Raw genomic sequence first — 57,357 nt, 5'->3', positions numbered from 1 at the left:
ATAAAGCTTTACAATCCAAAGGACTACCGTCCTAAAAATTTTTTAAGTGCTAAACTTCTGATTAAATTATGATTTATAATAGATGAATTTTTAATTATCCCATAAAAAAGACTTAAATCTCAATAAAATTGAAATTTAAGTCTTTTTCTAATTATACAAACAACTTAATGATTTAGAAATTTTAATACACCTTATTTAATAACTTTAGCATTAATATTAATTTTCTATTTAAATACTTTAACCCTATTTTCCAAAGATTCAAACTGTTTATCATCAGGTTGTGCTGTTGGTTTTCCAAATGGCATTTGTCCGATAAGTTTCCAATTATTTTGTATAGACCATTCTTTTTTAATATCTTCTTCAATTAGCTCATTATAGTGTTGTAATGATACACCAAATCCTTCAATTTCTAATGAAGTCCATATAATATACTGATTTATACCACTTGATTGTTGTGACCAAATGGGAAAATTATTTTTATAAGCAGGAAACTTCTCCTGAAGCCCTTCAATTACACTATTGTCTTCAAAAAATAAAACTGTACCATATCCACTTTGAAATGAATTTATTTTATTCTCGGTAGAACTAAATTTATCAGCTGGAACTATCCTTCTTAAAGCTTCCTTTGTAATATCCCATAATCTATCGTGGTGTTTTCCAAGTAACAAGACTACTCTTGCACTTTGAGAATTAAATGCTGATGGAGCATGTTTTACGGCATATTCAATAATTTCTTTAATTCTTTCGTCAGAAGTTACAGCTTCTTTACTAATTCCATAAAATGTACGTCTGTCTGCTACAGCAGAATAAAAATTTTTTTCCATATTATCATTCCTCTCCAAAAAATTTAAATATTTTTCACATTAATTATTTTTACCATTTATTGATTAATTATTTTTAGCTTACATAATTGTTTAATTATTATATATTGTTATATTTATTATCTAGTTTAAATTTATTATTATATAAAAATAATAATTAGTCAATAACTTTTTTAATAAATATTCAAAAATACTCCCCTTTCCACTAACAGATTTTATTTCTAAATCTGCTTATCTTAAGGGGAGTATAACATTAATTTTGTGATTTTATAACTTTTGATCTTAATATTAAATAAGAATCATATATATTCTATCAAGTGATTCTTAAACTCAGATGGAGCTTACTTATTCGGATAAAAAAATAAGCTATATTAATCTTCTATCCCAACATATATTCTCTTATTGATTTTTCCCTTACTTTTATAGTCTACTATTTTTATTTTTCCAACTTCAGAAGTATTTTTTACGTGAGTTCCTCCATCTGCTTGAAGGTCTAATCCCTCAATTTCAACTGTTCTTATTTGTTTAATTCCTTCTGGTAAAAGATTTATTTTAGTCCTTATTAGGTCAGGAATTTTAAAAGCTTCTTCCCTTTCTAAAATATTTACCTTAAGTTCTCTTTTACATTGTACTTCCTTGTTAACCTTCTTTTCAATTTCCTCTATTAGTTCCTTATCGAAATTTTCGAACTCAAAGTCCATTCTTCCTTTAAGACAATCCATGTCTCCGCCAGTTACTTGTGCTTTATAATCTCTCCATACAACACCACATAAAATATGCATAGCTGTATGAGTTCTCATTAATTTATATCTGTGTTCCCAATCTATTTTTCCTGTACACATTTCATTGACTTCAGGAAGTTTTCCATCAATATAGTGGTATACATCATTTCCTTTTTTCTTAACCTTTTTAACAACATACTTATCTTCAGCTATTTCCAATACCCCAATATCACAAGGTTGACCACCTCCCCCTATATAAAACGCTGTTCTATCCAAAATAACAGCATTTTCAGCCTCATCTATACCAATAACTTTACATTCAAATTTCTTTATGTAACTGTCCTTTTGAAATATTAATTCAGTCATTTCTCATTCCTCCTAAATTTTATTTAAAATTATTAAATTGGATAAAAGTTTACAACTATAGCTTTAAGAGTACTCTTACCACAACTTTTATAAGTGTGAGAATTTGCCGATGAAAAACAAATAGAATCTTCCTTTTTAAGCAAATAATCCTCATTATTTGTTGTAAGTACAAGTTCTCCTTGAATAACACTGATATATTCTTGAGATTTTTCAGAATGACCAACAGAAGTATAGGTTGCCTTTGAATCCAATTCAAGTAAAAATAACTCAAAATTTCTATATGGTGTATTACCATAATAGCAGTAAACACGATAAGTTCCATCTTCACTATTCTGATGTTCAGCTTCTGATTTTTTTACCACAGAAGTTTCATCTTCATGTTTATCAATTAGCACTGTATAAGGAACATTTAAGCCCTTTGCAATTTTCCAAATAGTATTGATAGTTGGATTTGAATCTCCCTTTTCAATTTGTGAAAGCATTACTTTACTCACTCCAGATAATTCTGCTAATTGCCCTAAACTTAAATTTCTTTCTAACCTCAAACGTTTAAGATTTTCTGCAATTATTGGATTCAAATTCATATATTAAACCTCCTGTTAAATAAATATTCAAGTATTGTTAATTATATTTTACGTTTGTTATTTATTATTTACAATTCATTAAATATATTATACATATCATAAGTTATAATTGCAAGTTCTATTTTAAAAATATTTATTTGTCTAAAATTTAACCCCCATTAATAACATTATAAGAATTACTATTTGTAACCTTTAATACTTTAGAATATAAAAATAATGCGAAGCTTTGCCTCGCATTATACTCATATAACATCATAATTAATGAAACTTTACCTACACTTAATAGTTGAATAAAAAACAGTGCCTAAAATGATAATTCCACCTAATATTTCTCTTAAAGTTGGTATTTCTCCTAGTAAAAAAGCAGCAAAGACAATACCGTAAACTGGCTCAAGACTGGATATAATACCTGCTGTTTGTGTTTTAATATTCTTTAAGCCATTTATGAATAGAGAATGAGAAATTCCAGTGAAAACTGTACCTAATACTATAAGCAGCACTATATCTCTAGAGCTAAAAACAGGCTTCTCCAAAAATAATGAAGGCATTAATACAATTGCTGCTACAAATTGTTCATAAAAAGCAATTAATGAACTTGAATATTCTTTTACATATTTTCTATTCATCATTGAAAGAATAGCATAAGTAAATCCTGATACTATTCCCCAAAGAACTCCTTGTGTTAGATTATTTCCAAGTTGAAACTTTGGAACTACAAGAAGTACTCCTAAAAATGTAATAACTGCAATTACAATATCTCTTAACTTAATTTTTTCCTTGAAAAAATATGGTTCAAGAAAAGTAACAAAAACAGGAAAAGTAGAAAATGTAAGCAATCCTATTGCTACTGTAGCTGTCTGTATGGATTTAAAAAATGTACTCCAGTGAATAGCCAAAATTATGCCCATTACTATCAGATAAAAATAATGCTTTTTTTCTTTTAGCTTTATATCCTGCTTTAAATAAAACATTAAAATAAGTAGAAATATACTTGAGAAAACAACTCTTCCAAGAACAATAATCATTGGTGGCAGTGATAATAACTTTCCAAATAAACCTGATAAACCGAATAAAAAAACAGCAAAATGAATTTGTATTAAATTTTTATTTTTTATATTCATATAGTTACCCCCCAATAAAATCTCAAAGATTATCTTATAAATGTGAATTTTTCGATTAACCACTTTTCATAAATAACATTAAGCTGCAGCAGTTATTTATGATGGATTAATTATTAAATCCACTAATCACGGAAGATAAAAATACTTGTGTCTTTTCATCATAATTCCTCCTAAATTTACTTTCTATATAACAGGGATAACCATTTTTAATACGTATTAGCCTAATATTTAATAGCTATAAAAATATAATACTAATATTATGTGATTTATTTAATTTTTATATTGCTTTAAAATATACTTATCATTTTAGCATCCTAATATTTAATTTTCAATAATGTTTTTTACATAATTATGAAAATAAACTATTTTAAAATAAAAAGAAGATGCTCTAAATGTATGTTTACATATTTCACATCTCCTTTATTATATATAATTTTTTTATTTGTACTGAAAACCCCATTTTTTGCATTGCTCTATTCTTTTTCCATCATCACCTTGCTCTTTATCATATGCAAACTTATTAAGCAAAGCACAAGGAAAATCATTACATTTTCCACAATGCAAAAGTCCTCTATTTTCACAGCAAGATTTCACTGGACAACTTTCACCCCAAAAGGGTTTATCAATATATACACAACCTTTACAATTAACTTGTTCTCTATATTTGCATTCTGAGCATAAAATACCACATCTTGATTCTATCATTCTTTATAATCCCCCAATTATAAGCAAAAATTTAACTTTCAAAACTTATAAATACCTATACTAATTCTTGTATAAACTCAATTGGAAACATAGTACGCTTAGCTGTTTCTTCAGGAGTTAAACCTTGGCTTAAAAATCGATTTATGACACTTACCATACTCTCCCCAACTTCAATAATATATTTATCGGGATCATAAAATCTAATGACTCTCTGTCCCCATGAATATTCTTTAACATCATGAACATATTCTATATTATCAAAGCTTTTTAGCCTTTCTACAAATCCATTTAAATCTTCTTCTTCAAAATAGAGTTCAAAATTATTTGACTTATGTAAAACTTCATTTTCATTTATATCAATAAGTTCAGCAAAACCCTTTTGTATCGCAAAACCCTTTTCAAAAGTAACATTTGCTCCAAAGTCCATTGTCACCTTTTGATTAAGCACCTTTCCATAAAATCTTTTTGAAGCTTCAATATCACTAACAGCTATAAGTGGACATACAAATTTCATTTAAATCTCTCCTATCTATACTTTCTTAACATCATTTATTATATATTAATATTTAAAAATTTCATTGTAAAAATCGGACATGTTTTTGAAAAATTCTTTAGGAGAAATTCCACATATTTGTTTAAAATCGTGGATAAAATGTGATTGATCAAAATAGCCTAAGATTTGAGCTGTATTTATATAACTTTTGTATTCAGCTTTTTTTAGCATATTTATTGAATAGTTTACTCTAGAAATTCTTAAAAATGTCTTTACATTTATTCCAATATATTCATTAAGTAGTCTATTTAAATGACGCTCACTTATATATTCACTTGACGATAGCTCTTTTACTGTTAATATTCCATTGGTAATTTTAATTCTTTCTAAGGCAGCATCAATCACTGCATTTTGTTTATTATTTTTCTCTACTGATTTCAACAAAATCATATTAATCATTGAAATCATATCATCTACATTATTTAAAATTTCCATAGCACATCTTAAGGAATCATATAAATGCTTGTCAACTTCATCTACCTGTGTCTGAATATCACATAGCTCTGATTGTTTTATACCTGTAATAGCATGTAACCCTCCAGGTATAAACTCAATAAAGAATCTTATTTTTTTAAAGTTCACATCATTTTTTACTATAACTGTTTTTGTTGTTGCACCCCAAAGTCTTAATGAAAAATCATTGTTTTCATAAGTATATATAATACAACCACTGCAGTCAGGTATTAAAGTTAAATTATTAATATTATCACTGCACTTTCCCATTTCCTTTGGGTTTGGAAATAATATAGTATAGTGTGCAATATATTTTCTAAGAAGAGGATGAGGTGCTATGTATATATAATTAGATGTTTCTTTTATTTTTAAATGCTTTTTTACTAAAATATCATTAAAGAACAAATTCTATTCCTCCCACACAAGTATACTTGATATAGCTTTGTTTAAAAAATTACCTTTATTATAGTACCCTCTCCAACCTTGCTTTCTATATCAATCCTAGCATTATGAATTTTAGCAATTTCCGCACATAAAGAGAGTCCAAGTCCTACACCATTGTTAGCTCCTGCTCTAGATTTGTCTACCATAAAAAATGGTTCCATCACCTTTGATATGTCCTCTTCTGGTATACCAATTCCGCTGTCCTTAACTTCTAGTATTATATTGGAGCTGCTATTTTTATATGCTTTCAAGTATATTTTATCACCAATTTTAGATGCCTTAATAGCATTATCAATAAAGTTAGTTATCATTATCATTATTAATTCTTTATCAATTAATAAATTTAAATTTTCATCACAAATTTCCAAATGAATATTTTTCTTTTCCAATTTCGGATGTAGAGAATTTTTAATTTCAATTAGTAATTGAGAAGTATTTTCACTTTTCTTTTTGAAGTCTTCTTTTCTCAAAACTATTAAGTCCATTAACTTAAAAGATAATTTTTCCAATCTCTTTCCTTCACTATATATATAACTTAATGAATTTATAAAGGTTTCTTCATCATACTTAGTGGTTCTAAGAAAATCAGCATATCCTATTATAGAAGTCAATGGTGTCCTGAGTTCATGAGCCAAATTATCAATAAATCTCTGTTTGTCATTTGAAGCTATTTTAAGTTCTCCTATTTTATCCTCTATAACATCTGCCATATCATTAAAATTTTTTGATAACGATCCAATTTCATCATCTGATATTACCTTTACTCTTTCACTAAAGTTTCCAGCAGCTATTTTCTGAGTAGTTTTAATTAATTTATTTATAGGATTTACTATAAATTTACTTAATGCTATGGTTACTGCAGCTAAAATTATACATACAAATATATTTAGTTTTAAAAGAAGATTTAACAAGTATTTTTTATTTTTATAAATACTTGAAACATCCTTAACATAAGAAATTTTATAGTAATTGTTATCTAAATTTATTTTTTTGGTTATGAATAAATAGTTTTTTTCATCAATATCACGTATTATATACTTTACCTTATTAAGGTGAACATTAAGTTCATCTCTTTTATCTGATATATTCATACTTAAATTAGTAAAAATAACTTTATTGTTATTATCTATTACCTCAATATATATATCCTGTTTCCCAAAATTGTTTAAATATGTATTAATCATTGAATCTATACTTTGTTTATCAAGCTCAGTCTTGTAAGAATTAGACTCTTTTTGAATTTTAAATAAAAATAAATTTGATTCTACAAAGGAGCAAAGTCTCTGCTCTTCATTTATTCCAGAATTAATTTCTGTATTAAGATTTAATTTAAAATTGCTGTTAATTAAATATATTGATGAAGGAACAAAAAACATTTCAAATATAGCTAATGTGCATAAGAATATCTTTTCCCAAAATCTCATTTAACCCTCCAACCTATATCCTAACTTAAATACAGTTTTAATCTTATCCTTCCATAGAAGCTTTTTTCTCAATTTTTGTATATGGTTGTCTATAGTTCTAGTTTCTCCAACATAGTCATATCCCCAAATTTTTTCTGTTATTTTTTCCCTGGTTAATACAACATTTTTATTTTGTACCAAAAACACTAATAATTCAAATTCCTTTAAAGTAAGCTCTACAGCTTCACCTGCTTTTTTAGCTGTCATTTCTTCTAAATTTATCTCTACATCTTGAAAATTTATTACATTAGTATTTTTATCATAGTGTCTAAGTACATTATCAATTCTAGCTAATAATTCAATACCTTCAAAAGGTTTTGTTATATAATCATCTGCTCCAGCTCTAAGTCCATATACCTTATCTATAACAGAAGTTTTAGCGGTTAAAAATATAACTGGAATTCCTAGAGGCTTTATCTTTTCAAGTAGTGTAAAGCCATCAATTTTGGGAAGCATAACATCTAAAAGAATTAAATCAAAACTGTCATTTTCAATTTTCTTTAAAGCTTCTTCCCCATTAAAGGCTGCTTCACACTCATAATTTGCCATATTTAAATTCAGCTTTATTAAATTGGATATTGGCAATTCATCCTCAACAACCAATATTTTTATCATTGCCTGCTTGTCCTCCTGATCACTTAGATTTTTCAATATACCCAATTACTTTTTAGTTTCATAAGTAATTTAATATTTTATCTAAATGAAAATAATCAGATTAAAAAAATCTATCTGACTATTTTCATTTTAGATTTATACAAAGTTACATTTCTTCGCTCAATAATAACCAGCAATTTTCATATGCTGCTAAGAATTTTATTTACTAATTAATTTTAATTTCTCTAGTTTGGCTATCAATGTCCTTTTGCATAGAAGGCAAAGTCTTAATAGTATTTAGTTGATAATGTACTACAGAATAATTTTTAAGATTTATTTCAATTTCGGAATCCCTTTCATTATCTAGCGTACATTTTACTAACAGCCTGCCCAAATTAATATTCTTATCCACTTTTATAGTATTACCTTCAATTTTCTTTCCTATTTTTTTGAAGAAGCTTAAAGTTGTATTTTTAATCCTATTATCATTGATTACAGGATCTAAATCCTTATCCAAGTCATTTGTAGCTCTTACAAATAATATTTCACCATCTTTTTCATTTATAGAAACAGAATATGATCCCATCTTATTTTCATCATAATTTTTAGGAGTGAATAAAACATATATTAGGCTCTGATCTTTCACTTTAGCCATATTTTCTGCCTTTACTTTTGCATCTTCTGGATGTTCTTTTGAGTATTTTTCCCTTATTTCTTCGAATTTTTTTACATCTTTTGAACCTTCTTTTGCATCTTTCTTGTTTAATTGTTCTGTTTCCTTTACAATATCAGCTGATCTGTCTACTTTAATTTGTGAAAAATAGTTTGAATCTTTTCCCATGTAATTTTTCATTGCTTCTGTAGCTATTTTAATTGCTTCTTCATCGCTCATAATTCCTTGCTGTCTAATATTACTACTACTTTTATTTTCTGCTGCTACAACTACATTTTTAGTAGTATCCTTTTTTTCACTTGCATAAGCAATTCCTGAAGCACCCCCTACTACTAATAAAGCCAATACCCAAACCAATATTCTTTTTCTATTCATTATAAATACCTCCAAAATTATATTTAGCTGTTTAGCATGCCAAACATCCTCACTACAACATAAAGTATATATTAGAGATATGTAAAAACCATCCTTCACTTGTCACCAAGTTGTAAAATCTATGAAAAATTTATCATTAGATTTTGCATTATTATCTATATTATTATAAACTTTGGTAAATATAAATGTAGCGGAACCTAAAGTTATTAAGATTAAAATATTACTCTGAAAAAACCATACTGAATTTCTCCAATATGGTCATACACATGATAGGCTTTTATGAAATTTCACCATATAAAAGGAATAATCCTTTTAGTACTTTTTTCATATTCCTTATAAATCATTCCAAAACTATCTTCTAAAGTTTTTTCTTCAATGATAATCCTGTATCCATAAACCATAATAATAACAAGAAGTGAAGCTATTATACCAACTAAACTTCTAAAACACAATGCAGTACCTAACAAAGACAATATACTCCCACTATATGCAGGATGACGAAGATATTTATAAGGTCCAGTCTGTATTATTTTCTGCTTTGAATTTACTTGTACAGATAATGTAAAAAATTTACGAAGTGTGTATATAGAATATGCTCGTAGAAAAACTCCTGTTATCATAAATATGCTGCCTACCCAAAAAAGTAATATAGGAATTGTATTAGAAAAAATTTTTCTACAAATAGGATTTAAAAATATTATAGAACAAAAGCCAATAACAATAAAACTGTAAGAACCTCTATCATTATTTTTCTTATTTCCTGCATTTCTTTTATTGTTCCATTTAATAAAAATCCACATTAGCATTTCGGAAATAATAAAAAATAAAAATATCACTTGAAAAGCATTTTTGAGAATAAGTGTTTCAAAATAAGAATTTCCAAATAAATACACTAACATTCACTCCTTTTATTTAATTAACTATTAATTTTATTACTTAATATTTTGAATTACAGATCTATCCACTTCATTAAATTATTTAACGACGTTCTTTAAGCATTCTATTTATGTAATTTGCATCATTTCTGCTATTCAAATATAAACTTAATATAGTTATTCCATAAGTCAATATAAGCATAGTAATAATTTCAATGACATCATATATGGACTCAATTCTAATTAATTTTGTAGGCATTCCCAAGGTAAAAGTTATAATTATAATCATAAATAATTCAAGGCTCATATGTACAAACTGTGATTTAACCTGCAAATTTTCCATAAAGTAAAGAATTATTTGTATAAATATAATTATTATAAGCATACTAGCGTAGGATTTTACTTGAAAGTCCCCTTTATTCTTTATAAGGCACATAACTATTAATATGGTAGATGCCACTGTATATGCAATACATCCTGCATAAAAATACTGATTGATTTTCTTCATAGTTTTTTCCTCCACTTTAAATATACTTATATTTTTAATTTTATTTTTACATCAGCCACATAACTTCTATTTATAATAAGTTTTTCTCCATTATATAAAGTAGCTAATAATCTCCCATTAATTTGACTCTTCACTTTTTCTAATTTTTTTATATTCATAATACAAGATTTATTTATACGAGCAAATTTTGTTCCACTAAGCTTTTTTTCTAATTCATATAGTTTCATATTGCTTTGATACACATCTTTTTCACAATAAATATAAGTTCTATTGTCTACACATTCAAAATAATAAATATCTCTTGAGGAAATTTTTACATATTCATTTTCTATTCTTCCAGTTATAGTAATTTGTTTTTCAGTAAGACATTCAGTTAACTCCTTTATATATTCATTATTTTCTTTACACAAAATATGAATTTCAATTTCTTGTATTGAAGGGTTCTCAATTATTTTTATTTTCATAGATTTCCTCCTTTAAATCAAAGGATATCATAAGAATTTACTTATAACAATTATTTTCCACCTAAGTTGCATTTTACACTTAGTAAGTTGCATTTTTTATTTTCCATAATTTAAGATTCTATAAAATTATTCATACATATAATTTATTTGCAAATGTAAAAAGAAGGATGCCCCTATTACACCCTTCTCATCTACAATATTAAATAATATCAGTGGAATCATAACTTGGCTGAGATTAAACAAATTTCATTAATTACTATGGTATTTCACCAATTTATCTCCAATCCTACTCCAACTTCTTTTACAGGCAGAACCTTATGTATTTCTGCTTTAACAATAAATGAAGTACAGTGGCAAGGGTATAACTCTTTTATATTGTTCTGTTTAAAATACTGAATTGTTTTACTAACTCGTTCATCAACTTCAAACAAATGAAATCCGCCTATAACACCTAATACTCTATTATCCTTACATACTTGTTTTGCGTATTCTATTATGTTGCATATTCCACTGTGAGAACAACCAGTAATAATGTAAATGCCATCTTTACTTTTATATACCAATGCAGAATCATCCATTACATAATCATCAATAAAATTATCACAAACAGCTTGTTTACCTATAGATTTTCTATTTTCAAAAGTATTTGTTTCAGGTATTTCCCCTAAAAAAGTTATATTCTTACTAACTTTAATGGGTTCCTTCGAAAGAATTAAATTACATTTTTCTTTCAATTCTTTCTCTAAAATTGGAGAACAAATTTTTAAATCCCCTACTACTTTTTCTTTAAATGCATCTGGATGAGCAATAATAGAAATGATATCTTTTTTATTCTCATTAAAATAGTATTTTAATCCTCTTGTATGATCATCATGTCCATGAGAAATAACTATACTGCTTATCTTGTCCAAGTTTATTCCAAATGCTTTAGCATTTTTCATAAATAAATCAGAATATCCTACATCTAATAAAAAGCTTATATCTTCATCTTCAATATAATATGAAACAGCAGGTTCACCACAATAATACTGATCAATATAGGTATTGTTATCTACCAAAACTTTTAATTTCATCTTTTTACCTCCCTCCAATTGCACATATATACATTATAATCTAGTATTGCCAAGTTAAAAGTAAATTTTAACCATATTTGTATTTTTAGCCAAAAGTTTTTCCATCTGTTCACTTATTTTTAAATACAAAAGAAGGAAGCTTTAAAGAAAAGTATATCTATTCATGCAAGCTAAGTCTTTTTGTTAGTCTACTTATATGATTTTTCTTACCAATCATTCCAATACCAACAAGATTCAAATCATCAGTTTTGTATTCAGCAACCTTTGCACGATTGTCCACATAACTACAGCATATTTAAAAAGATATACTATTCATAAAGCAATTTTTTTAAAAGTATTCTCATAAATTATACATCTTAAAATTCAATATCATATAGTATATTATTGCATCGTTATATTTTCATACTACAATATAACATTTAATACGTCTACAAAGATAACCTTTAATTTCATTTTAAATTTTCCTTAAATAAAAATAAAATCAGATGTTCCCTTATATTACTTGAATTATGTGTTTCACATCATTCTGTACATTATAATTCATATTATGCTTTTTTTTACTTTCTTGACTTTTTATTTGTTTCATTATATTATTCAAGATAGATGTTCAAGGGGGAAAACACTTATGAAAAGTAAAGAAGACTATGTTTCTCGTGCACAAGTTGCATTGTGGAATACCAGTATAAAAATTGCTGACAACCTTAGAGATTTAACTGAATTTGGAATAACTGAAACACAGTTTAATATGTTAGATTTGTTATCAAAAAAAGAATCATTCAAAGTTACAGATTTAGCTGAAAGAATGGGAGTTAAGCCAAGTGCTATAACAACAATGATTGATAGATTAACTAATAATGGATTAGTTTGCCGCAGGCATGGCGAAAAAGATAGAAGAGCTGTATTAGTTTCTATAACAGATGAGGGCAGAAGTTTAATAAGTAGGTTTGAAGAAAAATGCCGCAGAGTACTAAAAGGCTATCTTTCTTATTTAGAACCTGAAGAATTGGAAACTCTAGCTTCTATTTACGAAAAATTAGGCAAACTTAATATAGATATAAACAAAATTGAATATTAATTTCTATACATCAAGTGATTCTTAAACTCAGATTGGGAAATATGCCTAAATGGTATTTTACTAGCTTGCTTAGATAAGAGATATTACTCACATACAAACTCCACCTGAGTCTAAGAATAACTTGATCATTCCAGTTTTTTCAATATATTTTTAGTAACTTCTATTGAATTTAATAATACTAACAAATCTTCTGATGATAAATTTATAAGCTTATTTTTTAAATTTTCCTTAGCTATTTCAATTATTTCTAAACAATATTCCTTACCCTTTTCAGTAATATTAATATTGATTGTTCTCCTATCTTTTTTATTATGAACTCTATAAACCAAATTTAAACCAACTAATTTATCTATAACAATTGTCATTTGCGGACTTGAAATAGTTAATTTTTTACATAATATTGAAATTGGTAAACCTCCTTCCTCATTAATAATCCCTAATACCATTAATTGATTCAATGGAAGAATTTTAACAGGTACTGTATGTGGAAGATTTTTAATATATACTGTATCAAGTTTTATAACTTTTTTTAGCATCATTGGAAGAAAGGTAATCAAATTTTCAGCTAATGCATCCACAGGATTATTACACATATGTTTTCCCCCTTATAATTTAAATTTAAAAATGCGTTGATTCTATAATTACAAGATCAACGCATTTTGTTAAGGACTCAACTTTTTCAAAGAACATTTGACAGAGGACTTGGAATCTATATTATTAAAGTTAAAGTACTTACTTAGCTATATTAATCTTATCTCCATTACTTAATAAATTTTGTCCTTCTACAATTACATTTGCTCCTGTTTTTATATTCCCAATTACTTCTGTAACTTTTTCATCAGAAATACCAACATCCACAGATAATTTTTTAACTTTTCCATTTTCAGCTATATAAAGGTAGTTTACATTGTTTTCAATTTTAAGTGCTTCATTAGGAACTGTCAATATGTTATCTTTCTTTTCAGATGGTAATGATACTTTTGCAAACATACCTGCTTTAAGTTCTCCTGTTGGATTACTAATTTTTACTTTTACAGTATAAGAATTATCTTTAGAACTAGAATTAGGACTAATTTTATCTATTACTCCTGTTATTTTTTTATTATCCAATGCACTTACACTTACCTGTACAGATTGTCCAACTTGAATTTTTCTAACTACCTTATCTGGTATGCTTATTTCTGCAGTAAAGCTGCTGCTGTCTATTATGGTAACTGATCCAGATTGACCACCAGCAATTTGACCTACTTTAACATCTTTAGCAGATACTACTCCATTAATAGGTGAAGTAATTGAAGCATCATTTAATTGAATCTGTGCAGCATTTACGCCTGCTTGAGATTGTGCTACTTGAGCTGCTGCTGCTTGTGTGGATTGAGGTCCCGATTTTTGAACTATAAGATTTAAATTATCTTGAGCTGCCTTTAAATCTACAGAATAATTATCATATTTAACTTTTGCATTATCTAAATCCTGTTTAGCTATGGCTCCTGAATCATATAATTTTTGCATTTTGTCATAGTTACTTGCAGCATCATTATAAGATATTTGTGATTTTTCAACTGATTGTTCAGCACTTGTTATTTGCTGTTGAAGTCCAGAATCACTTGTTCTTGCCAAATTAGCATTTGATGCTGCTAAGGCTGCTTGTTGAGATTGAAGTTGCGCTTGAAGTTGTGCTGCATCTAGTGTAAACAATACTTGTCCTGCTGTAACTTTGTCTCCTATATCCACATTTACACTAGCCACCTTTCCCCCAGCTTTAGGTAGAACAGTCACCTCTTGAACAGGATTTAATTTACTTGCATATTCTAATTCAGTAGATATTGAACCAGCAGCTACCTTTTCCACTTTTACATTTTTAACTTCTTGCTTTCCTTCTGATTTTTTGTTCTTTCCAAAAATAGAAACGCATACAACCACAACAAGTATTAATGCAACACTAACTATTAATTTCTTTTTATTTAAACCATTAATATTAAACTTCATACTTCACAGCCTCCTTATGACTTTTCTTTTTCTTAAATACAGCTTTAGTTAAATCATCCATTAATGTATAAACTACTGGTATTACTATTGGAGAAAGTATAGTTGATGCTACCATACCACCTATAATTACTATAGCCATACTTTGCTTCATTTCACTACCTTCACCCATGGATAAAGCTACAGGAAGCATTGAAACTATCATTGTAGCACTTGTCATTATTATAGGCCTCAATCTGGTAACACCAGATTCAATAAGCGCATCTTTTAAGTTCATTCCTTTTTTCATTAATGTATTTGTATAATCTATTAATAAAGTACCATTCTTAGATGATAAACCTTCAAGCATTATAAGCCCAATCATTGACATAAGATTTAATGTCTGCCCTGTTAACGCCAACAAACCAAAGGCACCTATTATAGCACAAGGAAGGGATACCATTCTTATAGCTGGTGTTAAGAAAGACTCGTAAAGTACCACTAGTATCATATAAACAAGACATAATGAAGCACCCAAGGCTAATCCAAGAGAGCTAAAGGAATCCGCCATATTCTTTTGAGTTCCTCCATAACTTATACTATAGCCTTCAGGTATAGATAGAGATTTTAATTTAGCTTTTATATCATTTGTTACTTCTCCAAGAACTCTACCTTGAAGATTTGCACCTATAGTAACAACATCCTGTTTATCCTCTCTAGATATTGATGGTTCACTATCTACTTTTACAATTGAAGCAACTTCACTTATTGGTATTTGTTGTCCAGCTGCATTTGTAATTTTTATAGATTTAATATCTTCAGCATTTTTTATCTGACCATTCATAAATTTAATTGTTATATCATTTTCTGTATTATTTGCTCTATATACTCCTGCTTTACTACCCGCTAAAGCAGTTCTTACAGAACTTCCTATGTCAGCTGATGAAATTCCATACTGTGCAGCAGCTAAACTATCTATATTTACTCTTAGTTCACTGCTTTTTATATTAGAAGAATTACTTACATCAATAACTCCAGGCACTGTTTTTACTATTTTTTCAACCTGCTTTGATAAATCCTCTAAAGTACTCTGATCATCTCCTTTTATATTTATAGAAACAGGCTTACTGCTTCCACCACCAGATTGTGATTCTGTTACAGTAAAATCTACTCCAGTCATGGTTTTACCAAAATCACGAACTTGTGCTGCTAGCTTGGTTTGGCTTTTTTTACGTTCATTTTTAGAAACTAAATTAACCATAATCTCGCCTGTAGCCTTATCTGAACTTCCTTGTCCATTTGATCCAACCATTGTAAAGTAGCTTTTTACCTCTTTCATATTCTTCAAATATTTTTCAACCTGAGTAATTTTTTCATCTGTCTGCTTTAAAGTAGAACCTGGTGTAAGAGAGAGATCAATTGTAAAACTACCTTGATCGGCTGTAGGTATAAACTCAGATTTTAATATTCCCATTGGTATAAGGGCAACACTGAGTATAATACAAATGACAACAGCAGATAACACTTTTTTTCTATGTTCTAAGGACCACATGAGAATACTTTTATATTTTTCTAAAACTTTGCTAAAAAATCCATCCTTTTTGATTTCTTTTTCTTTATTTTCTTTTTTAAGTATGCGAGATGAAAGCATTGGTGTAACTGTAAAGGATACTAAAAGAGAAAATATTGTAGCTACAACTATGGTAAGTCCAAATTCCCTAAATAACTGTCCTATCATACCAGACATAAGAGAAATAGGTGCAAATACAACTATGTCACAAAGACTTATGGCTACCGCAGCCATTCCAACTTCATCACGTCCATCAATAGCTGCTCTTATAGGGTCTTTACCTAACCCTAAATGCCTTTGTATGCTTTCTATTACAACTATAGAATCATCCACCAGTGTACCTACAACCAGGGATAATCCCATAAGAGACAGCATATTAAGAGTAAAATTAAACTTATACATCATAAAGAAAGTAGCTATAAGCGATGTAGGTATAGCAACCAAAACAACTAAAGAAGAACGGAAACTACGGAAGAATAAGTAAAGTACAACTGCAGTAGTTATAATTCCTTCTATAAGATTGTGCTGTACTTGCTTTAATGAAGAAGTAATGAAAGTAGTGGTATCAAAGGCAATATCAATTTTAATATCCCCTGGAATACTCTTTTTAATTGATTCTAACTGCTTTTTTACACTATTTGCTACTTCTACTACATTGGCATCACTTTGCTTTCCAACTACAACTGCCATAGTTTTATTACCATTAAATCTTATTTGTGTAGTTGCATCTGGCGCTTCCAGCTTTATTTGAGCAATTTCACCAAGACGTATACTTCCTCCATTTGCTGTAGGCACTAGCATATTTTTAGCATCATCTATATTGTGAAATTGACCAATTACTCTAACAGCTTGATCTTGCTTGTCCTGCTTAATCTCACCAGCAGGTACATTTAGGTTAACTGACTTTAATTTGCCCATTACAGTATTAGTACTAATTCCGTAATATTCCATAGCAGTTTTATCAAGCTTTATCATTAACTGCTTTTTATCAGCACCCATTAAACTTACGTTTCCTACACCAGGCACTTTTTCTAATTTCTGTTTTAATATATCAGATTCATTATATAGCTCATCATAGCTTACATTTCCATTTAGAGAAATTGCTAAAACTGGTATAGCATTAGTATCCATCTTAAGTATAGTAGGTTTATTAGCATCTTCAGGAAGCTTTGAGGAAGCATTTTCAACTGCTTTTTGGACATCTGAGTATGCAGTGTTTAAATTAGCACTGGATTTAAAAGTTATTGTAACAGTACCATAACCTTCCTTTGCTGTGGAATTAATTGTATCAACACCACTTATTCCTGATACTGAATCTTCTATTGGTTTTATAACATCTTTTTTAATGTCATCAGCACCAGCACCGCTGTAAATTGTACTAACTGTTATAACAGGGTTATTCATAGAAGGTAGTAAATTTGCTCCCATTTTTAAATAGCCAAAAGCACCAAGTGCAACTAATAAAATTACTACCATCCACATTGCTGCTGGCCTTCTTACAGATATTTCGGTTATCTTCATTTTTATCCTCCTAGCATAAAGTTGTTAATATTTAACGCATATTACATTTTAACCTATATTAATATTTAATGCATATTAAATATTAATATAGGTTAAATTATAGTATTATTTTACATGGAAATCAATAGTTTTTTTATTATATAAAAATGAATTTTTAGTATCTATTTGTTTTCCAAAAGTGTATTTATTACAAATAAAAAAACTAGCATAAATTGCTAGTTTTTACTCTTATTTAATATTTAAACTTTATTCTTTTTTTACTATAAATTACATTTAAACTAACTCAGCACTTTTAACTATTTCATCAACAGCTATAGAGCATAATCCTGCTAAATCTTCTACATGCAATTCTTTAACTGCAGAACAATCATAAAGAATAGTAGCATCAGCTGGGAATTCATCATCTGCTAGCCACAATCCAAAAATCATGGGAACATTAGGCAATACATCAATTTTTATTCCTTCATCTCCAACCTTAACCTTTTCTCCTCCTAATTTAAAACCTGCTTTTAAAAAAAGCTCTCCTTTGTTCCCAAATACTTCAATTAATTTATCTATGCCGCTCTTAGCAAATCCATGATATGCATAACCTACTCCCTCTAATTCTCTAAATGGTACCCACTTGTTTGTAAATCCACTATTAGTAGCTCGATATAGATAGCTCAAAATTAACATTTTATGAATTAACATTCTGTTTTCATTATTTGATACATTCTTTTCATTATCATCTTTTATCACAATATTTCCATCTGGATAAGAAATTAAGTACTCTTTATTAAAATAGGTTAATGTAAATTGCTTCTTTTCAGAATTATAATAAGCTCTACTTTTTTGAGCTATATCTGCTGGCTCATATTTATAAAATTCTCTACACATCTTTTCATAACAAAGCGTATAATTATTTTCTCTCTTTTCCACCATAACAAAATCTCCTTATCATATTTACTATTTAATTATATTTAGTTTGAATAAAGGTATATTATTGTTTATAAATTTGATTAAATAAATAAGCTTAGAATGTAAATTTTGTATTCTAAGCTCATTTTCAATTATTCAATTTTAATAAAGCATTGTTTTTTACTAATGAGAATTAAATAGTTTTAACAAATTTACTTTCTCACCTTAGACTATACTTTGTCTTTGTCTTTCCATAATAATATTGATACTGTTTTTAACAAAATCCACTGCTTGAGTTTTTGTTTGGCCCTTATGTTTAATTTCTTTGTCTTCCCTTCTAGCAATTGCTTTAAATGGGTAATCCTTTTCATTATTCTCTATAACTGTTATTTCGTACCCTCTATAGTTTTCCACACAACGACCCCCTTTATTATGTTTTACATATTTATTATAACATATTTTTAATATTTTTAATATTATGTTATTTTATTATTTACATATATATTAATAATGGCAGCGCATGAACTAAAAAATTCAATACGCTGCCTAATTTATTACTATTTAATTACTTTTTTACCACCCATGTATGGTTGTAATACAGTTGGGATGTTTATAGAACCGTCTTCATTTAAGTTATTCTCTAAGAATGCAATTAACATTCTTGGAGGTGCCACTACTGTATTGTTTAATGTATGTGCAAAATATTTTCCATCTTTACCATCTACACGGATTTTCAAACGACGTGCTTGTGCATCTCCTAAGTTGGAACAGCTTCCTACTTCGAAGTATTTTTTCTGTCTAGGAGACCAAGCTTCTACGTCTACTGATTTAACTTTTAAGTCTGCTAAATCACCAGAACAGCACTCTAAAGTTCTTACCGGTATATCTAAAGAACGGAATAAATCCACTGTATTTTTCCATAATTTATCATACCACATCGGACTATCTTTTGGTTCACACACAACGATCATTTCTTGTTTTTCAAATTGGTGAATTCTATAAACTCCTCTTTCCTCAATACCATGAGCTCCTTTTTCTTTTCTAAAACAAGGAGAATAACTAGTTAAAGTTCTTGGAAGAGTATCTTCTGGTAATATAGTATCAATAAACTTACCAATCATAGAATGTTCACTAGTTCCGATTAAATATAGATCTTCACCTTCGATTTTGTACATCATAGCATCCATTTCAGCAAAGCTCATAACTCCAGTTACAACTTCACTTCTAATCATGAAAGGTGGAATGCAGTATGTAAAACCTCTATCTATCATAAAATCTCTAGCATAAGAAATTACTGCTGAATGAAGTCTAGCAATATCACCCATTAAATAATAGAATCCATTACCAGCAACTTTTCTTGCACTATCTAAATCTATACCATTTAATTTTTCCATAATATCAGTATGATATGGAACTTCAAACGCTGGTACATCAGGTTCACCAAAACGTTCAACTTCTACATTTTCACTATCATCTTTACCTATTGGTACACTTGGATCAATTATATTTGGAATAGTCATCATATCAGTTTTTATTTTATTTTCTAATTCAGTTTCTTTTGCTTCCAATTGAGCTAAGTGCTCAGAATGCTCAGTAACCTTTTTCTTCATTTCTTCTGCTTCATCTTTTTTACCTTGAGCCATTAATCCACCAATTTGTTTTGAAATCTTATTTCTATCAGCTCTTAAAGAATCTGCTTCCTTCTTTATATTTCTAAGTTCAGCATCTAACTCAATTACCTCATCTACTAAGCCTAACTTATTATCCTGGAACTTATTCTTTATATTTTTCTTAACAATTTCAGGATTTTCTCTTACAAATTTTAAATCTAACATAATTTTACCTCCTAAGTTAAATGTAATATATTATTGTGTCTTTTTTTTAATATAAAAAAACTCTCATCCCACACATAAAATGGGACGAAAGTAATCCGCGTTGCCACCCAAATTGCTAGCATATAGAACACTAGCCTCTTGATATAGTACTGTAGAGGATACTAACCTTTCGATTCATCACCGACAGCTCCAAAAGTGGAAAGATTTAACCTTTCACCGATTCTCACCAAACACCGGCTCTCTTAAGAAATTTATAAATCGTAGCTTTTATTATCACTGCTTTTAATATGTATTTCATGTATCATTATATACACATTCATAATGGTTTGCAAGACCTTTTTATGAAATTCTTTTATTTATTGGTTATTATCTAAAATTTTGATAAAATATCTTTATTATTTTTTACCTAACCTTTGAAAATTATACATATGTGTAAGATTATTTTAAAAAATTCTGTAGAAAGATAACAGAAAAATAATTACACTATACTAAAATATTTCCTTCCAAATATAATGCTACTTCACCTGATATTTTCACCTTATCACCTAAGTCAGCACAATACAGTTTTCCTTTTCTTTCAGACAACTGCAAATCATTAAGTTCTTTTTTATTTAAAATCTTGGACCAATAAGGAATTAATGTACAATGTGAAGAACCAGTTACTGGATCTTCATTTACTCCTAATTTAGGAGCAAAAAATCTTGAAACAAAATCTACTTCATTTCCCTTTGCAGTTACTATAACACCTACAGAATCTAATTTTTTAAGTTCTTCCATGTTTAATTGAAGATTTAAAATATCCTCTTCCTTTTCAAATACTGCCATATAATCTCTAGCTTTATATACTTCCACTGGTACTTTACCTAAGCCTTTGATAAGTGCTTCTGGTACCTCACACTTTTCTGCTTCTCTTGATGGAAAAATCATTGTAAGTAAGTTTCCATCTTTTGAAACTTCTAAAACACCACTTTTAGTATTAAATTTTACTAATGAAGCATTCTTATCAATATAATTAAATATAACATAAGATGTAGCTAATGTTGCATGTCCACATAAATCTATTTCCCCTTTTGGAGCAAACCATCTCAATTCATATTCACTGTCCTTTTTAACAAAGAAAGCAGTTTCAGCTAAATTATTTTCTGCTGCAATTTTTTGCATCAATTCATCATCAATCCACTGCTCTAGTGGACATACTGCCGCTGGATTGCCTCCAAATTGCTTATTTGTAAATGCATCAACTTGATAAACTGGTATTCTCATTTTTAACTCCTCCATTATATTTATTTTTTATTAAATGTAAGCTTAATATGCTAATTTACCATATAAAACATCAATGGCAGCACTACCTATTATTCTTAACTAATTCATAATACTTGTTGGCACAGCACACATACAATGTATGTATTAAGCAAATTATAGCATTGTGATTGTATGCTTTCAATGTTATAATTGTATGTACTACAATTATGTTAAACATAAGGATTAATAATTTTTATACATAAATAAGAAACTTTAGGAGGTCTATATGCCTGTAAATTCTTTTGAAAATTATCCAATGTCATGGAAACCCAATAAGTCCCAACTTACAACACCACTATACCTTTCAATTGCAAATTTATTAGAATATAATATAGTAAATGGACATCTTGCTCCAGACACAAAATTGCCCCCTCAAAGAGAACTTGCAGATTACTTAGATATTAATCTTAGTACTATTACGAGAGCATTTAAAATGTGTGAATTAAAAGGATTGATTTATGCTACAACTGGGAAAGGAACTTTTGTTTCACCAAATGCAGGTGCAACAATATCAATAATAGATGGCAAAGCAGAAAAAAATTACATAGAACTAGGAATTATAAATCCTATTGACCAGACTAATTATGTTGCAGCAGACATAATGAAAAGTATCTTATCAAAGGGATACGTAGAAAATTTATTAAATTATAACCATCCATTAGGAAGTCCGTATCATAAACTTTCTGGTCAAAAATGGCTAAATAAATATAATATAAATACTGATGTTGAAAATATTGCAGTTACATCAGGTGCTCAAAACTCCCTTGCAGTGACGTTAATTTCACTTTTCCACTCAGGTGATAAAATTGCAGTGGACACTTACACTTACCCTAATTTTATAGAGCTTGCAAACATGTTGAACATTCAATTAATTCCAATAAGAGGAGACATTTGGGGAATGAAGTCTGAAGAATTAGATTCTCAGTGCAGACTAAATAATATCCAAGGTATATACCTTATGCCTTCTTGTAATAATCCTACAGGAATTTTAATGAATATGGAACGAAGACAGGAAATTGCAAAGGTTATAAAAAAGAATGATCTTATTTTAATAGAAGATGATATTTATTATTTTCTTGCTCCACAAAATTATGCTCCCATTACTACTCTTATACCTGAACAATCCGTTTATATAAACAGTGTTTCAAAGTCTTTATGCTCTGGAATAAGAGTAGCTTTTATAGTATATCCTGAAAAATATTCCTCAAGTATAACTCGAGGAATATATAACATAAATCTAAAAACTCCTTCATTAAATGCAGAAGTTATTTCTGAAATGATCAATACTGGAATTGCAGATAAAGTAGTTAAAGATAAATTATCAATTTCAAAAGAGCGTAATGAAATCTATGAAAAGCACTTTAAAGTGGAAAATTCAAATGAAAACTCTATGAGCTTTTTTCGCTGGCTTCCACTAGAACAAAAATTTAATGCAAATCAATTTGAAAAAAATGCTTTATCAAATGGAATTCACATTTATCATTCAGATCGATTTTTAGTGGGAAATAACCACGAAAATCAATTTCTACGTGTGTCTCTTTCTTCACCTATTGATAACGATGAATTAGAAAAAGGACTATATATATTAAAAAATATGCTAGCTGAATCAGATGATAAAACAGGTGTAAATCCACTAATAATATAAACAGCACAACTTTTTTAGAGGACAATTGTCCTCTAAAAAATAATTGATAAAATATTTCAAATAAAATGCAATTCTAAAGAGTTGCTTGTTTTAATGATAGAATTTATAATAATATAAGATTCTGTTATTACACACTTATATAAAGGAGTGAAAAATAATGGCTATAAATATGAACTTTAGAATAGAAAAAGATTTACTTGGAGAAAAAAAAATAAACAGCAATGCTTATTATGGTATAAATACTGCAAGAGCTTTAGATAATTTCAATGTATCTTCCAAAAAAGTCAACTTACATTTGATTAAAGCAATTGTTACAATAAAAAAATCTGCTGCTATTACTCACAAGAAACTAAAAGAATTATCACCCGAAATAGCAGATGCAATTATAAAAGCTTGTGATAAAATACTAAAAGATGAATTCAACTCTGAATTTGTAGTAGATGCTCTGCAAGGCGGTGCTGGAACATCTACTAATATGAATGTAAATGAAGTAATTGCAAATGTTGCTATAGAATTACTTGGCGGCGAAAAAGGCGACTATTCTCTTGTTCATCCTCTTCATCATGTTAATATGTCACAATCAACTAATGATGTATATCCTACTGCTATACGAATTGCTGCTATAAAGCTCTTAAGGCCTTTAAGTTTAGCTTTTGCCAATCTTCAAGAGGCACTTCAAATAAAGGAAAATGAGTTTGCAGATGTATTGAAACTTGGAAGAACTCAACTTATGGATGCACTTCCAATGATGGCAGGTCAGGGTTTTGGCGCATATGCACGAGCAATTTCTAGGGATAGATGGAGATTGTACAAGGTTGAAGAAAGACTTCGTGAAATAAATATAGGCGGTACAGCTATTGGTACTGGTATGAATGCAACTTTAAAATACATATTTCTTATGACAGACATTCTTCAAGATTTAACTGGACTTGGATTAGCTCGCAGTGACTATCCTATGGACACTACTCAAAACATGGATGTCTTTGTAGAAGTTTCTGGTCTTTTAAAGTCTGCATCTGTTAATTTAATAAAAATATCCAATGACATACGTCTTTTAGGTTCTGGACCAAGAGGTGGAATTGGAGAGCTTTCATTACCTGAAGTTCAAGCTGGTTCTTCTATTATGGCTGGAAAAGTAAATCCAGTAATAGCTGAAATGGCCGCTCAAACTTCGATGAAGGTAATATCTAATGATGCTGCTATTACCTATGCTGCAGCTTCTGGTCAATTAGAATTAAATGCCTTTGGTCCTTTAATTGCTGAATCACTTTTAGAATCCCTTGAAATATTAACCAATGCAGTAAATATATTCACAGAGAAATGCATTAATGGATTAGAAGTTAATGAAGGTAATTGCATTCATAATCTTGAATCTTCTGCCTCTATAGGTACAGCTCTTGTTCATCATATAGGCTATGATAAAGCTTCTGAAATCGCAAAAAGATCACTAAAAGAAAGTAAAACTATTAAAGAACTTTGCCTTGAAGAAAAAATCTTAACTCCAGAAAAACTAAATGAAATACTAAATCCTTATGAAATAACTAAGCCAGGAATCCCTGGAATGAAAGAAGGTAAAAAACAATGAGCAATTTAAATGAAACCCCACGTGCAAACAGGCTACACATAGCACTTTTCGGAAAAAGGAATGCTGGAAAATCAAGTATTATAAATGCTCTTACAGGACAAGAAATAGCACTTGTTTCTGATGTAAAAGGAACCACCACAGACCCTGTATACAAAGCAATGGAAATTTTGCCAATTGGTCCTGTAGTTCTAATAGATACTGCTGGTCTTGATGATGAAGGCGAATTAGGTGAACTCAGAAAAAAGAAAGCTATGGAAGTTTTAACCAAAACAGATGTTGCCATTTTAGTCATTGATGCTGAGATTGGTGTTACTGATTTTGATAAGGATATATTATCTAAAATTAAAAGAAGAAATATACCTGTTATAGGAGCTTTAAACAAAACAGATACCAATAAAATAAATGCTGATACTCTTTCTGAAATGCAAAATCAGCTGGACTTAAAATTAATCCCTGTGTCTGCTGTTTCCAATAAAGGTATCGACTTAATAAAAAATGAACTCATTAAAATTGTACCTGAAGATGAAGATAAGTTTAAAATTGTTGGAGACCTTATATCTCCTGGTGACTTTGTTGTTTTAGTTACTCCTATTGATAAAGCTGCTCCAAAGGGAAGACTTATACTTCCTCAACAGCAGGTTATAAGAGATATCCTTGAAAGTGATGCTATAGCTGTTGTCACAAAGGAATATGAACTTAAGGAAACTTTAGCTAACTTAGGCAAAAAGCCTAAGATGGTAATCACTGATTCTCAAGTATTTTTAAAGGTGGCTGCTGATACTCCAAAGGATATTCCTTTAACTTCCTTCTCAATACTTTTTGCAAGGAATAAAGGAAATCTTACAGAACTTGTTAAAGGTGCTAAAGCCATAAAAAATTTAAAAGACGGTGACAAAATATTAATTGCTGAAGGATGTACTCATCACAGGCAATCTGATGATATTGGAAAGGTTAAAATACCAAGATGGCTTAGACAAATTACTGGTAAAAAACTTGAATTTGATTTTGCATCTGGAGTAAGCTTTACAGAAAATATAAAGGATTATGCTCTCATAGTTCACTGTGGTGCATGTATGCTCAATAGAAAAGCTATGCTTTATAGAATTGAGCAAGCTCAAAATGCTGAAGTTCCTATTGTAAACTATGGTGTTCTAATAAGCTATGTTCAAGGTATATTCGATAGAGCTTTAGAAGTATTTCCAATGGCAAAGCTTACCTGGGAAGAAGAATAATCAATAATAAAGAAAGAGATATTTTGAAACTAATTGCTTGTTTTTAAAATATCTCTTTTAATTATTATCTTAACTTTTACAAATACAATATTTTAATTTACTTTTTTAACTCCGAAAGTTGAGCTATATTTATTTCGTTGAAGTGGTTGAAGTAGTATTAACTCCTTTTAAATCGTACAGCTGTTCAGAATTTCCTCCTTCAAAACCTTGAGATTTAGAATTTGAATCTTTCCACTGACTTTCTGAAACAACTTTACCATTTGCCTTAACCCAATTCATTATTTCATTGTTTCCACCTTGACCACCTACCATAACATATCTTACTTCTCCTTTGCTCACTAATTCCTTAAACTGACTCAATGTAATTGCATTATCATTTCCAAAGAAGCCTGAGGTCATTACAGCTTCACCAGTTTTAATTATTATGTCTGAAGCATATCCATTAGTAGATGATGTTACAAGAATATATTTTTCATTTGTTTTATTTTTTTGTAAAAATTCTATAAGCTTTGAATTATTACTGTTTGAATAACTTGCACTTCCTCCACTCGCTTGTTTACTAGTCATTAATGACAAGCTAGCAGATGGGAAGCTTCCATTCATATTACAAAAGGCAGCAGTACTTGACCAAACTGTAGGTGCAACCAAAAGTCCTGTAAGCGCAGCAGCTAATACTATTTTCTTTAACTTTATGTTTTTATTTTTTAGCAAATTAAAAGCAATTAATATTAATGAAGATCCAAAGCATAAAACTGACATCATTATCATCATAATCTTTGCAACACTTGATGAACTATAATAATAAGATATGAGAAGCATTTGAACTAATCCATCTGCAATAAGTGCTGCTGGTAAAATCCATGACTTCCATCCACCCTCTTTATAGAACTTCCACATTGATACAACTCCAATTCCTGTTAAAGCTGCAATTGGTGCTGAAAGCATAGTTAAATAGTATGGGTGAAACAACCCTGTTGTGAAACTAAAGTATATAAATTCAGGAAGCATCCATATAAACCATAGTGCCAACGATATTTTCTTCTTATTATTAGAAGATTTTTGTATTCTTTCCTTTAGTACAGCTGCTATAAAGCCAAATATTGCAAGTGGGAAAAGCCAAATTATCTGATCTGACAAACTATTATTGGAGAACAATCTTGTAATACTTGATTTTTCCTGGCCTCCAAAGGTTCCTCCACCTTGACCGCCACCATTTCTTCCTTTTCCTGGGCCACCGCCACTAGGAGGTGTGCCTTGTCCTTTGCTACCACCATTAGGAGGTGCACCTTGCCCTGGACCATTATTATCAGGTGTTCCTTTTCCAGAAGTATTACTAGAAAAATTTTGTGTACCATTACCTGAATTAGATTGTTCTTTTGTGGCGCTAGAAGTAGCATCTGTTTGTGTTTTAGATGTCGTTTTCGTCTTGTTGCTTTGTCCTGGAGGATTACCACCTGGATTACCCTTTGCCCCAGAACCTGATGTACTACTGCTAAGTCCAAGCCTTTCTAAGCCATTATGCTGAACTATAAGTTGTATAACTGAATTACTTCCACTGCTTCCTACATAAGGTCTATTGGCAGCAGGTGTTAAATCTACAGCTGCAGCCCAAGAAAATGATATTGCTAATAAAATAGCTGTTCCTGCAATAAGATGTACTATTCTCTTTTTTATGGAAACTTTATTAAAAAGAAGATAAGTTATATATAAAGCTGGTGCTACCATGTATGCCTGTAACATCTTTATATTGAAGCCAACCCCTACAAGCGCTAAACTTAACAGAAGATATTTTAGTTTTCCTTTTTCAGCTGCTATAGAAAGTGCCCAACATGCTAAGAGTAAAGTTAAAACAAGCAAGTTATCACAAGTATTATTTCTACTTACTGCAACAAAAACTGGTGTAACTGCAAGACATAATGCCGAAATTAACCCTGCAGCAGTTCCAAAGGATCTTTTTACAACACGATATATAACCCAAACGGAAATAACTCCTGCAATAGCCTGTGGAAGTATTATACTCCATCCACTGTATCCAAATATTTTAGCAGATATAGCTTGTATCCAAAATCCAAGTGGTGGTTTGTCAATTGTTACAAATCCCGCTGGATCAAAGGATACAAAGAAGAAGTTTTTCAAGCTCATAGTCATACTCTTTACACCTGCAGCATAATATTCATTTCCATATCCCTCTATATTTAAATTTGCCAAATTTAATACTGAAGACATTATTAAAATTATTATCAATCCCAAATTCTCTTTTGTAAGTTTTATCTTTTTCATTTTCACTTTCCTAATCCTTTCTATTTATTCCAATTTATCAACAATATTTACAATTGCTTTTGAATATTTAGCTTATGTGTATATCTTACCGTTTAATTGTTACAATTTAGTTGCAATTAAATAACAATTTGTCAACAATCACAATTAATGAACATGCTTATAAATTGACAAGGTTTACATATAAGTATATTATTATATTTGTACTATATCTTCATTATTTGTATTGAAAAGGAGAGTGCTTATGAAAATTACTGAAGGCTATATGCCATATCTAGAATATAAGACTTACTACCGTATAGTAGGTGAGTGTACAGGAAATAAGAAACCGTTAGTTTTATTACACGGTGGTCCAGGTTCTACACATAATTATTTTGAAGTACTTGATAAGATTGCTGAAGATGGACGTGCAGTTATTATGTATGATCAATTAGGATGTGGATTATCTGCGACACCTTCTCGTCCTGACTTATGGTGTGCTAAAACATGGATTGAAGAATTAATAAAGTTACGTAAACATCTTGGTTTAGATGAAATTCATTTATTAGGACAATCTTGGGGAGGAATGCAAGCAATTGAATATGCTTGCAAATACAAACCTGAAGGAATAAAAAGCTATATCCTATCCAGTACTTTACCATCTGCTTCACTATGGGAAAAAGAACAACGTAGAAGAATTGCATACCTTCCACAAGAAATGCAGGATGCCATTGCTAGAGCAGAAAAAACTGGAGATTATTCTTCAAAAGAATATCAAGCAGCAGAAGCAGAATTCATGCTTCGTCATTGTGCAGGGGCAGTAGAATCAGATTCTCCAGAATGTTTAAGACGTCCAAAAGTTGCTGGAACAGAAGCTTACATAACTGCCTGGGGACAAAATGAATTCAGTCCATCTGGCACATTAAAAAACTTTGATTTCATGAAAGAGATTGAAGATATTCAAGAACCTTGTTTAATAATCAGTGGTTTGCTTGACCTTTGCTCACCACTTGTTGCAAAAACAATGTATGACAAAATTCCTAATTCAGAATGGGAATTGTTTGAATTCAGCCGTCACATGCCATTTGTAGAGGAAAATGAAAAATACATAGAAATACTTAATAAATGGTTGAATAAAAACGACTAAATTATGAGTAAAAAATAGGCTGTCTCTCTAAGAAATTTACATACAAAATGTTGTAATGTTAATTCTTAAAATGACAGCCCTTGATTTATATATTTATTATTAAATAAATTCCAACAATTTATTATCAATTCTCAAGATTCCTTAAAATAAGCTACTGATATATTCTATTTCCATATAACTCCTTGTGGAACTATTTTCATAAGGCATATATCGTCACCCATTTTTATACTTTTTAACAATTCCACCTCTACTTTACATTCAAAGGCTTTTTCAAAAAGAACTTTACTATACCCAGTTGTACATTGACACCAAGTATTAGTATCCAATCTATCCACATCTGCAAGCATTGGACATGGACAAAAATGAAATTCAAGATATAATTCTCCATTCTTATAAGAAAGCCCTGCTGCTTTTGCCTTATCTGAATTTGCGAATTCTTCCATATTTGAAGATAATTCTATTAACTCTTTAACCAGTGCTAATTTTTCATCCATACCATACCCACACTGACAGTGCGCTCTAATATTCTTAACCTTTGACTTATCAAAATGGTTTTCTAATCTCTTCATTGTAGACTTCACCCATGTAGGATTACCCTCTGTTTTAGCCAGCTTATCTTTTCCATACACTATTTCTCCTGCAATTTCATCATTACTGGCACTTTTAACAGCTTCATAAATTACCTGCTCTTGAATTTTCCTTATATCAAACATTTTCAAATCACTCCATTTTTCTTATTTTATTTAATTATGAATTGTAAATTTATAAAATCCTATTTATTTAAATTTTGATTCTTATTATAATGATAATCATATACGCAAATTTGTTTATATTACTTTTAAAAACATAAAACAGACTCCTTTCAACTCGAACTATATCCTTGTTACAGTTCTTATTATACTAAGGCGTCTGTTTTTTCACTTCTGAATTCTTGCTCTATTTAATAGGTATATATAAATCCATTACAACATGCATATCTTCCCAGTCAATAGCTCGATAAATATCTAATCCATATCTTTCATCCATTTCATAACCACTGTCTGGCAGCCAAATATTAAATACCCCCTGAAAAGCAGTAAAAATATCTTGTATCAATCCATCAAAGCGACAAAGTGCAAATTTACCTCCTTGAATAGTTGTAACATTGTCTAGTGAACAATTTTTATCAACTGTCATACATATATCATATAAACATTGATCTAAGCCTGTAATACAAGGATCATCATAAAACCTTTCAATTAAAAGAGTATCTTCCTTAAAATAATCTTTATATTTTTCTGTGAAATCATACCAATTTTTCCCTAACTCAATATAGTTTCCAATATATCTTTCATAGATAACCACAAAATCATCCAATTCCTGTATAAGTATCTCTTGATCGTATTCTTCAAATGATTGGAACTTAGCAAGCTTATCTTGATAAAAAGGATGAGGTACACATGTAGTGTTTTTATTCTTTCGAAATTCCGCTGGAGAAATATTATGGTGTTTCTTAAATGCAGAACTATAATTTGATGGACTGTATCCATAATCATATCCAATGTCTGTAATTGATTTTTCTTTTTCAATTTTGAGGTTTAAAGCACTTTGCTCCATTTTTGAGCGTTTGATAAAAGCATAAATACTTTCTCCTGTTTCTTTCTTAAAAACTCTGCTAAAGTAATATTTTGAAAAATGGCAGTAATCTGCAACATCTTCAATAGAAATTTCCTCATCTAAATGCTGCATAATATAATCAATACTTTGATTTACTAATTCATTTGTAATCATAATATGCCCCTCCACCACGTCCTTCTATTGGTTCTTTGAAAATAAGAAAACTCCACCTGAGTCTAAGAATCACTTGATAATAACTAAGCATTAAATTATAATTCGTTCAAATATCAAAATCTTCAGATTTAAAATTGCTATAATAGCGTCCTTTTTTTGCTGTAAATTTTAATACGCAATAGTCAGAGTCAGTCACACCTTGTTTATAGTACATAGTATCACCATCCTGCCATAATTTTTCTTTTGCTTCTGGTGTTTCAAGAATTTCTACCATTCCAACAAGGCTTATCCCTCGAAAAAAACGCTTATTAACAAAGTATATACTTGCTTTAGAATTTTCTCGAAAATATTTCACTTTATTTGATGATGTGTTTGTGGAAAACCAAAATGTTTTAATTCCTTCACGCTGGCGTGGAGATAACATTGCCTTACTGATAGGGAATCCCTCATTATCTATATAACTAATAATTGTCAGATTACTTTTATCAATCAGATTACCAATTGTTTGTTCTGGATTTCTCATTATTAAAAATACCTCCTGCTTATGTTTTCTTTTATTTTAACAGGAACGCATCAAGTTGTATATTACACACTTTTTTGTATGCATAGATTTAAAGTAACCCTTTTTCTTTCAAGAAATCTTCTTTGCCATCCTCCTTCATAAGATCAATTCCAATTTTCTGCATAGTAATTACAACTTCTAACATTTGTTTTCCTCTTTCAGTTAACGAATACTCTACTTTCAATGGATATCCATTAAATTGTTTCTTTTGAACCATATCAAAATCCTGCAATTCGTTCAAATGTTGAATCAACATTTTTTGTCCAATTCCTTCTATGATTTCTTGCAAATATACTAAAGAAGAAGCTCCTTTTCCAAGTTGCCATAATATAATTGGTTTCCATTTTCCACGAATAATATCGTGTGTTAATTCTAAAGGACAAGTATATTCATTTCTTAATTTCATTACCATCCACCTCAACTACAATTTACTATTACCAAATTATTTTACATAATTCAATTAAAAGTAATCTTTTATAAACTCTTACACTTTATTTTTGTTAGCATCCATAAAATTTTAGATATTTTTGAATATTTTCTTGTATATATTTAATACTGTGATTACCAGGGAATACATGATTTTGAGAGTTTATGCCCTTTCCTTTTAATATTTCATGTAAAATTGAACAACCTTCATAAAACTTACCTTCATCCTTATCTCCAGCATCAAGATAGACATCAATGTGAGAAGAAATATTATTATTTCTTGCAATATTTATTGGATCATATTTTTCCCATATCTCCATATCTTTAAAATATGGTTTGTCTTCATCTTCAAGCTTCAACTCTAAAGCAGGCATGTGTCCTCCTACTTTTGAAAACATATGCTGATGTCTTAAAGAATTGTGAAGAGCTATATAACCACCAGCAGAAACTCCTCCTACATATCTTCCTTCTTTATTTTTTATGGTATTGAAAGTTTTATCGATGTTTGGCACTACTTCTTTTATAAAGTAATCTTCATACATTCCTAAATTTATAATTCTACTATTGTCTGCAGAATCAGATACTTCTTTGCATATTAAGGATGAATTTAGTCCACGACTATTTTCAATTCTTGGACATACAATTATCATGGGCTTAATTTCTCCACTTTTTATCATCTCATCAGCTTTGATATTTATATTCAGTTCAAGCATTATATTTTCATTTCCACTTCTTCCATGCAAAAAATATAACACAGGCAGTGGAGTAAAAATATCATAACCTTCAGGTAAATATACAAGCATTGACATCTCTTTATCTAGTATATCACTATAAAAATTTACTTTTTCTACTTTTGATTTATTCATTTCTATATCACCTCATTTAAAATTTCAACTTAATCATTAGAATAATTTTGCTGTTACCAATAAAAGGCACCTGTATTATAATAACTCTATTTACAGCATAATTCCAGAATTATATTGCTCAAATTTAGCACAATTTTGATATGAGGATATAATTATTTTAATCTGCTACTATTAACCTTGTCCCACTCATTTTATCATAAAATAATTTTTTATCTTTTGAAAAAAAGTGTACTGTGACATTTCGTATAACTGCTAAGTTTAATAAGAATACTAAAATCATTAAAATATAATTAAGACAACTGTTTAATATACTTCGATTTAATATATTACCAATAAAAACTATATAATTTACTCCAAAAAAACCATAATATAGTGCACCATATCTTATAAATACCTCTTTAAATTTTAATTTTTTATCCTTACCTGTAATCTTTATTCTAAGAATCCATTTTCCAAAAGTGCTACCATTAGTAAAATAAGTAATCAATATAAAATAGATGAATACAAATATATATATTTTTAAATGCCCTAATGTAATTATTGATAAAATAATAAAAATCCCCCAATCAAATATAAAAGCTAAGAATCTTCTTATAAAACCAATAGTAATTTGTTCAAGCTGAACACTTTCATCCAGCTTACTAATATTAGGCAATAATTTCATGAATGCTGGTGATATAACATATCCTAGATATCCACCTAAAGTATTTAACATCAAATCATCTACATCAAAAGTTCTATAAGGTGCATTGTAAAAACCATATACTGCACTTAACTGAGTAAGTTCAAAAAATAAAGAAACACAAAATGATATTAATACAATCTTCTTAAGACTCTTTTTAAAATAATAGTTCAAATAAATTCCAAGTGGTAATAACAAAATCCCATTAAAGGCTGCTTGTAAAAAAGCCCTTTCTTTAAATAAATGAAAATAAGTTGAAGGTTTTGCTATCTGAACCTTTGTTTCTCTTAAAATATCTAGTATAAATGTAAATGGTATTAATTGAGTGTGCTTAGTTCCAGGTTTTTGTAAACTCAGTACATCATGTGTTTTAGGCAGTGGCAATATAATAAGATAATATGCTGTTATCAAATATAACAAAAAAGAGTATAAAAATAATGCTCTGTAATAATTGACATATCCATGTTTTCTATATTGATATATCAAAAATGGCAGTGTAAATAATGCTGCAAAAATTGGAAAAGTAATTACTGCTGCCTTTATTGGAATAATATATTCTGACATTTAAACACATCCCCTCATAACTTACAATATATAATTATATAGCTTAATTTTTATAATATAATTTAGTATTCCTTAAGATTTTCTTAAAACTTTTATAAATGCCTTAAAATTCATATATAAAATCCATTGATTAAGGCACAGCTTTTTAGCCGTGCCTTAATAATTTTAAACTAGGTTTTATACATTATTTTATGATTCAACTTTTGCACATACGAAATTTTAATTTAACATAAAAATCACATTGTGACATAAGAGTACAGTTGAAAGTTACCTTTATAATTACATTTACTTATGATGAACTTGATGATGAAGCTGCTGCTGTGCTTGCTACAATGCAAGCTGCAATTGCTGCTTGTTCTTGAGCAATAATAATAGCATTAATACTATTTGCTAGTGCTACCTTAAGTACTCCCTTTTTCATTTCATCTATATAAAAATCACAAACCAAATTAGCTGAAAGTATAGTTCTCATGGATTTATCTAAACTCCACATACCATAACCATCTTTTTCATAAATAAAATCATTAACCTCTTTTATTTCTCTAACTATCTGATTTTCATTTCCTCCAATAAGAGTTAAAACTCCTAGAGTTGCAAGTCCACTATATTTAAGCTTGCATTTTTCATCTTTAAGTTTGTTATAAAGTGAATTTGCTTTTTCACATTTTTCATAAACAGACTCTTCCCCAAGTGCCATAATATGAGATAATGTTTGAAGATCATTTCCCTTCCAAAATCCTTCTTCATTTAAAGCTTTATAACACTCTTCTACTTTTTCCATAGTTTCCTTTACATCTAAATCTGTAGCAGCAAGTACTGCAGCAAAAACATAATCATCAGTAGAAGTTAACCAAAAATGCTTTTCCTTCATGCCTTTGTAAAACTCATCCATTCTTTGAAGTTTACAATTCCACTGTTCTTCAGGTACATCTTTTACTATAGTATAAGTAGCTAGTGGCAAATATTCACTTTTTCTAAAACCATATTGTCTCATTTTTTCATGAACCTCTACCATATTCTTAAAAAAGCTTTTATAATTTTCTTCAAAACTCAAGAGAGTAGATATAATCAATAAATTATTCCCTCTATAATCAGATGTCCATCCTGTTTCTTCCTTTATATAATTTTTTATTTCTTTAATTTTATCTGCATTTACTCTTTCCCCTCTTACAGCATGCATCATTGCACAAAAATGTTTTAATATACCTGTATCCCATTTAAAGTTTCCTTTAAGTTCTTTGTAATTTTCTGCCATCAAATTTGCTTTTTCCTTTATCTCTATATTCATAATATTTTCCTCCGCCATTTCATCTTAATTTTATTATCACTTAAAATATTTACCTTGTACATATATATTAAAAAAAAATATTCAAAAAATGTTAAAGGAAACCTTAAGAAAACCTTAAGATTTATTTTAATGCATCTTACATACTCAATATTGCATGTTAAAAGCAATCTATAGTTTATGTTCATAAAATTAACTACAATGGGATTATAGAGAAAAGGAGGTACTTTATATATGCTGAAAGGATTTATTTTAGGACTTTCAAGTGGGGGGTATTGTCTTGCTTCCTGTATTCCCGTATTTGTTCCATATATTTTAAGTGAAAATAAAAAGACAAAATGGAATTTTATTTGTTTATCAAAATTTATGTTAGGAAGACTTCTTGGTTATGTATTATTTGCTCTTTTAGCGTGGATTACAGGAAACTTTATAATAAAACAATCACACTATAAAGAATTTATATTTGCTATATCTTATATATTTTTATCATTTACTCTTATAATTTACACATTTTCAAAGTCTCATAGAGTCTGCAATATTAAATATTTTAGTAAGTTTTTTAATAACTCAAATAAGGAAAAAAACTTTGCAACTATACTACTTTTAGGATTTTTAACTGGCATAAATGTATGTCCACCATTTATTTTAGCTTTCTCTGATGCTGCTTTCTTTTCCAATGTTATAAGCAGTATTTTATACTTTGCTGCCTTTTTTATAGGCACTGCTATTTACTTTATGCCACTTCCTTTTATAGGTGTCTTAAAAGGAAAACAAATTAAATTAGTAGGTCAAATGTGCTCTTTAGTAATTGGAGTGTTTTATATGTATTCAGGAATTATAATGCTTTTTAGGGAGATGATTTTAAAATGAATAATTTAGAAACTGAAAAGACAGCAGAAACAAGTAAGAATAAAAAAATAATAAAATCAATAATAGCTTGCATACCAGTGTTACTATTAAGTATTGTTTTAATGAGCGGAGGCACTACCCTTCCAAAAGAACCTTTAATGAAAATTTCCCTTTTCATAGTTTATATTTTCATAAACATATTATTTTTTCTTATGGTATACACAAAGAAAACCTATAAATACAGGAAAATATTTTTTGTAACCTATGCACTGCTTTTTGCAGTGAGCTTTATGACTAATTTAATAGAAGTAAGAGGCAGTATTTTCTATAATGAATCTACTTTTATTAATGGAGAAACTCCTTTTTGTCACATGGTAATTCCAATGATCATAATACCTGCTGCTTTAACTAAAACCATAATTTTCCCCGGTTCTCTTTTAACTGGATTTGCCAGCATTGCAAGTATGATAGTTATTTGGCTTGGGGCTACTTTAGCCTTTGGACGAGGCTGGTGCAGTTGGGCTTGTTTTTATGGAGGTTTTGACGAGGGGTGTTCTTCATTATGCAAAAAAACAATATTAAAGATAAGCAAAAAATGGGCTTATCTACCATTTGCTATTTTAATATCCATTGTTTTATTATCTGCAGCTACTCTTTCTCCTGTTTACTGTGATTGGCTTTGTCCTTTTAAAGCAGTTACAGAATCTGAACAAATAACTTCCACAATAGTGTTAATTAAAACTATAGTTTTTTGCTCTTTATTTTTAATTTTGGTCATAGTACTTCCTATACTTACTAGAAAAAGAACTCAATGTGGACTATTTTGTCCCTTCGGAGCTTTTCAATCTCTCTTTAACAAAATAAATATATTTGAGATAAGAATAGATAAGGATAAATGTTTAAATTGTAAAAAATGTGTAAGGGAATGTCCAACTTACTCAATAGATGAAAACAGTCTTTCAAATGGAAAGGCTTTAATAACCTGTACTAAATGCGGAAAATGTATAGATATATGTCCTTCTTCTGCTGTATCTTATCATATAAAAGGAACAAAAATAGGAGTAAAAACTAATTTATCCAGATACCTTTTTCTTTACCCTGCCTATATTTTTGCACTCACAATTGGTGGTGGAGCAATAGTTAAAGGATTATATAGAATTTTAAAGCTTATAACTACAGGCAGTTTTTTTTAAAAGGAAGGTGAATGAAATGATTAAATTAAAAGCTTTTTTAGGATACTTTGCTGCTGTTTTATCTTTGTTTGTAGTACTAGCTACTTTCATAGCTAATGACTGCTTAGCCAAAGAGTTTGTCAATATAACTTCATTAAAGGTTTCTCCCTTATTTACTGGAGGTGAAGTATATAAAACACTTGCTTCTAAAGATGCTGAAATAAAAATACACAAACCTGTATTTCAAGGACTTTTTTCTGATAGATCTGAAGGCTTTGTAGAAGTTGATTATACAAGTAAAAACACACCTAGTGTAATTTCTGAAAGTATAGATTTTGATAATGACGGAAGGAATGATTTTTCCATAAAATATAACACACAAAACAATACTTCTGATTTTAAGTCTTTAAATAAAAATGTTGTTTCCTTAAAAGGAGTATATAAAATAAAAAATGGTTATGCCATAAGAGTAAATTTAAAAAAATAAACTTTATAAAAAATAAGCTCCACCAACTATAATCAATTATAGTCAGTGGAGCTTATTTCACATTTATGTTAATCAACAATTCAATTAATAGTTTTACATAATGTACTATAATACAAATATTTCAAAATGTTTTAATTTCATTTTACTATTGACATTTTTCAAATTATATTTATATAATATATATAGACCAGTCGTTATATTATTAGAAAGGATATTAATTCAATGAAAAATAAAACTGATTCAAGAGAAAAAATACTCACAGCAGCAGCAATGCTTTTTCAAATTAAAGGATATAATGCTACAGGATTAAATGAAATTTTAAAGGAAAGTGATTCACCTAAGGGTTCTTTATATTACTATTTTCCAGGTGGAAAAGAAGAACTGGCTTTAGAAGCTATAAAGCTTACCAATAAAACTATTCAAAGAAGATTACAAAATACACTAAATGAATACTCAAATTCTATTGAAGCTATACAAGCTGTAATTAAAAATATTATGGAAGATTTAAAGAATGATGGAAAATTAAAAGATATTTCTTTAAGTCTCATAGCTTTAGAAACTTATTTATCAATTGAACCTTTAAGAAAAGCCTGCGAATCAGCTTTTCTAGATATACAAAATATGTATACTAAAAAGTTAATTGAAAGTGGATTTTCTAATGAAGCTGCACAAGAATTAGGCCTTTTTATACAAGTGATGGTTGAAGGAGCTATTACAATATCAGTTACTGAAAAAAATCCCAATGCACTCTTGACAGTTAGTAAACAAATAGGTATTTTATTAAATTCATACACAAAGAATAAATAACTCAACTTCGGTAAGCACAAAATTTTGACTTAATATAATGAGCATAATACGACGTAACTTTTTAAGTGGAGTCCGCATTGAATATATGGTGTATAAAAGCCAACCGTTCATTAAGGAGCTCTAATATTAAAAATTGCTTATAACAATGTAATTAGATGCGTACACTTGAACTTGCTAGTTTGAATTTTAACTTTTATGCAGTGATATATGATAAGTGTGTCATCACATTAGCTAAATTGTTTTACTATTATTCTTAGTTCTAAGTTTTGGAAAGCCTTAGAACTTTAGTCCTGTTTGAGGGAACCGAGTTTGACAAAGTTCTTAGGCTTTCCAAAACTTAGAACTTTAGAATAATTAAAACATTTAGCCGTGATGACACACTTATCATATATCACGGAGTAAAAGTTAAAATTCAAACTTCCACTGCATCCTTGCGCCGCAATATTTTTAAAGTGCTTATTTATGCTCTTAATATATAGACTGGTCTATAGAAAAAATTTAAGGAGATTATATTTTATGGAAGCAAAACAAATTTATACAGAAGAAAAACAGCAATGCAATGCAAAAGCAATTATGTTTGTATTACTGCTTGGAAGCTTTATAGCACTATTTAATGAAACAATACTAAATGTGGCATTTCCTAAATTAATGGTAGAAATGCACATTACAGCTACTACAGCTCAATGGCTTACCACGGGTTATGTATTAGTAGTTGGAATTCTTGTGCCAGTTACAGCTTTCCTTATTCATACTTTTACTACAAAACAACTATTTTTAAGTGCAATGATAATTTTTTTAATTGGAACACTATGTGCTGTATTTTCTAATACCTTTACAGCACTATTAATTTCAAGAATAATTCAAGCCTTAGGTACTGGTATGCTCATACCTATTATGATGAATTCAGCTTTAGTAGTAACTCCACCAGAAAAGCGTGGTTCAATAATGGGGTTATGTGTTTGTATAATCACATTGGGACCTGCACTTGGTCCAACAGTTTCCGGTTTACTTCTTCAGCATTTTAGTTGGCACTCATTATTTATGCTGTTAATTCCAATTTTATTGATTTGTATTATTGGAGGTTATATTTATTTAGAAAATATCTCTGTAATAACAAAACCTAAAATTGATTATTTATCCATACTACTATCAACTATAGGCTTTGCTGGTATTATATATTCTGTAAGTTCAGTTGGTACTTCAAGTTTATTATCTACTGCTGCTATTTTTGTAATTGGACTAATAGCATTAATTTTCTTTGGAAAACGCCAATTATCTTTAAAGCAGCCAATATTGGAAATACGATCATTTAAACATCCTGTATTTGCAATAGGTACACTACTTATTATATTAATGCAGATGTTTAACTTTTCAATAAATGTTATATTACCACTACTACTGCAAAATGGTTTAAAGACATCCTCTTTTACATCAGCAATGGCTATATTACCACCAATTCTTCTTGGATGCGTATTAACTCCATTTGTTGGTAAGATTTATGATAAAATAGGCGGAAATATAATCATTCCATTGGGTTTCGCAGTAGCGTGTATTTTTACTTTTGTGTTATCACATATTTCACCATCAACTCCTATAATCACAATTACTCTTATATATTGTGCTATAATGATAGGAATATCTATGGCAATGTCAACCAGCCAAACCACTGCACTTAGTGAATTACCTGGCAAAAATCAAGCCGATGGTGTTGCTATAGTAAATACTGCAATGCAGATAGCTGGTGCTTTAGGTTCAGCTTTATTTGTAGGTATTATGACAGCTTATCAAAATATATATCTGAAAAATATAAATGGTGCTGCAGCTCCAGGTAATCAAGTAAATGCAATATATAGTGGCTTTAATCATTCTATAACAATTGCAGCTTTACTAATTGGAATAGGTTTTATATTGTCCTTAATTCTCAGTAAAAAAAGTAGAGCTAGAAATAATAAAAATTAACATAATGCTCACCTTGACAAAGAAAAATACTTGTACTATAATTTAATCTAAATTGCATAAAATGTTGTGTTTGCCCCTCCCTAAGGATATTTGGAGGGGTTTATTATTTTTAAACAAAGGAGAATTAACTTTATGAATGAGGGCGAACAGTCTATCCAAAAAAAATTATTACTTTTAATTGTTTCACTATTTTGGTTTGGACAATATGTTTATATTCCATATCAAACACCTTATCTTGCTTCCATTGGTGTAACTTCTTCCATGATTGGAACTATTGTTGGTGCTTATGGAATTTCACAATTGCTATTAAGACTTCCTGTAGGTGTTATGGCTGATAAGAGTGGAAGACATAAGCGTTTTATTATGATTGGTGCTTTTTCTTCAGGTGCAGCATCTATATTTCGTGTTATCATGCCAAATGGATTTGGTTATTTAATTGCAAATATCTTTTCTGGACTTGCTTCTGCAATGTGGATTTGTTTCATGATTTTTTATATGAGTTTTTTTTCAAGAGAGGATCAGCAAAAAGCTACTAGTAAAATCATATTAGCAAATAATTTGGGTATGTTGTGTGGATTTATTACCAGTACTTTATTTTATGATAAGCTTGGTATGAATTTTATTTGTACAACCAGTATAGCTGCTGGAATATTAGGTGTTATATTGAGTTTATTTATAAAAGAAAGAAACAATGCTCGTACTTCTTCCCCATCCACTAAAAGCTTGTTGTCAGTATGCTTAAATAAAAAATTAATATTTTTCTCCTTACTGGCACTTATACAGCAAGGTATTCAAATGACAACAACTATGTCCTTTACTTCTCAAATAATTAAGGGATTAGGTGCTTCTTCATTTATTATAGGATTATCTTCAATTATTTATATGCTGTCATCAGTTTTCTGGGCTGGTTTTGCCAGTTCAAAGCTTTGTTCTAAAAAGGGGTCAAGCTTTTGGATTCCTTTTGTATTTTGTGTTATAGCAATATATTGTATTGCTGTTCCTAACCTTCATATTATTTATTTAATTTGTATATTTCAAATTTTACCTGGAATGTCTACAGGGATACTTTTTTCTCACCTTACCGCACAGGCAATGGATGGCATAAGTGCAGATAAAAAGTCTACTGCCATGGGATGTTTCCAGGCAATTTATGCAATTGGCATGACAACATTTCCCCTTTTAGCAGGAAATATCATTGATTTTGCAAATATATCTGCTGCTTACTTAACATTAGCTGTAATTGCAATTGTAGGCTGCATTACTTCTATAAGTTACTATGTTATAAAAAAACCGCATTTTAAAAAACAAGCTAGCTAAAAAATTGGCTTATTTATAACTTAAATAAACTAACAAATCATATAATAAGCTGTAATAAACGTTCTATACCAAAATAAAAGCCATGTATAAATATGAAAACAAACTTAATAATATACATAGCTTTTATTCATAAAAATTTATAATTTTTTTAATTATATATGCATTTATTTTGAGCATACACATATAATACTTCTTCTTTTACCACTGCACTTATTCAAGTTACATATAACTTATAAAGGGAAAGTGAATTGAAACTTCAACCCCGGCTCTATATTCAGAATCTATAGTTATATAATGTCCTAACTTTCCTGCAAGCTTCTGACTTATATAAAGTCCCATTCCTGTTGAATGTTGCTTTACCCTTCCGTTGTAACCTGTAAAGCTTTTTTCAAAAACCCTTTCAATATCTTCTTTCCTTATACCTATACCATTATCCTTTATGCAAAGAATTTTCTCCTTTTGCTCTACCTTGGCATATATTTTTATATTTCCACCCATAGCTGTGTATTTTATGGCATTGTCCAGAACCTGTTTTATTATGAATTTAAGCCATTTATAATCAGAATTAACCTCTATATCCAAATTTTCTACTTTCAATTTTATATCCTTATTTATAAACCAGGAAGCTTCACCCTTTATGCTGTCTTTCACAATCTGTTCAATTTTAACAGTATCTATTCTGTAATCTTTAGAAAAATCATTTATCCTAGAATAAAATAATACCCTTTGAATATAATCTTCAACCTTCTCTATTTCCATTTCTACTGCATATAATAGTTTTTCATTGTCATTATTTAAATTGTTTTCAATTATAAGCTTGGAAGCTGCAATAGGAGTTTTTATTTCATGAACCCAGGTGGTTAAAAATTCAACACTTTCATTGTTATTGTTAATAAGCTTTTCTATTTGTATATTAGCATTTTCATGTAACTTATTAATTGTATCTAAATAAATTTTTTGCTCTGAGTTTAAAGGAGAAGGTAAGCTGTAAATCCAATCTAATCCTTCCTTAGTTATCTTCTTGATTTTACTTATATGACAAGTAATTATACTATAATCAATTGAAAGATATATTAAGAACATCAAAAAAGAAACTGAAACTAAATATTCCGCATTGGATTTTAACATTCTTATGGATTTATCAAAGAAAATTACTCCACCTATAAATATCATTAATGTAATAAAGAAAATGATTAAACTTCTTCTATCCCTTAAATATTCTTTTAAACTCATACTATATACCCCATACTTTTTTGGGTTTGAATGTAATTTTCCAGTCCAATATCCTTAAGTTTTTTTCTGAGCCTTGTAATGTTTACAGTCAAAGTGTTATCATCAACAAAGCTCTCATCCTGCCAGAGACTTCTTATAATTCTATCACGACTTACTATGGAACCTTTGTTTTTCATAAGTATATGAAGTATTTTAAATTCATTTCTAGTAAGCTGAAGACTTTTGCCATTATACATAATAGTGTCATCTTTTAAGTTTAGTATTAAGCCTTTATGTGTAATTACATCTGACTCTAAATCATTAAAATAAGCATAGGTTCTTCTGAGCAGTGCATTTACTTTAGTAAGTAAGATATTTATAGAAAATGGCTTAGTAAGATAATCATCTCCACCCATATTTGTTGCTATTATTATGTCCATTTCCTCAGTTCTTGAAGATATAAAAATTATAGGTACCTTTGAAAGCATTCTTATTTTTCCACACCAATAAAAGCCATCATAAACTGGCAAATTTATATCCATAATCACCAAATCCGGCTTATATTTTATAAATTCTTCTATGACCATATTAAAATCTTCTATTTTTTTGCTCTCATATCCCTGCTTTTTCAAAGCAGTAATTATTTCTTCTCCTATGATTTCATCATCTTCAACTACAAGTATTTTAAACATAAACACACCTTACCTAATGAACATGCACTAAGTTCATTATATGTTTCCTTTCCTTAAAAAAATGTAATATTATTCTTTCCCCCACACAATATTAGTATAGGAATTTACAGTTGTAATGTAATATATAAAGTAAATACATATATAAAATAGCATTATCACTATACAATATTTCATTATTGCTTCATTCATTAAGCTTTGAAACACCATTAAAGCTGCTGTACTGTGACAAAGTGCAATTATTAAAGGCATTCCAAAAGTTATTGATAATTGTTTTGCTACAGACTTCTTTATTTCTTTCTTGTTCATTCCTATCTTTCTTAAAGTTAAATATCTCTTTTTATCATCAGCTGCTTCCATTAATTGTTTAAAGGAAATTATACTTCCTGTTGCTAGGGAAAATAATATTCCTAAAAATATTCCAATAAAAATAAATACAGCTCCGCCCTTATAAAATCCCTGATAAGTATCGTAATAGGAATCTATGTATATTCCTTGTGGAACAACTTTACTTAATTCCTTAGTAAGCTCTTTTGATTTTTGTGGGTTTTGAACTAAATATCCACTTATATTAATAACTTCACCCTTACTGCTTAAATCACTAAAGGCTTTATCCGAAACTACAATAGTTTTTGTTGTTATAAAATAACTTACTACCTGCTGATCTGTAACTTTTTTAATATTAAAATCCATTTGTAAACTGCCTGATTTAATTGAAGTCTTACTATTGATATAATCTTTTTCTTTATTAGATACTTCACCAGATTTAATAAGTAAACATTCATTATCTCCTAAATATATCTTATTTTCTCTATTTTTTATAGCAATCACACTATTGTAATCACTTTGTGATATTATTTTCCCTTCAAAATCATCTTTTTGCAGCACAGGCAAATTAACCTTTGCATTTATAAGCTTTAAATTATTTACTGAAATCAATTTGTTATCATTATATTTATTTATCACACTTCCAATTTTTTCACTTAATTCTTTATTTGTATTCATAAACTCATAAGAAAAAGGCATACTCCTAGTTATATCTTGTTCTGTGGTTTTATAAAAAGAATAAGCTGTTCCAATAGAAGTCAAGGTTACTGAACTTAAAAGTGAAATAATACAAAGAGTTTTTGCATTACTTTTTATTCTATAAAGAATTTGAGCTGTAGACAGCATATTTTGTCCTCTATAATAAAACATTTTATTCTTTTTAATAGCTTGTACAAATATTATAATTAAACTATTAAAAAGCATATATGTACCTATAGATACTAAAATAACTATTGGTATACCCAATCTTATAAGCTGTACTGTAGTTTTATTATAAGACATAAAGTACCCTGATAAAATAAATACTAAGGATAATACTGACATAAACCACGATGCTTTTGGTGTTTTTTCTCCCTGCTTTTGTGCACTTAAAAGCTCTATTACCTCGTACCTATATATTATACTGTAACTGTGAATAGAATTTAATAAGAAAAGTATAAAAAATACCAAAATGGTTATATAAAAAGCTTTAAAAACAATAGTAAATTTTATATTCAGAGTTTCCCTCATTAAATAAATGAGCATAAGCGAAAAATATTTTGAAAACATCACTCCTAAAATTATTCCACAAACTATTGATAAGCTGCCAATAATTAAATTTTCATAAAATAACATTTTTGCAATTTGCTTTTTTTCCATACCAATCATGGAATATATACCTATTTCTCTTTTCCTATTCTTTAAAAAGAAGCTGTTTGAATACCATATGAATATAAAAGAAAATAAAGCAACTATAATAGCTGAAGCTTTAAATATAAGCTTAACTGTAGGCTTATTATCTGCAAGCTTTACAAATACATCATTAAAAGCAATAGAACAAAAAATATAAAATATCATAACTGAAAATACAGCACTTACAAGATACATAATATAATTATTGAAGTTTTTCTTCACATTATTTACAGCTAAATTAATGAAGGTCACTGTTTTCACCTCCAAGTGCTGATAATACCTTTAGAATTTTATCAAAAAATTCTTTTCTATTTCCATTACTGATTATTTCAGTGAACAAACTGCCATCCTTTATAAATATAACTCTTCTACAAAAACTAGCTGCAAAAGCATCATGAGTTACCATTAAAATTGTAGCATTTTGTTCCTTGTTCAATTCACTCATACAGTTAAGCAGTTCTCTTGATGATTTAGAATCAAGAGCGCCTGTCGGTTCATCTGCCAGTATAAGTTCTGGATTAGTTATTATGGCTCTAGCTGCAGCTGTTCTCTGCTTTTGTCCACCTGACACCTCATAAGGATATTTATTGAGTATACTTTCTATACCTAAAGCCTCTGCTATTTTCTCCACACTTCTTTCTATTTTCTTAACACTAACTTTAGAAAGCGTTAAAGGCAGTATTATATTTTCCTTTAAAGTTAAGGTATCAAGCAAATTATAATCTTGAAATATAAACCCTAAACATTCTCTTCTGAACCTTGAAAGTTCAGGTTCCTTTAAATGCACTATATCTTTGCCTCCTATGTTTACATTACCAGAAGTAGGCTTGTCTATAGTAGCTATAACATTTAAAAGTGTGGATTTTCCTGCTCCTGATGGTCCCATGATTCCAACAAAGTCTCCCTTTTTCACTTCAAAACTAATTCCATTTAATGCATTTGAAACATTTCCACCATGACGTCCGCCATATACTTTTTTTATACTTTGTACAGTTAATACTTTCATATTGTAAATCTCCTCAATATTTAGTTTCAATTCTTAACTAAATTATACAGAGCATTTATAATATATACCATTTCTTTACCTTACAATATGAGCAAATCAATGTTACATTAATGTAAGGATGTAAAAATAAGTAATATAACTCCATATGATAACTCTTCATTTATTTGCTTGAATATATAATCCTCTATTAATACTTAAATCCTAAAAGATTCCAATAATTTAAAAACCACATATATAGTATTCCTGTAAGAGCTACAAGCAAATAGCATACTCTAGCATATAATTTACTGTTTTTCTTCATCCAATCCATTACTATAAAAACTAAAAAGAGTAAGTTTAAAATTAAACTCAATATTGGCACACATAGTAACAATTTAGCCCCCATACTTATGCCATATCGTGTTGGTTCTCCCAGTACAAATAATGCTGCAATAAAGAAAGTAACATTTAATAAGCTTATTACAGAAGCCATGTAAAAATTAGTTTTTTTCAAAGGATTTGTCTCACCATTTTTCTTCTTTATCCTATTATAAATTATCCTTCCAATAGAACATATAACTACAATTAAGAATATTATTAAAGAAAATAAAGCTACTCCTATTTGCACGCCTGAAAGCTCATACCAATTAAGCTTTTCATACGTACCATGCCAGCTGTCCTGCTGCTGTGCCAAGTAATAAATTTTTCCAGCTTCATTCTTCTTAAATATAATATACTCCCCATTGTCAGCCCTTTTAAATACTAATGGTTCTACTTCAGTAATATTAGTAGTATATTCATTTCCTACAAAAACATCTTTACCTTTAAGTGTCAAAGTTTTTTCATCTTTTAAACTTATAGTTAAGCCTTCACCTTCTGGAAAGGCATCCCCTTTATGAAAAGTACTTACAGGGTTTTCGCTAAATCTATATGTGCCTACAAAATTCTTTAAATCACTTTTCCCTGTAAAAACATTTTTATTATCTTTTACTGCTTCTTTTTGTGGAAAATATTTTTTAACCATTTCCCCTACTATTTCATCAGGTACATTATTCATTCCTTGATTTACGGATATAAAAGCCCCTAAATTCTCCTCTGGAAACAAAGTCATATCACTGTATATATTATCTGGTGAATATCCAAGATGTTCAATAGCTCTATATCCATTTATAATTTTTTCATTAAATCCATAAGCCATTCCTGGAAGTTTTTTATCAAAGGCTGCATGTTGACTGTGCATATTAATGGCTGTACTTTCCTTTAATATTCTTTCATCTTCATATGAACCATTATTTAAGTGTGCTATCATAAATTTAGCCATATCTTCAGAAGTTGATATTATGCCTCCAATGGCATAATTATTGAAATATCCTTCCACTTCCTTAGCCTTTGAAATTTTACTATTTTCATAATTGTAACCACTCTCTAATCCTTTTGGATTCATATCTCTATTTAATGTGGAATTGTTCATTTTTAGTGGTTTAAATATGTTATTTTCAATAAAACTATTAAGAGGTTTTCCCGAAATCTGTTCAACAATTCCTCCTGCTAGTGCTGTATCATAACTGCTGTAATTTATAATATTTCCTGGCTTTCTTACCACCTTAGGCAAATGTTTTTTTAAGAAATCATTCATAGACACTAAATCTTTTCTATCCTTTGACAAATCTGCTATTCTGTTATCATCTATTCCTGATGTATGTGTAAGAAGCTGTTCCACTGTTACTGGATTTGAATATTCATTTTTTAAACTATACCCTTTTAAATACTTATTTACATCAGTTTTTAAATCCACTTTGCCTTGTTCATAAAGCTGCATCATTGCTGTATAGGTAAAAAGCTTTGATACAGATGCTATTCTTATTAATGTTTTATCTGCTGTCATAGGTACTTTATTTTCTAAATCAGCATATCCATATCCTTTGCTAAAAATAACCTGTCCGTCTTTAACAACAGTAATTACTGCTCCTGGAACGTGCTGCTTTTCCATCTTTTTTTGAAAAGCAGTGTCCATAAATACTTTCAAATCATCTTTATTACTTAACAAGTCATCATTTGAATTAGTCTCTGCAAAAACTGAAATGCTGTTTCCAAAACATATTATAAACATTGATATAATTGCAAATATCTGTTTTACCAACTTATTTTTTAAGAAATTTATATTTTTTTTAGATCCTTCATAACACATGCTCATGTTCCTCCATAACTTTAGCATCTTAAGAAATTAACTAGCATTTTTCTTAAGATTACTTATTTAAAGTTTCAAGTTTAGAACTATACATATTCTTTAACTTTAACCTTTAAATAAATTATAAAAAACAGCTTTAGCATGAGCCATTTATTTACCTTACAATATCCATTAAATAAAGTTACATTATTGTAAGCATGGAAGCTTAACTTCAAGTTAAATGCAGAAACATTATTAATTTTATCTGAAAATTTATAATTTAAAAGCAAATATTAAAACCAAGAATTTTTGATGTTTTAATGATAAACTTTCAAAAATTCTTGGTTTTTTAAATTTATTTAACTCATTGTTTTATTTAATTGTCAACTAAAAATATATTTATGACATATCTACTTTTTTATCCTTATTTATTGGAATAGGAACAATATCTGGAATCATGAGATTCTCAATATCTGCCTTCAAAATGTTAACAGCCATTTCAATTTCTCCTCTTTCCAAATAATCAATTAAAACCATATGCAAACTGGTTCTACTATAATGCTTTCTCTGTACAAAGCAAATAGTTTGAATATTCATGGCATCTTCCAGAAGTTTATATGCATAATGATTGCCATAAATGGAGAACAATTTCAAATGAAACTGACAATTATAATTCCAACGAACCATAAAATCATTATCTGGACAATTGGTGTGACCCATGCAAATATTTTTCAATTCTTTTATTGAGGTTTCATCTATATACATGCAATAATTTTCTAAAAAAGAACACTCTAAAGCAGAACGAAATTTTGTAATTTCCAATAGTTTATTAGAACTTGGCTGAATAATTTTATAACCCTGCCTTGGAATACTGGCCAATATATGAGTTCCAATAAGCTGTGTAAGCGCTTCACGTATAGGTGCACGACTAACGCCATACTTTTCCATTAAAAATTTTTCAGTTAAGATAGTATTTGGAGAATATACTCCATTAATAATATCAGAAAATAAAGCATTATAAATTTGATTTTTTAATGTATCCAAGCTTTTTTCACCCATAAAACGACCTCCTTATGCCAATATTGTTGTCAAGTTATTATACATTTAAAAAGAAAGGAAGTCAATATAAAAAGACTTGGTTCCAATCAATAAATAATTCAACATCTGTGATCATATCACAAAATAGTACATACCATTATTTTTTACATTAAATTTGAAATTTTTTCATTATATATCCAATGTAATCAAATACATTGCACAAATATCACATATAATATTGATTATTACATTTTCCTGTGATATGATTAGGTTGCATGTTGAAGTATACAATTACATAATATAAAGCAATAATTATTACTATTACAGCTATACTAAATATTCTTGTAATCATATTAGGAAGAAAAATAATTAATTATTATATATTAGGAGGTATTTTTAATGAATAAAATTCAATATGATAACTACGTTAAAATATTAAAAGGAGAATTAATTCCTGCTATGGGATGTACAGAACCTATTGCTATTGCATTTACAGCTGCAAAAGCAAGAGAAGTTCTTGGGCAGATACCAGAAAAAATGCTTGTTCGATGCAGTGGAAATATTATTAAAAATGTAAAGGGAGTTATCGTACCTAATTCTGGTGGACAAAAAGGTGTAGAAGTAGCAGCTATCTTAGGTGCTGTAGCAGGAAAAGCAGATTTAGAGCTTCAAGTTATCAGCGAAGTACAGCAGGAAGACATTGATAAGACTAAAGAATTATATCAAAAGGGAATCTGCAGCTGTGAATTAGAAGAAGGAGAAGAAAATCTTTTCATTCGTGCAGAATTAACAGCTGGACAGGATGTTGCAGCCGTAGAAGTTAGAACAAAACATAACCACATTGCCAAAATCGAAAAAAATGGCAAAGTATTATTTGAACAAGCTGATGTTATAACTCAGCAATCTGGAGATAAGTCAAAGCTTAATATTAAAGATATACTTCAATTTGCTAATGAAGTAAACTTGGATGATGTAAGAGATGTTATCAGCACACAAATTAAATGTAATTCTGCTATATCAGAAGAAGGCTTAACTCATAATTGGGGTGCTCAAGTTGGACAAACACTTATGAAATTTGGCGGTAATGATGTTCGTACTAAAGCAAGAGCAGCAGCAGCAGCAGGATCTGACGCAAGAATGAACGGATGTGCTCTTCCAGTAGTCATCAACTCAGGAAGTGGTAATCAAGGAATCACTTGTACTATGCCAGTTTTAGTTTATGCTGAAGATATGGGAGCAGATGAAGATAAACTTTACAGAGCTCTTGTTTTAACTAACCTTATATCGTTACATCAAAAACGTTATATAGGAAATTTATCTGCTTACTGTGGAGCTGTATCAGCAGGAACAGCTGCAGCTTGTGGTATTGCTTATCTAAATGGTGGCGATTATGATACAATAGGAAAGACTATAATCAATGCTGTTGGTAATGTTGGCGGTATTGTATGCGATGGAGCTAAAGCTTCATGCGCAGCAAAAATTTCAAGTTCAGTAGATGCTGGAATCATGGGTTACGAAATGGCAAAACATGGTTTAGTATTCCCATTTGGAGAAGGAATTGTTGAAAAAGATTATGAAAAGACAATTCAGAACATCGGTCGTATGGGACGTCAAGGAATGAAATCCACTGATGTAGAAATTCTTAATATCATGATAGGAAAATAACTTTTTATAATGACTACCGGCTAAAGCCGGTAGTTTTCTTTATAGCTATAAACGGCTAATTTTCTTTTTATAATTTTCTGTATTTAAATCTGCTTTAGTTTTACTTTTGTATAGCCTAAAAGCAGTAAGCATCCATCCCATTCCACATATAATAACCAAAATAGCATATACCCATCTCATTCCATATATAAATACATCATCTCTTCCTACTATATAATCTACAACATGATAACCTATTTTATAGCTCATACAAACATATAAAAAACTTGTAGCTAATGTAACTCCAAAAATTTGTCCTAAATTTCTTGTAAGTGAATTAACACTACCTGCAATACCCAACTTATCTTTTGGAACAGAAGACATTATCAAGGAATTGTTAGATGGTTGAAATAATGCATTTCCTAATGCTATTACACTTACAAAACTTATTATAAGCATTATTGATGATTTTTCATTTAAAAAAGACATAAGTAAAAACCCCATACTTGTAAATATTAATCCTAAAAAAGTTAAAAATTCTGATCCAATTTTATCTGATAAATTGCCGCTTAATGGAGAAAGTACTGCAATAATTAGAGGCTGCACCATCATGATCACTCCTGCGGTCCTTGAAGTTAACTTAAGGGTATCCTGAAGATAAAAAGGTATTAAAATACCTGATGCACTTAAACATACAAAAGAAATAAAAGCACAAAATAAACTTATAGAAAATACATTATTTTTAAAAATATCCAACTGCAAAAGAGGATTATTTATTTTATCTTCCAATTTAATAAATATTACAAAACTTATAATTGATACTACAAAGCCTAAAATAATTATAGGATTATTGTATCCTATTTTTTGTCCCCAAGTTAAAGCTGTAAATAAACATATAACTACTATAAAAAACAGAACTGCTCCTTTCATATCAATTTTTTCACTATTGCTTTCTGATTTAGGAAACACCTTTAAGCCTAATATAAATGCAGCAATACCTAAAGGTACATTAATTAAAAATATATAATTCCATTCCATTACAGATATTATAAACCCTCCTGCAGGAGGACCTATAAGTGTTCCCATTGCTACAAAAGATCCTAAAATTCCTAAAGCTTTACCTCTCTCATTTTTAGGAAATACTTGAGTAATTATTCCTTGATTATTAGCCATATAAGCTGCTGCACCAATTCCTTGCACTATTCTAAAGAACACTAATTGTATTAAATTATTTGAAAATCCACACATAAAAGATGCAAGTGTAAAAATAACTATCCCAAATCTAAATACTCTTATTTTTCCCTTTATGTCCCCTAGCCTTCCAAATATTAAAATTATTGAACAAATGGTCATTACATAACTTACTATTACCCATTCTATAGATGCCATAGAAACTGATAACTTTTTTGACATTACTGGTAGTGCCACATTGACAATGCTAGAATCTATACATGCCATAAAAGACATTGATACAACTACAAATAAAATAGGCCATTTATTTTTATATATATCTTTATTTATCTCCTTCATAATTTATCCTTTCTTTATAATGCTAATAGCACATTATTGATATTTACAATTTAAATTGTTAATCTTATAATATCAATATATACAGTATATTTCATGGATTATATTGCTTTATATTAGCACTATTTTGATAAGGATGTGTTTTTAATGAAGGATTACTCAAACTATTTCTATAAAAAAATGCCTGATGAAAACTTTTTTGTGGATATATTTAAAAAAGAACACAATAATACTGGACCTGCCTTTAACATCCACTGGCATGAACATATTCAATTTTTTTATATTACCGAAGGTGAAGGCATACTTAACTGTAATTCTAAAAAAATAAAAGTTAAAGCTAAAGATATAGTGATTATAAACAGCAATGAGATGCATTATATTGAAAGCTTGTATGATTATTTATCCTACTATGTTATTAGAGTTGGTTTACCATTTCTTTTTAGCAACCAAATAGATTCCTGTCAAACTAAATTTATAGCTCCTTTATCACAAAATTTAATTTTATTTAAACCTTTGGTACGTAATGACAATGATATATTGAATTGTATTAATAAAATAATTGGTGAATACTTTAAAAAAGAAATTGGCTTTGAATTAGCTGTAAAATCATATATATATGAATTGATTGTATTATTAATTAGAGGCTACATAGAAAAAATTCTCACTAAGGAAGAATTCAATTCTCAAGTCAATAATTTAAAACGCTTTAGTGATATACTAAAATTTATAGAAAATAATTTCACTCAGAAAATAACCATTAGCAAACTTGCAGCTATGGCTAATGTGAGCAATTATCACTTTTGCAGACTGTTCAAACAAATCACTGGCAAGTCTACCATAGACTATATAAATAAATTAAGAATAGACAAAGCTATAGACCTTTTACACGAAAACAACCTTAACATAACTGAAATAGCCTTAAATTGTGGATTCAATGATACAAATTATTTCAGTAGACTTTTTAAAAGGTATAAAAATATTTCTCCTGCAAAGTTTAAGAAAAATTCAATTCATATTTAGTATTAAATGCTATAATAATGTTGTTTAACTTGCAGATTTAAAACAAAGTAACAATTCTAATTATATTATAAAAAGATAGCTATCTGAAAATACATATACATTTTCAGATAGCCTATTATTTTTTATAAATGAAATTTAGTAACAGAATTACAAAGAAATTGCATGCTCCCCTTTGGTGCCATCAATCCACGTTCTAATAAATCAGCTAATGCCTTTGTCTTATTAGAAACTTGCTCCTGAGTCCATGAGAATATACCAGGATCAAATAAAAAGCAGTATGTAGATAAAATAATTTCAGCAGTTTCTTCTGGTCTATCACACTGAAATAACCTTTCATCAATACCTTGTTTAATAATATCTGTAATAATTGGAGAAAGAGATGATAATATTTTTGCAAGAGATTTTTGATGTATTGCTGCATTATGTTGTTGATGCAGATATGAATCAATTGAAGATAATATCATAGAACTTCTATAACTTTGAATCAGTAAGGATAGTTTTTCTATAGCATTTACTTTTGAAGTATCAATAACGACCTTACATTTATCAATAATTTCATTATATACACGTTCAACTAGCGCATCAAAAATTTCTTCTTTAGATCTAAAATAATAATATATACTTCCCTTTCCAATTCCAGCTTTTTTTGCAATATCACTAACAGAACAAGTAGCACCTTTTTCCTCTGCCAATAAATCCATCATAGCATTCAGTATTAATTCTTTTTTATCCATTCACAGCACCTACCTTAAATTTATTGTAGCACAATAAATTTAATTTGACCAATGGTCGAAAAAATGATAACATGAATGTATAAATCTGACCGGTAGTCGAATTTATTATTAAGAAAAATCACTATGTAATTAGTTCAACTTATATTTTTATAGGAGTGACCTTTATGATACAGATAATTATTTTTGTAATACTTCTTATTTTAATTATTGGAACCTTTATAACGGAACTTATCATTGGTGTATTGTTGTGGATAAGAAAAATAAGGAAAAAAGTTCCATTAAATAATAAAATCTTAAAATTAAAAAGAAATACCATCATTTTAGGAAGTTTATTTATATCTATGCTTATATTAATAGCATTTAGTCATTTTTCAGCTAGTACTCCCTTAATTGTGGATAAAAATGGAAAGACTGTACCTGAAAGCATTGCTGAATTAAGGAGAGTAGAATTAAATGGCAAACAAGAGTGGGTTAGCATAAGAGGAGAAAATAGAAATAATCCAGTATTACTATTTTTGGCAGGAGGCCCAGGTGGAACCCAAATGGCAGCAGTACGCTATAATCTTCAAAAACTTGAGAAAAATTTCGTTGTTGTGAATTGGGATCAGCCTGGTTCTGGAAAATCCTATTATGCTACAAATATTAAAAACTTAAATGTAAATAATTATATTCAAGACGGATATGCACTAACTAAATATTTATGTGAAACATTTAAAAAGGACAAAATTTATTTAGTTGGTGAGTCATGGGGAAGTGCCCTTGGTATATTTTTGGCTGAAAAATATCCAAAAAAGTATTACAGTTTTATTGGAACAGGGCAAATGATTGATTTTTCTAAAACAGAAGAATTAGATTATAAGAAAGCTATTGAAATAGCTGAGATTAAAAATGATACTAATAAGATTTCAAAACTAAAATCAAATGGCTATCCACCATATTATGGAACAGATGTTACTTGGAAAAGTGCAGAGTATTTAAATTACTTAAGCTCTTATATGGAAAAAGACCCGGAAATATATAATTCTCGATTTAATACATGGAGAGATATCTTTTCACCAGAATATGATCTTATAGATAAGATTAACTTTATGAGGGGACTTATTAATACCTTCAATCATGTTTACCCTCAACTTTACAATATTAATTTAAGAAAAGATTATGCAAAAATAGAAATACCAGTTTATTTTTTTATAGGAAAGCACGACATTAATGCTCCTCTTTCATTAATTGAAGACTATTACAATATTTTAGATGCTCCCCATAAAGAAATTATTTGGTTTGAGCATTCTGGACATAGTCCTTGGATTAATGAAAGTGATAACTTTGTTAATCAAGTGAATAAAATTCTAATTGGAAAATAAAGCAAGTATAGGAAGTGTTTCAAATTAGTAGTTTTAAAAATACAAAATTATACTATAAGATTTTAAATATATCATATTTTTTTGAAAATTTATTTAAAAACAAAGAAAAAATACTTGATAGTTTCGGAATTAATAAAGGATATATTGTTTTAGACTACGGCTGTGGCACAGGAAGGCACTTAAAATACTCATCTAAGCTAGTAGGCGCAACAGGTAAAGTTTACGCTTTGGATATAAATGAAGCTTCTATTGAATTTGTAAAAAAACTTGTAAATAGAGAAAGCCTTAAGAATATTACCTCCATCCTATTAAAGGATAGTTTACAATTAATAAATAATGATTCAGTAGATGTAATATATGCTTTGGACATGTTTCATCAAGTAAAAAATCCAAATAAATTTTTTAAAGACTTACATAGGATGATTAAGAAAAATGGAAGGTTATATCTTGCAGATGGACATCAATCTAGGAAAATTACTAAACAAAAAATTGGTCAATCAAATTTATGGTATATTGAAGAAGAATATGAGGATTATATAAAATGTAAACCAAGAAAAATATAGATATCTTACTAACTCAACTTTCACATTCTAAAAATATTACGACGCAAAGGTGCAGTGGAAGTTTGGACTTTAACTTTTACTCCGTGATATATGATAAGTGTTTCATCACGGCTAAATGTTTTAATTAT

The 57,357-nt window shown here is 29.0% G+C and carries 53 protein-coding genes and 1 other annotated feature; of the genes, 15 read left to right on the top strand and 38 right to left on the bottom strand.

The genetic code is table 11. The features are described from left to right. Window positions 1–224: 224 nt before the first annotated feature. The 15 genes from EG57_RS0214485 to EG57_RS25890 form a co-directional block, all read right to left on the bottom strand. On the bottom strand, window positions 225–824 hold the full coding sequence (locus EG57_RS0214485; RefSeq protein ID WP_032077904.1) for a nitroreductase family protein: 600 nt from the start codon (window positions 822–824) through the stop codon (window positions 225–227). A 368-nt stretch (window positions 825–1,192) separates the two neighbouring features. Further along, a complete protein-coding gene (locus tag EG57_RS0214480) occupies window positions 1,193–1,909 on the bottom strand; it encodes an alanyl-tRNA editing protein (protein WP_032077903.1) in 717 nt (238 codons plus the stop codon). Window positions 1,910–1,941: 32 nt separating this feature from the next. Continuing rightward, a complete protein-coding gene (locus EG57_RS0214475; protein ID WP_032077902.1) occupies window positions 1,942–2,493 on the bottom strand; it encodes a helix-turn-helix domain-containing protein in 552 nt (183 codons plus the stop codon). A gap of 269 nt (window positions 2,494–2,762) precedes the next feature. Further along, window positions 2,763–3,614, bottom strand: a complete 852-nt coding sequence (locus tag EG57_RS0214470; RefSeq protein WP_032077901.1) for a DMT family transporter — start codon at window positions 3,612–3,614, stop codon at window positions 2,763–2,765. Window positions 3,615–4,052: 438 nt separating this feature from the next. Further along, on the bottom strand, window positions 4,053–4,319 hold the full coding sequence (locus tag EG57_RS0214465) for a DUF3795 domain-containing protein (RefSeq protein ID WP_032077900.1): 267 nt from the start codon (window positions 4,317–4,319) through the stop codon (window positions 4,053–4,055). 55 nt (window positions 4,320–4,374) lie between these two features. Further along, window positions 4,375–4,833, bottom strand: coding sequence for a VOC family protein (locus tag EG57_RS0214460; protein WP_032077899.1), 459 nt, complete (start codon window positions 4,831–4,833; stop codon window positions 4,375–4,377). Between the two features lie 45 nt (window positions 4,834–4,878). After that, window positions 4,879–5,730, bottom strand: a complete 852-nt coding sequence (locus EG57_RS0214455; protein ID WP_032077898.1) for a helix-turn-helix transcriptional regulator — start codon at window positions 5,728–5,730, stop codon at window positions 4,879–4,881. Window positions 5,731–5,771: 41 nt separating this feature from the next. Beyond that, window positions 5,772–7,193 (bottom strand): HAMP domain-containing sensor histidine kinase, encoded by a 1,422-nt coding sequence (locus EG57_RS0214450; protein WP_032077897.1) that lies wholly within the window; start codon window positions 7,191–7,193, stop codon window positions 5,772–5,774. Beyond that, window positions 7,194–7,847: a response regulator transcription factor gene (locus EG57_RS0214445; protein ID WP_032077896.1), complete on the bottom strand. Its 654-nt coding sequence runs from the start codon at window positions 7,845–7,847 to the stop codon at window positions 7,194–7,196. It abuts the gene before it with no gap. Between the two features lie 205 nt (window positions 7,848–8,052). Further along, window positions 8,053–8,874, bottom strand: a complete 822-nt coding sequence (locus EG57_RS0214440) for a hypothetical protein (RefSeq protein WP_032077895.1) — start codon at window positions 8,872–8,874, stop codon at window positions 8,053–8,055. A 287-nt stretch (window positions 8,875–9,161) separates the two neighbouring features. After that, window positions 9,162–9,767, bottom strand: a complete 606-nt coding sequence (locus tag EG57_RS25480; protein WP_052037926.1) for a methyltransferase family protein — start codon at window positions 9,765–9,767, stop codon at window positions 9,162–9,164. An 85-nt stretch (window positions 9,768–9,852) separates the two neighbouring features. After that, the gene (locus EG57_RS0214430; protein ID WP_032077894.1) at window positions 9,853–10,257 is read right to left on the bottom strand and encodes a hypothetical protein; all 405 of its coding nucleotides are present in this window, start codon (window positions 10,255–10,257) and stop codon (window positions 9,853–9,855) included. A gap of 26 nt (window positions 10,258–10,283) precedes the next feature. Continuing rightward, on the bottom strand, window positions 10,284–10,721 hold the full coding sequence (locus tag EG57_RS0214425; protein WP_032077893.1) for a LytTR family DNA-binding domain-containing protein: 438 nt from the start codon (window positions 10,719–10,721) through the stop codon (window positions 10,284–10,286). Window positions 10,722–10,987: 266 nt separating this feature from the next. Continuing rightward, window positions 10,988–11,794, bottom strand: coding sequence for an MBL fold metallo-hydrolase (locus EG57_RS0214420; RefSeq protein ID WP_032077892.1), 807 nt, complete (start codon window positions 11,792–11,794; stop codon window positions 10,988–10,990). Window positions 11,795–11,951: 157 nt separating this feature from the next. Next, the gene (locus EG57_RS25890; protein ID WP_200880566.1) at window positions 11,952–12,074 is read right to left on the bottom strand and encodes a DUF2000 family protein; all 123 of its coding nucleotides are present in this window, start codon (window positions 12,072–12,074) and stop codon (window positions 11,952–11,954) included. 345 nt (window positions 12,075–12,419) lie between these two features. On the opposite strand from EG57_RS25890, the gene EG57_RS0214415 reads away from it, so the two are divergent. Continuing rightward, on the top strand, window positions 12,420–12,869 hold the full coding sequence (locus EG57_RS0214415; protein WP_032077891.1) for a MarR family winged helix-turn-helix transcriptional regulator: 450 nt from the start codon (window positions 12,420–12,422) through the stop codon (window positions 12,867–12,869). Window positions 12,870–12,994: 125 nt separating this feature from the next. On the opposite strand, the gene EG57_RS25475 is transcribed toward EG57_RS0214415, so the two are convergent. The 7 genes from EG57_RS25475 to EG57_RS0214380 form a co-directional block, all read right to left on the bottom strand. Next, window positions 12,995–13,462, bottom strand: coding sequence for a MarR family winged helix-turn-helix transcriptional regulator (locus tag EG57_RS25475; protein ID WP_052037925.1), 468 nt, complete (start codon window positions 13,460–13,462; stop codon window positions 12,995–12,997). 139 nt (window positions 13,463–13,601) lie between these two features. Continuing rightward, window positions 13,602–14,858, bottom strand: coding sequence for an efflux RND transporter periplasmic adaptor subunit (locus tag EG57_RS0214405; protein ID WP_032077890.1), 1,257 nt, complete (start codon window positions 14,856–14,858; stop codon window positions 13,602–13,604). Further along, window positions 14,848–17,925 (bottom strand): efflux RND transporter permease subunit, encoded by a 3,078-nt coding sequence (locus tag EG57_RS0214400; protein WP_032077889.1) that lies wholly within the window; start codon window positions 17,923–17,925, stop codon window positions 14,848–14,850. The genes EG57_RS0214405 and EG57_RS0214400 overlap by 11 nt, the downstream gene beginning before the upstream one ends. A gap of 273 nt (window positions 17,926–18,198) precedes the next feature. Beyond that, window positions 18,199–18,846 carry a DUF3786 domain-containing protein gene (locus EG57_RS0214395; protein WP_032077888.1) on the bottom strand — a complete coding sequence of 216 codons (648 nt, stop codon included), beginning with the start codon at window positions 18,844–18,846 and terminating at the stop codon, window positions 18,199–18,201. A gap of 201 nt (window positions 18,847–19,047) precedes the next feature. After that, window positions 19,048–19,236, bottom strand: a complete 189-nt coding sequence (locus tag EG57_RS0214390; RefSeq protein WP_032077887.1) for a hypothetical protein — start codon at window positions 19,234–19,236, stop codon at window positions 19,048–19,050. A 143-nt stretch (window positions 19,237–19,379) separates the two neighbouring features. Beyond that, window positions 19,380–20,657: a serine--tRNA ligase gene (serS, locus tag EG57_RS0214385; protein WP_032077886.1), complete on the bottom strand. Its 1,278-nt coding sequence runs from the start codon at window positions 20,655–20,657 to the stop codon at window positions 19,380–19,382. Window positions 20,658–20,734: 77 nt separating this feature from the next. After that, window positions 20,735–20,943, bottom strand: a binding site (T-box leader). Between the two features lie 197 nt (window positions 20,944–21,140). Further along, complete coding sequence (locus EG57_RS0214380; protein WP_032077885.1) at window positions 21,141–21,920, bottom strand: PhzF family phenazine biosynthesis protein; 780 nt, start codon at window positions 21,918–21,920, stop codon at window positions 21,141–21,143. Between the two features lie 265 nt (window positions 21,921–22,185). On the opposite strand from EG57_RS0214380, the gene EG57_RS0214375 reads away from it, so the two are divergent. From EG57_RS0214375 to hydF, 3 genes are all read left to right on the top strand, one after another. After that, window positions 22,186–23,604, top strand: a complete 1,419-nt coding sequence (locus EG57_RS0214375; protein ID WP_032077884.1) for an aminotransferase-like domain-containing protein — start codon at window positions 22,186–22,188, stop codon at window positions 23,602–23,604. Between the two features lie 169 nt (window positions 23,605–23,773). Further along, window positions 23,774–25,189: an aspartate ammonia-lyase gene (locus EG57_RS0214370; RefSeq protein WP_032077907.1), complete on the top strand. Its 1,416-nt coding sequence runs from the start codon at window positions 23,774–23,776 to the stop codon at window positions 25,187–25,189. Beyond that, on the top strand, window positions 25,186–26,421 hold the full coding sequence (gene hydF / locus EG57_RS0214365; RefSeq protein ID WP_029161808.1) for a [FeFe] hydrogenase H-cluster maturation GTPase HydF: 1,236 nt from the start codon (window positions 25,186–25,188) through the stop codon (window positions 26,419–26,421). The genes EG57_RS0214370 and hydF overlap by 4 nt, the downstream gene beginning before the upstream one ends. Window positions 26,422–26,550: 129 nt before the next feature. Here hydF and EG57_RS0214360 read toward each other — a convergent pair whose 3' ends face one another. Further along, complete coding sequence (locus EG57_RS0214360) at window positions 26,551–28,701, bottom strand: glycosyltransferase family 39 protein (protein WP_032077883.1); 2,151 nt, start codon at window positions 28,699–28,701, stop codon at window positions 26,551–26,553. A gap of 241 nt (window positions 28,702–28,942) precedes the next feature. Here EG57_RS0214360 and pepI point away from each other — a divergent pair, with 241 nt between their 5' ends. Further along, window positions 28,943–29,824 carry a proline iminopeptidase gene (pepI, locus tag EG57_RS0214355; protein WP_029161806.1) on the top strand — a complete coding sequence of 294 codons (882 nt, stop codon included), beginning with the start codon at window positions 28,943–28,945 and terminating at the stop codon, window positions 29,822–29,824. A gap of 164 nt (window positions 29,825–29,988) precedes the next feature. Here pepI and EG57_RS0214350 read toward each other — a convergent pair whose 3' ends face one another. From EG57_RS0214350 to EG57_RS0214320, 7 genes are all read right to left on the bottom strand, one after another. Continuing rightward, window positions 29,989–30,537 (bottom strand): DUF6144 family protein, encoded by a 549-nt coding sequence (locus EG57_RS0214350; protein WP_029161805.1) that lies wholly within the window; start codon window positions 30,535–30,537, stop codon window positions 29,989–29,991. Between the two features lie 223 nt (window positions 30,538–30,760). Further along, window positions 30,761–31,594, bottom strand: coding sequence for an AraC family transcriptional regulator (locus EG57_RS0214345; RefSeq protein ID WP_032077882.1), 834 nt, complete (start codon window positions 31,592–31,594; stop codon window positions 30,761–30,763). Between the two features lie 106 nt (window positions 31,595–31,700). After that, window positions 31,701–32,117 carry a pyridoxamine 5'-phosphate oxidase family protein gene (locus EG57_RS0214340; protein WP_032077881.1) on the bottom strand — a complete coding sequence of 139 codons (417 nt, stop codon included), beginning with the start codon at window positions 32,115–32,117 and terminating at the stop codon, window positions 31,701–31,703. A gap of 88 nt (window positions 32,118–32,205) precedes the next feature. Continuing rightward, a complete protein-coding gene (locus tag EG57_RS0214335) occupies window positions 32,206–32,562 on the bottom strand; it encodes a winged helix-turn-helix transcriptional regulator (RefSeq protein WP_032077880.1) in 357 nt (118 codons plus the stop codon). A gap of 94 nt (window positions 32,563–32,656) precedes the next feature. Beyond that, a complete protein-coding gene (locus EG57_RS0214330; RefSeq protein ID WP_032077879.1) occupies window positions 32,657–33,448 on the bottom strand; it encodes an alpha/beta hydrolase in 792 nt (263 codons plus the stop codon). A 157-nt stretch (window positions 33,449–33,605) separates the two neighbouring features. Next, window positions 33,606–34,694 (bottom strand): VanZ family protein, encoded by a 1,089-nt coding sequence (locus EG57_RS0214325; RefSeq protein WP_032077878.1) that lies wholly within the window; start codon window positions 34,692–34,694, stop codon window positions 33,606–33,608. Between the two features lie 289 nt (window positions 34,695–34,983). Next, on the bottom strand, window positions 34,984–35,982 hold the full coding sequence (locus EG57_RS0214320; RefSeq protein WP_032077877.1) for a DUF4003 domain-containing protein: 999 nt from the start codon (window positions 35,980–35,982) through the stop codon (window positions 34,984–34,986). 231 nt (window positions 35,983–36,213) lie between these two features. Between EG57_RS0214320 and EG57_RS0214315 the strand changes: the two genes are divergently transcribed. The 6 genes from EG57_RS0214315 (at window position 36,214) to EG57_RS0214290 (ending at window position 42,570) form a co-directional block, all read left to right on the top strand. Continuing rightward, window positions 36,214–36,849 carry a sulfite exporter TauE/SafE family protein gene (locus tag EG57_RS0214315; RefSeq protein ID WP_084572237.1) on the top strand — a complete coding sequence of 212 codons (636 nt, stop codon included), beginning with the start codon at window positions 36,214–36,216 and terminating at the stop codon, window positions 36,847–36,849. Beyond that, window positions 36,846–38,021, top strand: coding sequence for a 4Fe-4S binding protein (locus EG57_RS0214310; protein ID WP_032077876.1), 1,176 nt, complete (start codon window positions 36,846–36,848; stop codon window positions 38,019–38,021). The genes EG57_RS0214315 and EG57_RS0214310 overlap by 4 nt, the downstream gene beginning before the upstream one ends. 16 nt (window positions 38,022–38,037) lie before the next feature. After that, window positions 38,038–38,487, top strand: coding sequence for a hypothetical protein (locus tag EG57_RS0214305; protein ID WP_032077875.1), 450 nt, complete (start codon window positions 38,038–38,040; stop codon window positions 38,485–38,487). Window positions 38,488–38,709: 222 nt separating this feature from the next. Further along, the gene (locus EG57_RS0214300) at window positions 38,710–39,294 is read left to right on the top strand and encodes a TetR/AcrR family transcriptional regulator (RefSeq protein ID WP_032077874.1); all 585 of its coding nucleotides are present in this window, start codon (window positions 38,710–38,712) and stop codon (window positions 39,292–39,294) included. 516 nt (window positions 39,295–39,810) lie between these two features. Beyond that, entirely contained in the window at window positions 39,811–41,253 is a 1,443-nt protein-coding gene (locus tag EG57_RS0214295) for an MDR family MFS transporter (protein ID WP_032077873.1), read from the top strand. A gap of 132 nt (window positions 41,254–41,385) precedes the next feature. Beyond that, window positions 41,386–42,570 carry an MFS transporter gene (locus EG57_RS0214290; protein WP_032077872.1) on the top strand — a complete coding sequence of 395 codons (1,185 nt, stop codon included), beginning with the start codon at window positions 41,386–41,388 and terminating at the stop codon, window positions 42,568–42,570. 219 nt (window positions 42,571–42,789) lie between these two features. On the opposite strand, the gene EG57_RS0214285 is transcribed toward EG57_RS0214290, so the two are convergent. The 6 genes from EG57_RS0214285 to EG57_RS0214260 all read right to left on the bottom strand — a co-directional run bounded on the left by EG57_RS0214285 (window position 42,790) and on the right by EG57_RS0214260 (window position 50,401). After that, the gene (locus tag EG57_RS0214285) at window positions 42,790–43,803 is read right to left on the bottom strand and encodes a sensor histidine kinase (RefSeq protein ID WP_032077871.1); all 1,014 of its coding nucleotides are present in this window, start codon (window positions 43,801–43,803) and stop codon (window positions 42,790–42,792) included. Then, window positions 43,800–44,474: a response regulator transcription factor gene (locus tag EG57_RS0214280; RefSeq protein WP_032077870.1), complete on the bottom strand. Its 675-nt coding sequence runs from the start codon at window positions 44,472–44,474 to the stop codon at window positions 43,800–43,802. Before EG57_RS0214280 ends, EG57_RS0214285 begins: the two co-directional genes overlap by 4 nt. A gap of 69 nt (window positions 44,475–44,543) precedes the next feature. Continuing rightward, window positions 44,544–46,442 (bottom strand): ABC transporter permease, encoded by a 1,899-nt coding sequence (locus EG57_RS0214275; protein ID WP_032077869.1) that lies wholly within the window; start codon window positions 46,440–46,442, stop codon window positions 44,544–44,546. After that, the gene (locus EG57_RS0214270) at window positions 46,429–47,196 is read right to left on the bottom strand and encodes an ABC transporter ATP-binding protein (protein WP_032077868.1); all 768 of its coding nucleotides are present in this window, start codon (window positions 47,194–47,196) and stop codon (window positions 46,429–46,431) included. The genes EG57_RS0214275 and EG57_RS0214270 overlap by 14 nt, the downstream gene beginning before the upstream one ends. A gap of 187 nt (window positions 47,197–47,383) precedes the next feature. After that, complete coding sequence (locus tag EG57_RS0214265; RefSeq protein ID WP_032077867.1) at window positions 47,384–49,363, bottom strand: serine hydrolase domain-containing protein; 1,980 nt, start codon at window positions 49,361–49,363, stop codon at window positions 47,384–47,386. Between the two features lie 378 nt (window positions 49,364–49,741). Next, window positions 49,742–50,401 carry a GntR family transcriptional regulator gene (locus EG57_RS0214260; RefSeq protein WP_032077866.1) on the bottom strand — a complete coding sequence of 220 codons (660 nt, stop codon included), beginning with the start codon at window positions 50,399–50,401 and terminating at the stop codon, window positions 49,742–49,744. Between the two features lie 378 nt (window positions 50,402–50,779). Between EG57_RS0214260 and EG57_RS0214255 the strand changes: the two genes are divergently transcribed. Then, a complete protein-coding gene (locus EG57_RS0214255; protein ID WP_032077865.1) occupies window positions 50,780–52,045 on the top strand; it encodes an L-cysteine desulfidase family protein in 1,266 nt (421 codons plus the stop codon). A gap of 45 nt (window positions 52,046–52,090) precedes the next feature. Here EG57_RS0214255 and EG57_RS0214250 read toward each other — a convergent pair whose 3' ends face one another. After that, window positions 52,091–53,554 carry an MFS transporter gene (locus EG57_RS0214250; protein WP_032077864.1) on the bottom strand — a complete coding sequence of 488 codons (1,464 nt, stop codon included), beginning with the start codon at window positions 53,552–53,554 and terminating at the stop codon, window positions 52,091–52,093. Between the two features lie 144 nt (window positions 53,555–53,698). Between EG57_RS0214250 and EG57_RS0214245 the strand changes: the two genes are divergently transcribed. Further along, a complete protein-coding gene (locus EG57_RS0214245; RefSeq protein WP_032077863.1) occupies window positions 53,699–54,571 on the top strand; it encodes an AraC family transcriptional regulator in 873 nt (290 codons plus the stop codon). 122 nt (window positions 54,572–54,693) lie between these two features. Here EG57_RS0214245 and EG57_RS0214240 read toward each other — a convergent pair whose 3' ends face one another. Further along, complete coding sequence (locus EG57_RS0214240) at window positions 54,694–55,305, bottom strand: TetR/AcrR family transcriptional regulator (protein WP_032077862.1); 612 nt, start codon at window positions 55,303–55,305, stop codon at window positions 54,694–54,696. A gap of 164 nt (window positions 55,306–55,469) precedes the next feature. Between EG57_RS0214240 and EG57_RS0214235 the strand changes: the two genes are divergently transcribed. Both EG57_RS0214235 and EG57_RS0214230 read left to right on the top strand, forming a co-directional pair. Next, window positions 55,470–56,666 carry an alpha/beta fold hydrolase gene (locus tag EG57_RS0214235; RefSeq protein WP_032077861.1) on the top strand — a complete coding sequence of 399 codons (1,197 nt, stop codon included), beginning with the start codon at window positions 55,470–55,472 and terminating at the stop codon, window positions 56,664–56,666. 14 nt (window positions 56,667–56,680) lie between these two features. Continuing rightward, window positions 56,681–57,229 carry a class I SAM-dependent methyltransferase gene (locus EG57_RS0214230; protein ID WP_052037923.1) on the top strand — a complete coding sequence of 183 codons (549 nt, stop codon included), beginning with the start codon at window positions 56,681–56,683 and terminating at the stop codon, window positions 57,227–57,229. Window positions 57,230–57,357 lie beyond the last annotated feature (128 nt).

The sequence above is a fragment of the Clostridium drakei genome (genome assembly GCF_000633595.2).
Lineage (GTDB): Bacteria > Bacillota > Clostridia > Clostridiales > Clostridiaceae > Clostridium_AM > Clostridium_AM drakei.
Note: the sequence above shows the minus strand (reverse complement) of the source record. Positions and strands in the feature narration are given on the sequence as shown.

Excerpts from the sequence above, each read along its gene's own strand:
- EG57_RS0214415 (WP_032077891.1), top strand. The coding sequence starts at position 12,420 with ATGAAAAGTAAAGAAGACTATGTTTCTCGTGCACAAGTTGCATTGTGG.
- EG57_RS0214260 (WP_032077866.1), bottom strand. The coding sequence starts at position 50,401 with ATGGGTGAAAAAAGCTTGGATACATTAAAAAATCAAATTTATAATGCT.
- EG57_RS0214445 (WP_032077896.1), bottom strand. The coding sequence starts at position 7,847 with ATGATAAAAATATTGGTTGTTGAGGATGAATTGCCAATATCCAATTTA.
- EG57_RS0214400 (WP_032077889.1), bottom strand. The coding sequence starts at position 17,925 with ATGAAGATAACCGAAATATCTGTAAGAAGGCCAGCAGCAATGTGGATG.
- EG57_RS0214285 (WP_032077871.1), bottom strand. The coding sequence starts at position 43,803 with ATGAGTTTAAAAGAATATTTAAGGGATAGAAGAAGTTTAATCATTTTC.
- EG57_RS25475 (WP_052037925.1), bottom strand. The coding sequence starts at position 13,462 with ATGTGTAATAATCCTGTGGATGCATTAGCTGAAAATTTGATTACCTTT.
- EG57_RS0214335 (WP_032077880.1), bottom strand. The coding sequence starts at position 32,562 with ATGAAATTAAGAAATGAATATACTTGTCCTTTAGAATTAACACACGAT.
- hydF (WP_029161808.1), top strand. The coding sequence starts at position 25,186 with ATGAGCAATTTAAATGAAACCCCACGTGCAAACAGGCTACACATAGCA.
- EG57_RS0214440 (WP_032077895.1), bottom strand. The coding sequence starts at position 8,874 with ATGAATAGAAAAAGAATATTGGTTTGGGTATTGGCTTTATTAGTAGTA.
- EG57_RS0214425 (WP_032077893.1), bottom strand. The coding sequence starts at position 10,721 with ATGAAAATAAAAATAATTGAGAACCCTTCAATACAAGAAATTGAAATT.
- EG57_RS0214235 (WP_032077861.1), top strand. The coding sequence starts at position 55,470 with ATGATACAGATAATTATTTTTGTAATACTTCTTATTTTAATTATTGGA.
- EG57_RS0214480 (WP_032077903.1), bottom strand. The coding sequence starts at position 1,909 with ATGACTGAATTAATATTTCAAAAGGACAGTTACATAAAGAAATTTGAA.
- EG57_RS0214420 (WP_032077892.1), bottom strand. The coding sequence starts at position 11,794 with ATGAAATTAAAAGTTTTGGTAGATAACAATACCTATATTGATCAGTAT.
- EG57_RS0214485 (WP_032077904.1), bottom strand. The coding sequence starts at position 824 with ATGGAAAAAAATTTTTATTCTGCTGTAGCAGACAGACGTACATTTTAT.
- EG57_RS0214395 (WP_032077888.1), bottom strand. The coding sequence starts at position 18,846 with ATGGTGGAAAAGAGAGAAAATAATTATACGCTTTGTTATGAAAAGATG.
- EG57_RS0214270 (WP_032077868.1), bottom strand. The coding sequence starts at position 47,196 with ATGAAAGTATTAACTGTACAAAGTATAAAAAAAGTATATGGCGGACGT.
- EG57_RS0214240 (WP_032077862.1), bottom strand. The coding sequence starts at position 55,305 with ATGGATAAAAAAGAATTAATACTGAATGCTATGATGGATTTATTGGCA.
- EG57_RS0214310 (WP_032077876.1), top strand. The coding sequence starts at position 36,846 with ATGAATAATTTAGAAACTGAAAAGACAGCAGAAACAAGTAAGAATAAA.
- pepI (WP_029161806.1), top strand. The coding sequence starts at position 28,943 with ATGAAAATTACTGAAGGCTATATGCCATATCTAGAATATAAGACTTAC.
- EG57_RS0214340 (WP_032077881.1), bottom strand. The coding sequence starts at position 32,117 with ATGAGAAATCCAGAACAAACAATTGGTAATCTGATTGATAAAAGTAAT.
- EG57_RS0214255 (WP_032077865.1), top strand. The coding sequence starts at position 50,780 with ATGAATAAAATTCAATATGATAACTACGTTAAAATATTAAAAGGAGAA.
- EG57_RS0214405 (WP_032077890.1), bottom strand. The coding sequence starts at position 14,858 with ATGAAGTTTAATATTAATGGTTTAAATAAAAAGAAATTAATAGTTAGT.
- EG57_RS0214280 (WP_032077870.1), bottom strand. The coding sequence starts at position 44,474 with ATGTTTAAAATACTTGTAGTTGAAGATGATGAAATCATAGGAGAAGAA.
- EG57_RS0214380 (WP_032077885.1), bottom strand. The coding sequence starts at position 21,920 with ATGAGAATACCAGTTTATCAAGTTGATGCATTTACAAATAAGCAATTT.
- EG57_RS0214250 (WP_032077864.1), bottom strand. The coding sequence starts at position 53,554 with ATGAAGGAGATAAATAAAGATATATATAAAAATAAATGGCCTATTTTA.
- EG57_RS0214360 (WP_032077883.1), bottom strand. The coding sequence starts at position 28,701 with ATGAAAAAGATAAAACTTACAAAAGAGAATTTGGGATTGATAATAATT.
- EG57_RS0214375 (WP_032077884.1), top strand. The coding sequence starts at position 22,186 with ATGCCTGTAAATTCTTTTGAAAATTATCCAATGTCATGGAAACCCAAT.
- EG57_RS0214325 (WP_032077878.1), bottom strand. The coding sequence starts at position 34,694 with ATGTCAGAATATATTATTCCAATAAAGGCAGCAGTAATTACTTTTCCA.
- EG57_RS0214430 (WP_032077894.1), bottom strand. The coding sequence starts at position 10,257 with ATGAAGAAAATCAATCAGTATTTTTATGCAGGATGTATTGCATATACA.
- EG57_RS0214330 (WP_032077879.1), bottom strand. The coding sequence starts at position 33,448 with ATGAATAAATCAAAAGTAGAAAAAGTAAATTTTTATAGTGATATACTA.
- EG57_RS0214345 (WP_032077882.1), bottom strand. The coding sequence starts at position 31,594 with ATGATTACAAATGAATTAGTAAATCAAAGTATTGATTATATTATGCAG.
- EG57_RS0214370 (WP_032077907.1), top strand. The coding sequence starts at position 23,774 with ATGAACTTTAGAATAGAAAAAGATTTACTTGGAGAAAAAAAAATAAAC.
- EG57_RS0214305 (WP_032077875.1), top strand. The coding sequence starts at position 38,038 with ATGATTAAATTAAAAGCTTTTTTAGGATACTTTGCTGCTGTTTTATCT.
- EG57_RS0214450 (WP_032077897.1), bottom strand. The coding sequence starts at position 7,193 with ATGAGATTTTGGGAAAAGATATTCTTATGCACATTAGCTATATTTGAA.
- EG57_RS0214245 (WP_032077863.1), top strand. The coding sequence starts at position 53,699 with ATGAAGGATTACTCAAACTATTTCTATAAAAAAATGCCTGATGAAAAC.
- EG57_RS0214320 (WP_032077877.1), bottom strand. The coding sequence starts at position 35,982 with ATGAATATAGAGATAAAGGAAAAAGCAAATTTGATGGCAGAAAATTAC.
- EG57_RS0214290 (WP_032077872.1), top strand. The coding sequence starts at position 41,386 with ATGAATGAGGGCGAACAGTCTATCCAAAAAAAATTATTACTTTTAATT.
- EG57_RS0214295 (WP_032077873.1), top strand. The coding sequence starts at position 39,811 with ATGGAAGCAAAACAAATTTATACAGAAGAAAAACAGCAATGCAATGCA.
- EG57_RS0214350 (WP_029161805.1), bottom strand. The coding sequence starts at position 30,537 with ATGTTTGATATAAGGAAAATTCAAGAGCAGGTAATTTATGAAGCTGTT.
- EG57_RS0214265 (WP_032077867.1), bottom strand. The coding sequence starts at position 49,363 with ATGTGTTATGAAGGATCTAAAAAAAATATAAATTTCTTAAAAAATAAG.
- EG57_RS0214460 (WP_032077899.1), bottom strand. The coding sequence starts at position 4,833 with ATGAAATTTGTATGTCCACTTATAGCTGTTAGTGATATTGAAGCTTCA.
- serS (WP_032077886.1), bottom strand. The coding sequence starts at position 20,657 with ATGTTAGATTTAAAATTTGTAAGAGAAAATCCTGAAATTGTTAAGAAA.
- EG57_RS0214300 (WP_032077874.1), top strand. The coding sequence starts at position 38,710 with ATGAAAAATAAAACTGATTCAAGAGAAAAAATACTCACAGCAGCAGCA.
- EG57_RS0214315 (WP_084572237.1), top strand. The coding sequence starts at position 36,214 with ATGCTGAAAGGATTTATTTTAGGACTTTCAAGTGGGGGGTATTGTCTT.
- EG57_RS0214475 (WP_032077902.1), bottom strand. The coding sequence starts at position 2,493 with ATGAATTTGAATCCAATAATTGCAGAAAATCTTAAACGTTTGAGGTTA.
- EG57_RS0214465 (WP_032077900.1), bottom strand. The coding sequence starts at position 4,319 with ATGATAGAATCAAGATGTGGTATTTTATGCTCAGAATGCAAATATAGA.
- EG57_RS0214470 (WP_032077901.1), bottom strand. The coding sequence starts at position 3,614 with ATGAATATAAAAAATAAAAATTTAATACAAATTCATTTTGCTGTTTTT.